The sequence below is a fragment of the Flavobacterium sp. TSSA_36 genome (assembly GCF_051547165.1).
Taxonomy (GTDB): Bacteria; Bacteroidota; Bacteroidia; order Flavobacteriales; family Flavobacteriaceae; genus Flavobacterium.
The window spans coordinates 1-57,671 of record NZ_JBPTTP010000005.1; the positions used below are offsets into that span (position 1 = coordinate 1).

At 33.9% G+C, this 57,671-nt stretch carries 46 protein-coding genes and 1 other RNA gene; 12 read left to right on the forward strand and 35 right to left on the reverse strand.

Translation table 11 applies throughout. From position 1 onward, the window contains the following. Positions 1 to 2,219, reverse strand: a 2,219-nt coding sequence (locus ACSVH7_RS10600; protein WP_438066668.1) for a VWA domain-containing protein, incomplete at its 3' end; no start/stop codon positions are given. A 44-nt stretch (positions 2,220 to 2,263) separates the two neighbouring features. After that, a complete protein-coding gene (locus ACSVH7_RS10605) occupies positions 2,264 to 2,806 on the reverse strand; it encodes a hypothetical protein (RefSeq protein WP_438066669.1) in 543 nt (180 codons plus the stop codon). Positions 2,807 to 3,216: 410 nt separating this feature from the next. Here ACSVH7_RS10605 and ACSVH7_RS10610 point away from each other — a divergent pair, with 410 nt between their 5' ends. Genes ACSVH7_RS10610 through ACSVH7_RS10620 form a run of 3 tightly spaced genes read left to right on the forward strand, consistent with a single transcriptional unit; the run spans position 3,217 to position 6,701 of the window. Beyond that, complete coding sequence (locus ACSVH7_RS10610; protein ID WP_438066670.1) at positions 3,217 to 3,702, forward strand: SixA phosphatase family protein; 486 nt, start codon at positions 3,217 to 3,219, stop codon at positions 3,700 to 3,702. Positions 3,703 to 3,708: 6 nt separating this feature from the next. Beyond that, positions 3,709 to 5,775, forward strand: coding sequence for a polyphosphate kinase 1 (gene ppk1 / locus ACSVH7_RS10615; protein ID WP_438066671.1), 2,067 nt, complete (start codon positions 3,709 to 3,711; stop codon positions 5,773 to 5,775). Positions 5,776 to 5,810: 35 nt separating this feature from the next. Continuing rightward, complete coding sequence (locus tag ACSVH7_RS10620; RefSeq protein ID WP_438066672.1) at positions 5,811 to 6,701, forward strand: Ppx/GppA phosphatase family protein; 891 nt, start codon at positions 5,811 to 5,813, stop codon at positions 6,699 to 6,701. Between the two features lie 63 nt (positions 6,702 to 6,764). Here ACSVH7_RS10620 and ACSVH7_RS10625 read toward each other — a convergent pair whose 3' ends face one another. The 21 genes from ACSVH7_RS10625 to dnaX form a co-directional block, all read right to left on the reverse strand. Continuing rightward, on the reverse strand, positions 6,765 to 7,229 hold the full coding sequence (locus ACSVH7_RS10625; RefSeq protein ID WP_438066673.1) for a hypothetical protein: 465 nt from the start codon (positions 7,227 to 7,229) through the stop codon (positions 6,765 to 6,767). 25 nt (positions 7,230 to 7,254) lie between these two features. After that, complete coding sequence (locus ACSVH7_RS10630; protein WP_438066674.1) at positions 7,255 to 7,440, reverse strand: CsbD family protein; 186 nt, start codon at positions 7,438 to 7,440, stop codon at positions 7,255 to 7,257. Between the two features lie 116 nt (positions 7,441 to 7,556). Continuing rightward, positions 7,557 to 8,045 carry a hypothetical protein gene (locus ACSVH7_RS10635; protein ID WP_438066675.1) on the reverse strand — a complete coding sequence of 163 codons (489 nt, stop codon included), beginning with the start codon at positions 8,043 to 8,045 and terminating at the stop codon, positions 7,557 to 7,559. A gap of 71 nt (positions 8,046 to 8,116) precedes the next feature. Next, complete coding sequence (locus ACSVH7_RS10640; RefSeq protein ID WP_438066676.1) at positions 8,117 to 8,539, reverse strand: low affinity iron permease family protein; 423 nt, start codon at positions 8,537 to 8,539, stop codon at positions 8,117 to 8,119. Between the two features lies 1 nt (position 8,540). Beyond that, positions 8,541 to 8,927, reverse strand: a complete 387-nt coding sequence (locus ACSVH7_RS10645; protein WP_438066677.1) for a hypothetical protein — start codon at positions 8,925 to 8,927, stop codon at positions 8,541 to 8,543. Between the two features lie 6 nt (positions 8,928 to 8,933). Beyond that, positions 8,934 to 9,158: a hypothetical protein gene (locus tag ACSVH7_RS10650; RefSeq protein WP_438066678.1), complete on the reverse strand. Its 225-nt coding sequence runs from the start codon at positions 9,156 to 9,158 to the stop codon at positions 8,934 to 8,936. A 75-nt stretch (positions 9,159 to 9,233) separates the two neighbouring features. Next, complete coding sequence (locus ACSVH7_RS10655) at positions 9,234 to 9,485, reverse strand: hypothetical protein (protein WP_438066679.1); 252 nt, start codon at positions 9,483 to 9,485, stop codon at positions 9,234 to 9,236. A gap of 118 nt (positions 9,486 to 9,603) precedes the next feature. Beyond that, on the reverse strand, positions 9,604 to 10,017 hold the full coding sequence (locus ACSVH7_RS10660; RefSeq protein WP_438066680.1) for a hypothetical protein: 414 nt from the start codon (positions 10,015 to 10,017) through the stop codon (positions 9,604 to 9,606). Positions 10,018 to 10,120: 103 nt separating this feature from the next. Then, a complete protein-coding gene (locus tag ACSVH7_RS10665) occupies positions 10,121 to 11,086 on the reverse strand; it encodes an MlaD family protein (protein WP_438066681.1) in 966 nt (321 codons plus the stop codon). An 80-nt stretch (positions 11,087 to 11,166) separates the two neighbouring features. Then, positions 11,167 to 11,901: an ABC transporter ATP-binding protein gene (locus tag ACSVH7_RS10670; RefSeq protein WP_438066682.1), complete on the reverse strand. Its 735-nt coding sequence runs from the start codon at positions 11,899 to 11,901 to the stop codon at positions 11,167 to 11,169. Positions 11,902 to 11,903: 2 nt separating this feature from the next. After that, the gene (locus tag ACSVH7_RS10675; protein ID WP_438066683.1) at positions 11,904 to 12,662 is read right to left on the reverse strand and encodes an MlaE family ABC transporter permease; all 759 of its coding nucleotides are present in this window, start codon (positions 12,660 to 12,662) and stop codon (positions 11,904 to 11,906) included. Between the two features lie 6 nt (positions 12,663 to 12,668). Beyond that, positions 12,669 to 15,023, reverse strand: a complete 2,355-nt coding sequence (locus ACSVH7_RS10680; RefSeq protein WP_438066684.1) for a glycosyltransferase — start codon at positions 15,021 to 15,023, stop codon at positions 12,669 to 12,671. Positions 15,024 to 15,030: 7 nt separating this feature from the next. Next, positions 15,031 to 16,062 carry a pesticidal protein Cry7Aa gene (locus ACSVH7_RS10685; protein WP_438066685.1) on the reverse strand — a complete coding sequence of 344 codons (1,032 nt, stop codon included), beginning with the start codon at positions 16,060 to 16,062 and terminating at the stop codon, positions 15,031 to 15,033. A 166-nt stretch (positions 16,063 to 16,228) separates the two neighbouring features. Continuing rightward, complete coding sequence (locus tag ACSVH7_RS10690) at positions 16,229 to 17,686, reverse strand: OmpA family protein (RefSeq protein ID WP_438066686.1); 1,458 nt, start codon at positions 17,684 to 17,686, stop codon at positions 16,229 to 16,231. A gap of 160 nt (positions 17,687 to 17,846) precedes the next feature. Further along, positions 17,847 to 18,260 carry a hypothetical protein gene (locus ACSVH7_RS10695; RefSeq protein ID WP_438066687.1) on the reverse strand — a complete coding sequence of 138 codons (414 nt, stop codon included), beginning with the start codon at positions 18,258 to 18,260 and terminating at the stop codon, positions 17,847 to 17,849. Positions 18,261 to 18,611: 351 nt separating this feature from the next. Beyond that, positions 18,612 to 19,049 (reverse strand): response regulator, encoded by a 438-nt coding sequence (locus ACSVH7_RS10700; RefSeq protein WP_438066688.1) that lies wholly within the window; start codon positions 19,047 to 19,049, stop codon positions 18,612 to 18,614. Beyond that, positions 19,033 to 21,033 (reverse strand): ATP-binding protein, encoded by a 2,001-nt coding sequence (locus tag ACSVH7_RS10705; protein WP_438066689.1) that lies wholly within the window; start codon positions 21,031 to 21,033, stop codon positions 19,033 to 19,035. Before ACSVH7_RS10705 ends, ACSVH7_RS10700 begins: the two co-directional genes overlap by 17 nt. A gap of 78 nt (positions 21,034 to 21,111) precedes the next feature. Then, entirely contained in the window at positions 21,112 to 21,651 is a 540-nt protein-coding gene (locus tag ACSVH7_RS10710; protein ID WP_438066690.1) for a helix-turn-helix domain-containing protein, read from the reverse strand. Between the two features lie 732 nt (positions 21,652 to 22,383). Then, the gene (locus tag ACSVH7_RS10715; RefSeq protein WP_438066691.1) at positions 22,384 to 22,941 is read right to left on the reverse strand and encodes an acetate uptake transporter; all 558 of its coding nucleotides are present in this window, start codon (positions 22,939 to 22,941) and stop codon (positions 22,384 to 22,386) included. 108 nt (positions 22,942 to 23,049) lie between these two features. Then, positions 23,050 to 23,337 carry a DNA polymerase III gene (locus tag ACSVH7_RS10720; protein WP_438066692.1) on the reverse strand — a complete coding sequence of 96 codons (288 nt, stop codon included), beginning with the start codon at positions 23,335 to 23,337 and terminating at the stop codon, positions 23,050 to 23,052. A 368-nt stretch (positions 23,338 to 23,705) separates the two neighbouring features. Beyond that, positions 23,706 to 24,791, reverse strand: a complete 1,086-nt coding sequence (gene dnaX / locus ACSVH7_RS10725; RefSeq protein WP_438066693.1) for a DNA polymerase III subunit gamma/tau — start codon at positions 24,789 to 24,791, stop codon at positions 23,706 to 23,708. Positions 24,792 to 25,283: 492 nt separating this feature from the next. Here dnaX and corA point away from each other — a divergent pair, with 492 nt between their 5' ends. From corA to rnpB, 5 genes are all read left to right on the forward strand, one after another. Next, positions 25,284 to 26,354 carry a magnesium/cobalt transporter CorA gene (gene corA, locus ACSVH7_RS10730; protein ID WP_438066694.1) on the forward strand — a complete coding sequence of 357 codons (1,071 nt, stop codon included), beginning with the start codon at positions 25,284 to 25,286 and terminating at the stop codon, positions 26,352 to 26,354. A gap of 48 nt (positions 26,355 to 26,402) precedes the next feature. After that, positions 26,403 to 28,496 (forward strand): phosphate acetyltransferase, encoded by a 2,094-nt coding sequence (gene pta / locus ACSVH7_RS10735; RefSeq protein WP_438066695.1) that lies wholly within the window; start codon positions 26,403 to 26,405, stop codon positions 28,494 to 28,496. A 53-nt stretch (positions 28,497 to 28,549) separates the two neighbouring features. Continuing rightward, positions 28,550 to 29,746 (forward strand): acetate/propionate family kinase, encoded by a 1,197-nt coding sequence (locus tag ACSVH7_RS10740; protein ID WP_438066696.1) that lies wholly within the window; start codon positions 28,550 to 28,552, stop codon positions 29,744 to 29,746. Positions 29,747 to 29,886: 140 nt separating this feature from the next. Next, positions 29,887 to 31,158, forward strand: coding sequence for a porin (locus tag ACSVH7_RS10745; RefSeq protein WP_438066697.1), 1,272 nt, complete (start codon positions 29,887 to 29,889; stop codon positions 31,156 to 31,158). 92 nt (positions 31,159 to 31,250) lie between these two features. Continuing rightward, positions 31,251 to 31,569: RNase P RNA component class A (gene rnpB, locus ACSVH7_RS10750), an RNA gene on the forward strand. Between the two features lie 43 nt (positions 31,570 to 31,612). Here the strand turns inward: rnpB and ACSVH7_RS10755 are convergent. The 8 genes from ACSVH7_RS10755 to ACSVH7_RS10790 form a co-directional block, all read right to left on the reverse strand. Continuing rightward, the gene (locus tag ACSVH7_RS10755) at positions 31,613 to 32,212 is read right to left on the reverse strand and encodes an RsmD family RNA methyltransferase (RefSeq protein WP_438066698.1); all 600 of its coding nucleotides are present in this window, start codon (positions 32,210 to 32,212) and stop codon (positions 31,613 to 31,615) included. After that, entirely contained in the window at positions 32,209 to 33,015 is an 807-nt protein-coding gene (locus ACSVH7_RS10760; RefSeq protein WP_438066699.1) for a DUF3822 family protein, read from the reverse strand. Before ACSVH7_RS10760 ends, ACSVH7_RS10755 begins: the two co-directional genes overlap by 4 nt. A gap of 185 nt (positions 33,016 to 33,200) precedes the next feature. Then, entirely contained in the window at positions 33,201 to 35,621 is a 2,421-nt protein-coding gene (gene pheT / locus ACSVH7_RS10765) for a phenylalanine--tRNA ligase subunit beta (protein WP_438066700.1), read from the reverse strand. Between the two features lie 464 nt (positions 35,622 to 36,085). Beyond that, positions 36,086 to 37,387 (reverse strand): TolC family protein, encoded by a 1,302-nt coding sequence (locus ACSVH7_RS10770; protein ID WP_438066701.1) that lies wholly within the window; start codon positions 37,385 to 37,387, stop codon positions 36,086 to 36,088. Between the two features lie 217 nt (positions 37,388 to 37,604). Beyond that, complete coding sequence (locus ACSVH7_RS10775) at positions 37,605 to 40,700, reverse strand: efflux RND transporter permease subunit (protein ID WP_438066702.1); 3,096 nt, start codon at positions 40,698 to 40,700, stop codon at positions 37,605 to 37,607. Between the two features lie 102 nt (positions 40,701 to 40,802). Continuing rightward, complete coding sequence (locus ACSVH7_RS10780; protein WP_438066703.1) at positions 40,803 to 41,861, reverse strand: efflux RND transporter periplasmic adaptor subunit; 1,059 nt, start codon at positions 41,859 to 41,861, stop codon at positions 40,803 to 40,805. A gap of 302 nt (positions 41,862 to 42,163) precedes the next feature. After that, on the reverse strand, positions 42,164 to 44,272 hold the full coding sequence (recG, locus tag ACSVH7_RS10785; protein ID WP_438066704.1) for an ATP-dependent DNA helicase RecG: 2,109 nt from the start codon (positions 44,270 to 44,272) through the stop codon (positions 42,164 to 42,166). Positions 44,273 to 44,457: 185 nt separating this feature from the next. Beyond that, positions 44,458 to 45,468 carry a virulence RhuM family protein gene (locus ACSVH7_RS10790; protein WP_438066705.1) on the reverse strand — a complete coding sequence of 337 codons (1,011 nt, stop codon included), beginning with the start codon at positions 45,466 to 45,468 and terminating at the stop codon, positions 44,458 to 44,460. A 337-nt stretch (positions 45,469 to 45,805) separates the two neighbouring features. Here ACSVH7_RS10790 and ACSVH7_RS10795 point away from each other — a divergent pair, with 337 nt between their 5' ends. From ACSVH7_RS10795 to ACSVH7_RS10805, 3 genes are all read left to right on the forward strand, one after another. Beyond that, a complete protein-coding gene (locus ACSVH7_RS10795) occupies positions 45,806 to 46,252 on the forward strand; it encodes a YhcH/YjgK/YiaL family protein (RefSeq protein WP_438066706.1) in 447 nt (148 codons plus the stop codon). Positions 46,253 to 46,263: 11 nt separating this feature from the next. Beyond that, positions 46,264 to 46,815: a DUF1697 domain-containing protein gene (locus ACSVH7_RS10800; RefSeq protein ID WP_438066707.1), complete on the forward strand. Its 552-nt coding sequence runs from the start codon at positions 46,264 to 46,266 to the stop codon at positions 46,813 to 46,815. 254 nt (positions 46,816 to 47,069) lie between these two features. Next, positions 47,070 to 49,142, forward strand: a complete 2,073-nt coding sequence (locus ACSVH7_RS10805; protein WP_438066708.1) for a hypothetical protein — start codon at positions 47,070 to 47,072, stop codon at positions 49,140 to 49,142. Positions 49,143 to 49,338: 196 nt separating this feature from the next. Here ACSVH7_RS10805 and ACSVH7_RS10810 read toward each other — a convergent pair whose 3' ends face one another. The 3 genes from ACSVH7_RS10810 to ACSVH7_RS10820 form a co-directional block, all read right to left on the reverse strand. Beyond that, a complete protein-coding gene (locus tag ACSVH7_RS10810) occupies positions 49,339 to 50,175 on the reverse strand; it encodes a thioredoxin family protein (RefSeq protein WP_438066709.1) in 837 nt (278 codons plus the stop codon). A gap of 172 nt (positions 50,176 to 50,347) precedes the next feature. Further along, positions 50,348 to 52,072, reverse strand: a complete 1,725-nt coding sequence (locus ACSVH7_RS10815) for a sodium:solute symporter (RefSeq protein WP_438066710.1) — start codon at positions 52,070 to 52,072, stop codon at positions 50,348 to 50,350. Between the two features lie 122 nt (positions 52,073 to 52,194). Beyond that, entirely contained in the window at positions 52,195 to 54,726 is a 2,532-nt protein-coding gene (locus ACSVH7_RS10820) for a PIG-L family deacetylase (protein ID WP_438066711.1), read from the reverse strand. Positions 54,727 to 54,859: 133 nt separating this feature from the next. Between ACSVH7_RS10820 and ACSVH7_RS10825 the strand changes: the two genes are divergently transcribed. Then, positions 54,860 to 55,831, forward strand: coding sequence for an alpha/beta hydrolase (locus ACSVH7_RS10825; RefSeq protein ID WP_438066712.1), 972 nt, complete (start codon positions 54,860 to 54,862; stop codon positions 55,829 to 55,831). A gap of 5 nt (positions 55,832 to 55,836) precedes the next feature. Here ACSVH7_RS10825 and ACSVH7_RS10830 read toward each other — a convergent pair whose 3' ends face one another. Next, positions 55,837 to 57,666: a hypothetical protein gene (locus tag ACSVH7_RS10830; protein ID WP_438066713.1), complete on the reverse strand. Its 1,830-nt coding sequence runs from the start codon at positions 57,664 to 57,666 to the stop codon at positions 55,837 to 55,839. Positions 57,667 to 57,671 lie beyond the last annotated feature (5 nt).

Below are 57,671 nucleotides of genomic sequence, written 5' to 3' on the forward strand. Positions count from 1 at the left end.
CCCCCTGTTACCACTCCAGCAGTTACCGAACCTGTACTAGCTCCAAAACAAGCCGCATCTGTTTTAGAAGAAACTGCCAAAGCCAAAGCTGCAGCAGGTTGTCCAATAGTTACGCTATTGGATAAAGTAGAACAGCTATCAGAAACTGTCACAGTATAAGTTCCCGCAGGTAATCCACTTACAGAAGCCGTAGTACCAACGACAGCATTAGAGGCATTTTTCCAAGAATAAGTTACTGTTCCTACAGCACCAGTTACCGTTCCTGCAGTTACAGTCCCGGTACTAGCTCCAAAACAAGCCGCATCTGTTTTAGAAGAAATTGCCAAAGCTAAAGCTGCAACAGGTTGTCCAATAGTTACGGAATTAGATTGAGAAGAACAAGTATCGCTAACAGTGACAGTATAAGTTCCCGCAGGTAATCCACTTACGGAAGCCGTAGTACCAACTACAGCATTAGACGCATTTTTCCAAGAATAAGATACTGTTCCTACAGCGCCTGTTACCACTCCAGCAGTTACCGAACCTGTACTAGCTCCAAAACAAGCCGCATCTGTTTTAGAAGAAACTGCCAAAGCCAAAGCTGCAGCAGGTTGTCCAATGGTTACAGAATTAGATTGAGAAGAACAAGAATCGCTAACAGTCACAGTATAAGTTCCGGCAGGTAATCCACTTACGGAAGCTGTAGTACCAACTACAGCATTAGACGCATTTTTCCAAGAATAAGTTATTGTTCCAACACCCCCTGTTACCACTCCAGCAGTTACCGAACCTGTACTAGCTCCAAAGCAAGCCGCATCTGTTTTAGAAGAAACTGCCAAAGCCAAAGCTGCAGCAGGTTGTGTAATAGTCACGTTTAAAGTAGCCGTTGCACAACCATTTTTATCTTTTGCAGTAACTGAATAAGTACCTGCAGGAAGTTCCGTTCTGTTTTTTGGATTATCAGTGCCGGTAACATCCGCCCAATCATATGTGTACGGAGCGGAACCTCCAGTAGCATCATTTAAATTTATAGAACCACTTGAAGAACCGAAACAAGTAACATTTACTTGAGAATTTAGTATTAATGTTGGACAAGAAATAAAAGCAGTAGGGGTGGTGATTGGCAATGTGGCTGAGTTACAAGTCGAATTTTTATAAGATAAGGTAGAGCTTCCTGCTACTTGATTTCCACAAATTGAACTAGCTGGAGTCAATTTATAATTTAATGTTATTGTCTCACTATTAAGAAAATCTATTGACCAATTAATTTGTTGTCCGCTTATTGCTGCTGTTCCTTTAGTAGTGTTTAATCCACTTATTGTATATCCTGAAGGAATGGTTTCTGTTTCAACTAAACTTTGGGCTACCCAAGTTATTTGTGTAGCAATGTTATTGTATATTGTTGTTAAATCAGATCCTGTATTGGTAATGGCAGCTGGACTTCCTTGAATGCCATCTAAAGTAAATTTTGCAACATAACGTTCACTGCCTACTGTGTTTATATTACCGGAGATTCCACCAAATAATCCAACAGAAAAAATCTGATTATTATAAGTAACACTTGATTTGATGGTTGTTCTAGCAGCATTAGCTGCAGTAATAGCTTCTGTTACGCATTGACTGGTTACAATTGCAGTGTTACAACTCACTAAGTTTGTAGAAGGACCCGTACGCGTTGCTACACCATCAGTTAATAAAATTATGCTTCTAGCTGTGGTACAATCAAATCGGCCATTTGTATTTAATTCTTTACTAGCTACAACGATTCCATCTTGGATGTTGGTAGAACTTGTTGCCGTAAGGTTATCAATTTTTGCTTTTAATGCGGTAATATTAGTGGCATTTAAACTCAAAAATCCACTTTCTAATTTGGCGTTTGTAGTGTAGGAAACTATTGCAATTCTGTTATTTGGATTGGATGATGCAGCATCAATGAAAGATTTGGCTGCATCTTTGGCGTATTGCATGGATTTTTTTGTGTCACCAGCAATTGTATTATTCATACTTCCAGAAACATCAATAACCAACACTACGTCAGCATCTCTTGTTGCAGGATTAGCGCCTGTAAATTTAAGTTGCACATCTAGGATTCCACAATTATTGGTGCTTGTTGTTACCGTTTTTACTGGAGTAATAGTTTGTCCAAAAACAACATTTGTTAACATAGTAAGTACCACTATCAAGAGATATGCGTTAGTACTTCTTATAAAATTTCTGGTGGAAAGTAATTTTTTTTTCATGATGAAATATTTTAAAAATGATAAAAGCACTTTTAAATAAATTGCTAATCGTTGTTTGGATTCAAAACGTATGTATGTAGAATAGAATTTACCTTGAAATAAGTACAGGTGGTTGAAGCAGCTATTATTTGGTTACATGACCATCTTTCAAGCATAGTTCCTAACGGAATTGTTAATTTCGCAGTAAAACTTATACTCTCACCAGCGGCAACGGTGATTTCTGTGATTTGATTTTGATTCGAATCTAGAAAAATGGTTGAGAGTAGCACGTTTTTGGCAATGCTACTATCATCAGGATTTTTGCAATTGGAATTTATATTTACAGAACTCAATATGTAGGAATCTGTTTCAAATCCATTATTGGTAAGAATCATTTTGTAGACAACTCCTTCTGCTGAGGCACTGTCAACATATCCATTATCTTGTACTATTAATGTTGCTTTGCATGAATTTTGTCCAAAGGCTGTATTCACAATTGATAACAATAAAAATAACAGTAGTAAAAAGCAGTTTTTCAAGTTAAAAATAATGTCATTTTTTGAGGAAGTAGGTACGGGCATTTTTTTTAAGGTAGTTGTGGCTTTCATTGTATTTTAGTTTTAGAAACAATTTATGTTTTGATTAACTGCTTCAAAATTAGATACAAAGAAAAACAAAGCCTTTTTTTCTCTATAAATTACCTAAATACTCGTTGAAAGGTGTTTTACTAATGTTATTTTAAAATTAATTTTAAAACTATTTGATTTTTTATGGGATGTATTCTTATAAAATAAAGAAATCGAATAATTAATGCGTTAAAAACTAATAATATAAGGCCTGTTTGTAAAGGATTTGTCTTTTGATTTATTTTTTTATCACAGTAAAAAGGCATAAACAATTGTTAATTAAGGAAGGCAATGTTTTACACTAAAAAAAATAATGTAATTTAAGTGTCCACAAATTATTTTGTCGATTCAAAAGAAGTGAAAGCATTTTGAAACCATTAATCAAATCGAGTATGAAACATTTAATCTTAGTTAGACATGCCAAATCAAGTTGGGAAACCCCATTAAAAGATAGAGACCGTCCATTATCGAAAAATGGTTTACAGACTGCGCATTTAGTATCTAGTGCTATTTCAAAATATTTACCAAAGACATACTTATTTTGGAGCAGTGTTGCCGAAAGAGCTTCTCAAACGGCTTTGATTTTCGCTCAAAATTTATCCTATCCGATAGAGAGTATCATTTTCAAAGAAGATTTATACACTTTTGATGAGCAGCAATTAACTCATGTTATTAAATCCTGTGATAATGATTTCGATAATGTAATTCTTTTTGGTCATAATGGGGCAATTACAAATTTTGTTAATAAATTTGGGGATGTTTTTATTGAAAATGTTCCTACATCAGGCTTTGTTTCGATGCAATTTGATGTAAAAGATTGGAGTTCAATTAAAAAAGGTAAAACAGTGAAAATTATTATCCCTAAACAATTAAAATAAAAAGTTTTGGTACATAAATATATAGACAGAGAAAAGAGTTGGCTAGCGTTTAATGCTCGAGTTTTACAAGAAGCAGCAGATGATTCGGTACCTTTGTTAGATAGGTTACGATTTTTAGGTATTTTTTCTAATAATTTGGATGAGTTTTTTAGAGTTCGATTTGCGGCCATCCGACGCTTAAGTTTATCTGGAATTTCTGGTGAAAAATATCTAGGAGGTGTCTCGGCTCAACAATTAGTGAAAGAAATTACCGAAATTGTCATAGAACACCAAGAGGAAAGTTTAAATATTCTAAAAAATATTGAACAACAATTACAGAAAGAAAATATTTATATTATCACTGAAAATGATCTAGATAAGGAGCAAGAAAATTACTTGAAAGATTTTTTTATTCAAAAAGTAAGTCCAGAATTAGTGACTATTATTTTGAATGATTTAGCCGAATTCCCACTTCTAAAAGACACTTTTGGCTATCTAGCTGTAAAATTGGTCATGAAAAAAGAGGATGAAGTGCGCTATGCTGTTGTCGAAATCCCGAAAACCATCAATCGTTTTGTAGTGCTACCTTCTAAGGATGACAAGCAGTATGTGATACTGCTAGATGATGTCATCCGTCAAAATTTGGGGAATATTTTTAATATTTTCGATTACAAACAAATATCCGCTCACATGATCAAAATCACTCGAGATGCTTCTTTAGATATTGATAGCGATTTGAGTAAAAGCATGATTGAAAAAATTGCTTTGAGTGTGAAAGACAGGCGAATAGGAGAACCTGTTCGCTTTATTTATGACCAAGAAATAGAAGAAGATACCCTGCGATTTTTTCTAGAAAAAATGCATATTGTTTCTACGGATAGTATTATTCCAGGTGGACGCTATCATAACCGACGTGATTACATGAGTTTTCCTAACCTTGGTAGGTATGATTTGTTGTATCAGTCTAATATTCCACTACCCATTCCCGGATTAAGTCTAGAGGGAAGCATGTTGGATAAAATCAGTGAAAAAGACTATTTGTTAAACGCACCCTACCAATCGTTTTCCTATCTCACAAAATTTTTAAGAGAAGCCGCCTTGGATCCTAAAGTTTTGTCTATTAAAATTACGTTGTATCGATTGGCCAAAAATTCCCAAGTCATTAGTTCATTAATTAATGCAGCCAAAAATGGAAAAAAAGTGACGGTACAAATTGAGTTACAAGCACGATTTGATGAAGCCTCTAATATTTCCTATGCTGAACAAATGAAGACTGAAGGAATTGAATTAATTTTTGGAATTAAAGGACTGAAAGTGCATAGTAAGATTTGTGTAATTGAGCGACAAGAAAACGATAAAATCAAGCGTTACGGATTTATATCGACGGGTAATTTTAATGAATCAACGGCCAAAGTGTATACCGATGTGACTCTTTTTACAAGTCATCAACAAATATTGAAAGATATCAATAGAATTTTTGATTTTTTTGATGTCAACTACAGAGTGCACCGATATAAGCATTTAATCGTGTCACCACACTATACCCGAGGTAAATTCATAAAACTTATTGATAGAGAAATTACCCATGCTTTAGCAGGCCGTAAAACGTATATTCGATTAAAAATGAATAGTCTATCAGATTTTGAAATGATAGACAAACTATATCAAGCCAGTAAAGCCGGAGTGAAAATTCAATTGCAGATTAGAGGAATTTGTTCCTTAATTCCAGGAATCAAAGGTTTGAGTGAAAACATAGAAGCCATTAGTATAGTAGATAATTACTTGGAACACTCTAGGGTATATATTTTTGGTAATGCAGGTATTCCGGATGTTTTCATTTCATCAGCTGATTTCATGACTCGAAATTTAGATGCTAGAGTAGAAGTAACCTGTCCTATTTATGATCAAGAGATCAAAGACGAATTAATGGATCATTTTGAATTAGGATGGAAAGGAAATGTAAAAGCACGTTACCATTCTGAAAAACACGACAACGAATACAAAAAATCAAAAGGACAGCCTCAATTTAGAGCTCAGGTAGAAACGTATAAATACTATCAAAATAAATTAGAGGTGGTTACCGAAGAAGTTTAAATGATATCACGAAACAAGAACAATCTTTTTATAATATGATTACTATTAAAAAATATGCTGCTATCGATATTGGCTCTAATGCCATGCGATTGTTGATAGCAAATATAGTGGAGGAAGAGGGTAAAGAAACACAGTTTAGTAAGAGTTCCTTAGTTCGCGTGCCTATTCGTTTAGGGCAAGATGCTTTTACTGTAGGCGAAATTTCTGAAGAAAATATCGAACGAATGTGTGATGCCATGAAAGCATTTTTTCTTTTGATGAAAGTTCACAAAATTGAAAGTTATAAGGCGTTTGCTACTTCTGCCATGCGTGAAGCTTACAATGCTAAAGAGGTAGTAGCACTGATTAAGAAGAAAGCCGATATTAAAATCGAAATTATTGATGGAAAAAAAGAAGCTGCGATTATTGCTTCTACTGATTTGCATCATTTGCTCAAAAATGATGAAACTTATTTGTTTGTAGATGTAGGAGGGGGAAGTACCGAATTTACACTGTTTTCTAACGGAAAAATGATTACTTCTCGCTCGTTTAAAGCTGGTACAGTACGATTATTGAATAATATGGTCCACGAGGTGGTATGGGATGAAATTGAAAAATGGATCAAAACCAATACCGCCGATTATGAGGAGGTTACCCTTATTGGATCTGGAGGGAACATTAATAAATTGTTTAAAATGTCTGGAAAACCTCAAGAAAAACCTTTGTCTTTTTTATATGTAAATACACAATACAATTACTTAAATTCTTTGACTTACGAACAGCGTATTTCTCAATTAGGATTGAATTCAGATCGCGCCGATGTAATTGTTCCTGCCACTCGGATATACTTGAATGCCATGAAATGGAGCCGAGCGAGACAAATATATGTACCAAAAATAGGGCTTTCGGATGGAATAGTGAAAGCGATGTATTATGGTAAAATTTAAACAAAAAAAGCAAAGAATTTTATCCTTTGCTTTTTTTTTGAAATAGACTATAATAAAAAAAAATTATTTTTTATTATTGACAGTCAGGTCTTTAAAGGATTTTCCTAACTCGGTCATATCAGAATCCACTTCTCGTTTAAAGGAATCCCAATCGGTTTTGTTATTCTCGTAATTTTTGATTTTCACCTTCAACGAAGCATTTCTATCTTCTAAAGATTGAATGTTTTTTGAATAATTACTATCAAAAGAATTGCCTGGTTTTTTTAAAGCGGCCTTCAATTCGGCAATACGAACTTCATTGGCGGCAATACTGGTATTTACCTCTTCTTTATAAGTTTGCCATTCCATATCATTGGCTTTTATTGCCTCGTCGTTAGTAATGTCTTCGTTCACTGAATCTAAGTTTTCATTGGCATCAATTACCTTTTCAGTTGCATCTGCTTCTTTTTCGGTATTCGATTTACATGCAGTAAAAACTATTCCTGACAGGCATAATGCTATTGCTAAAGTATAAATGGATTTTTTCATGTTTGTTTTTTTTGATATTATTAGATTAAAGCGATTCGATAATCTTTTTTAATTCAGCCTTGGTTTTGCCTAATTTTTTCTCAATTCTGCCCAACATTTCGTCTTTTTTTCCATCCAAGAATAATAAGTCGTTATCTGTTAGTTTGGCAAATTTTTGTTTGAGTTTCCCTTTTTGTACTTCCCAATCTCCTTTGATTTCTGTAGTATTCATGATGATAAAATTTAGATCAAGAATGTATTTTCCTGACTATACAAAGGTGCAAAAGCTCAAGAATTTTCAATTGTACTATTTTAAGTAAGAGTTGTAATATTCACACATTGTTTCTCTTAAAATCGATATCGGATTCCTAAAGCAATATCAGGTCCGAAGTTGTTATCACGATAATCATTAGAATTAAAATACAATTCGGGTCTAATATCAAGTGATACTTGAATTGGAACATCAAAATCGTATTCTATTCCTAAGTCGCCCGCTACAAAAGCAAAAACACCATTGTCATCATTGAAATTGTCATCATGATTCCAATAACCTAATCCACCGCCAACTCCTGCATACCAATTAAAACCTCCGTCAATGTTCCAAACCCATTGGTAAATTCCTGCCAATTTTAGTGCGTCAATATTGTTAGTACTACGCCATCCCAAATCCAGTTCTAATCGGTTGTTTGTAGCCAATTTTCTTTGATAGGAAAGTTCTCCTCCAAAACCATTGTTATCGCCTATTCTTAGTCCAAGTGCGTTTTTTGAAACAGTTTGTCCTTGTGAATACCAGCTTAAACCTATAAGCAGACTAGTCATTACTATTGTTTTTTTCATTTGATTGTTGTTTTATTGATGAATTAAAGGTGAAAGCATTAGTATTTTGAAATAGCTTGATTTGAAGAATCTCAAACTTGATTTTCTGTATTTACGTCATTCAAAGCATTATTAACTTCTTTTTCGAATGTAGCATCCGAGGCTATATATTCCTCAGAAAGTTCTCTTATTTCTTTTTCTGTTTTATTACCAGTATTCATCACAGTATTATTGGCCATTTCGTGTGAGGAAATAAGTTCATTGATTTTCAAGTGGATCAAAGCTGAATAGCGATTGAAGGATTTTTGGATAATAAATAAACTCAAAAAAGTAAAACCAAAAATGATATCACCGATATTTTGATGCCAATTATGAGAAGTGAATAAATTAGTACTCCACCAAAAAAGTACTAGTGTTAAGGCCAAGATAAAAGCAAAGTAACTCCCCAAGATTTTGGTTACTACTAACGTAAGTCTTTCGAACAGCACTTCAATATATAGTGATTGATTTTTCATTTTATAGAATTTTGAATGTGGCATTTATCAATTCAATTTTTTGATTTTCTGTCATTTTATCAATGTCCTTGCTGTAAATTTTTATTGTATTAAATTTGGGTTTATCTTGAATGATATTTATCAATTCGGTTTTTGCATTTGTAGGACCAAAGAAAAAGACTTCGTTACAAGGAGCAATCTCGGCCATTATTTTTTTATAAAAATCACGTTGTAAATCCTGTTCTTTGTTATGCCAATGGCTTTCTCCTTTTTGTAAAATTTCTTCTTTCACAAAAGGATTCATTTCAGAAGCTATTGTTTTTTCTAGTACTGCCGTTTGATTGATATAATCAAATACCATTGCTTTATAATGATCTAAATAGATAGCTTTTTTTGAGGTATTTTTCATGGTTTTTTAGATAGATTGAAATAAAACATTGTGGTATGGCGCATACTTCATCAGTAAATTTCTCAAGGAGTTATAATAATCATATAATGCTTTTTGATCTACTTCAGGCGAATGCAACATTGGTATTGTTAGGGTCATTTCGTTCAAAAAAGGCATCAATTCTGGAAACTCATTTTGAATCGTTTGAGTAATTCTGAAAATATTGTCATTGAGTTCAGTTACGGATTTCATAGCGATACAATTAGAAAAAAGCATCCAAGGATTAGGATGCTTTTATGGGTTTTAAATCAAATTCTAACCAAAGTCCTATGCAATCTGTGATTGTTTTTTTTTATTTTTTTTCTGAATTTTTTTAGCCAAATCAGATTCGTTTTTTGCTTTACAGTTACAGCCACAAGCCATAGTGCTGTTACCATCTTTTTGAAATTTTGCTGCTTCATGATGAAGTTTTGCCGCTTTCTCGTGATGTAATGCCGCTTTCTCGTGATTGTCAATTATTTTTTGACTTGTTGCTTTTGGATCTTTTTCTTTTTTTGGAGACTTAATTATGTTTGCCATGATAGGTTTTTTTTAAGCTAATGAAAATGGTTTCATTGCTAATCAAAGGTCTCTTTTATTGAAGATATATGTGTTACATAACTATTTGCAAAACTTATGATATTGCTAGGTTATCGAATTAATCTTTATGCTTTTTATTTCCTTTTTCGCTCTTTTTATTGGAGTTCGATGGCCGTCTATCGTTATTATAAGCACGATTATTATAACTTTTTTTGTGATTTGAATAATGTGAATACGGGCTTTTTCCTGCATAATAGGGCAAAAGTACTACGTTTTCTCTTTGCAAATTATAACTGCTATAGCGTGCTGGAAGACGCTTATTTCTTATCCAAATACCATTTGATAAATAAATGAATTGCGCACTTCTAATATCATAATAGGATTCGATATCAGGTAAATAATAATAATTTTCATTGGTTGTTGGAGGCCCCCAAGAAGGAACTCCAATGTTGACATCGACATGTATTTGTCCTCGAAGAGGTGGTATTACTAATAACATTACTAATAAACCTAAAACGATTATTTTTTTCATAATTACAAGAGTTAATTTTTCAAAGAGTTATTTGGTATGATTTTTATTTATGGTTGGTTGCTAGCACAAATTTGTTGAGAATATTGATCTTACTAGAACAGTGTTATTGTTTTTGAATCTCATTTTGTTGATTTGCTTTTGCTTTTTTTCTAAAAAAACCTCTAAGAAGAAAATTGTGTTTAGCTGCTTCTTCGATTTCTAGTAAATTTTTAGAACCTTTTTCAATATTGGTCAAAGAAGAATCGAGTGAGGTAGCTAGTCGTTCATCATCTACCAATTTGGATAAAATGCCACGACTGCTATTTAACTTTTTAGAAAAAACATCTATTTCATAAGTGCTTTTTTCTAAGTTGGTGACCGTTTTTTTTATCGAAGCCGCATATTCTGGATTGGTCATTAATTGTGATAAAGTTCCATTTTTGTCATTCATATTTTTGCTAAAAATGGTAAATTCATCTGAGCTTATTTTTAAATTCGTCATCGTTTGAGCAATTTGATTTGCAAATTCTTCATCGGTCAACACTTTATTTAAAGCGCCTTTTCCTTTATTAATTTTCAAACTAAATTCCGAAAGTTGAAGGGTAATTATTTGAGCGTTATCGACACTTTTTTGCAAACTTTTCATCAAATCTTCAAGTTCTATGGCTTTTACAGAAACGATGGTCGCGTTGTCTTTCACAATTTCATTTGATGAAGTTCCTGGTGAAATCGTAAGAACTTTGTCACCCATTAGGCCGTCTGTTCCAATACTAGCTTGCGCATCTTTTTTGATGTAGGGTTGAATTTCTTCTTTGATAATTAGTTCCACAATCACTGCCGAATCGGATACAAACTCGATATTTTTTACACTTCCGACATTAATTCCAGAAAAGCGAACATTATTGCCCACTTTGAGTCCACTAACATTTTTGAATTCTGACCGCAAGCGAAACGTACTCCCAAAAAGGTTTTTATTTTTTCCTATAAAATAGATTGTAATTACAAACAATGTTGCTCCCAAAAGAACAAATGCTCCTAATTTCCAAGTATAGTTTGTTGAATTTGCCATAGTATATGTTTTCTGTTGCATTTAATGGTTTTTTGAATCTTGACCATTTCCCAATACTGCCTAAAGGAGTACCATTTTAACATTGATTATTGTATTAATTCTTATATGAAAAAGGAGTGTACCCATTCGTCATTACTATTCTCTAACTCAGAATAAGTTCCTTCGGCATGAATTACGCCTTCATTTAAAATCATAATTCGGTCACTTGTAGCTTTTGCACAAGCCATATCATGCGTAATGATAATTGAAGTAGTGTGTTGTTTTTTTTGAATGGAAACAATCAATTCACTAATTTCCCTAGCCGTAATCGTATCGAGTCCCGAAGTAGGCTCGTCATACAAAATAATTTCGGGTTGAATGATTAATGTTCTTGCTAAACCAACCCGTTTTCGCATTCCTCCTGATAATTCCGAAGGCATTTTATCAATCGCTTCTGATAATCCCACAGCTTCAAGAGCTTCTATCGTTTTTTTCTCAATCTGGGATGCTTCTAAGTCTTTGGTATGGTGTTTTAAGGTAAAGGCTAAATTGTCCCTAACGGACATCGAGTCATACAAGGCACCATTTTGAAACATGAACCCAATTCGGATTCTGATTTTGTTTAGGGCTTCCGTTTTTAGTTTGGTTACATCGGACCCAAAAACGAGAATTTGTCCCTTATCGGCTTTAATCAAACCTACAATGCATTTGATACAAACGGATTTTCCTGAGCCAGACCGCCCTAAAATGACTAGACTTTCTCCTTTGTTTACTGATAAATTCAACCCTTTTAAAACTTTATTTTTTTTAAAAGATTTCCATACGTTTTCGATGCTTATGAGTGGTTCTTTCTCCATTATTAAAAAAATAGATCTGTTATTTGAACCGTTACCATATCGATAATAAAAATAGAAAGTGAAGCCAAAACGACTGCTTCATTGGCTGCAATCCCGACACTAGCTGTTCCGCTAGAGGCGTTGAAACCTTTATATGAACCAATCAATCCAATAAAAAAACCAAAGAAAAAAGTTTTGATCACTGCCGGCATTAAATCTAAAAACTCTAAGTGCTCAAATACATCCGAAAAATAGCGGTACAATCCCATAGTGCCTCTCACATTGTATCCAATATAGCCCCCATAAATCCCAACTAAGTCCGCATAAATAACTAAAAGTGGCACCATCAAAGTAGTAGCCAAAATGCGTGTTACCACCAAATAATTATATGGATTAATCGCCGATACTTCCATTGCATCAATTTGTTCCGTTACTTTCATCGCTCCCAATTCGGCACCAATTCCCGAAGCAATTTTCCCAGCACAAATGAGTGCTGTGATTACGGGAGCAATTTCTCTTATTAACGACAATGAAACCATACTAGGTAACCAACTTTCGGCTCCAAATTTTGTCATCGTGGGACGGGATTGAATCGTCAAGACCAATCCCATGATAAACCCAGTGATGGTCACTAATGGAAGTGACTTATATCCGATGGCATAACACTGCCGAATGAATTCATTGATTTGAAAAGGGGAGGTGCTGATTTCTTTAAAAAATCGACTTCCGAAAAGCGAAAACTCTCCAATTTCTTCAAGCATTTTATTTATAGCGGTTCCCATATACTTTTATTCTGCACTTATGATTGTGGTTTTGGGTAAGGTTCCATTTTTGGATGGAGAAGGAAGAGCATATTTTTTAGTTTTAGTTTTTTTCTTTGTTTTTATATATTTCTCAACAGTTAATCGTGACATCATATAACTTACGGTTGATTCGGCTCCTTGATTCAAATTGATGTAGGTTTCTTCTAAACCATCATAACATCCGCCTGTACAAGGGTTGTAAATAATTTGATGCAAATGATTTTTACCTAAAAACCATTCAAGAGCTACCTCCATTTTTTTCAAATACTTTTCTTCACCAAAATGGTCGTAAAATTTACTCAATGCCATTATTGTGTAGGCGACATCAATAGGTTGTTCGCCTCCATTTTTAGGGTCAGCAATTTGAACCTTGTTGTGCATCCATCCTTGATTAGAAATAACTTTAATAGTATCCTCATTGAATGTTTTTGAAAGTAAAAAATCAAATGATGTTTTGGCAATTGTTTGGTAAATAGGATTGTTTGTCACTAAATAGGCACATAGCAAAGCCTCGGGCAAAATACTGTTTCCGTAGGTTAAATAACTTTCGAACCATTCCCATTCTTCATCTGATTCATGTTTATACATTTGAACCAATCTATCGGCTAAGGTTTTTAGTAGTAAAGTGTTTCCAAAACTAAAATTGGCCGAATGACTATAATACAATCCCTTGATGATAAAAGCCATTGCACGTGTTGAATGAATTTCAACTACAGTAGACAAGGCCAATTGCATTGTTTTTCGGGATTCATTTACCAATGATAATGGAAGTAAATCACTAATAGCGATTAAATTACCAAGTGCCCAAATGGCTCTACCATTAGCATCTTCAAGGTTTTCTGAGTTTTGAAGTGTGAATTTTCGGTCTTTATCAACATAATTTAGAAAATGCCCATCAGGTTGTAAACAAAACTTGATGAAATTGAAATACAACTCAATTAGTACTAAATCACTAGTGTCTCTGGTAAGCTCATAATGGTGGCATACAGCAACCAATGCTCTAGCATTATCGTCTAAAGTATATCCAGTGCTCATATCGGGTTGATTGATTTTTGCAAATTGAATCATTCCAAAATCAGTAGTCATGTTTTTGATATGATTCCAATTGAGAGTTGGAATTTTATAACGCAATTGAATTTTTCTTCGGCTCACTTTTTGAAATAAAAGCGCATGAGCAATGGCCGAATTTTCCCAAGCGGTTGGTGCTAGTTTATGAATTCCATTTGAGGAAATGTCTTGTCGCAATTGTTCGTTATTCAATAAATGAATGACATTTTTGGCAAGTTGTTCAGAATTTTCAAAATCGATGATGATGCCCGTTCCGTTTTTTAAGACTTCAACTGCATGTGGAATAGGAGTGGAGATAATCGGGCAACCACAACTAATCGCATAGGAAAACGTACCTGATACTGCTTGATTTCTGTCTTTTGAAGTAAATAAATAAATATCGGTGAGTTGTAAATATTCTAACAACTCATTCAAAGGCAAGTATTTATTTATGAATTTCACATGGTTATTCAGCCCTAAATCATTGATTTTGGTTTCTAAACTCGTTCTATAGGCTTCACCTTCGTTTTTCACAACAGTAGGGTGTGTTTTGCCAATCACCAAAAAAAGTACTTCAGGGTGTTTTTTTATGATAGTTTTTAGCGCATTTATCGAAGTTTCGATGCATTTTCCAGAACTTAAGAGACCAAATGTGGAAATGATTTTTTTACCCGCAACTTGATATTTTTCTTTCAAAATGTTTTTATTGGTGTGTTCTACCAAATGCGTACCGTGTGGTATGACCATTATTTTATTGGGAGCAATTAGGTATTCTTCAGCAATTATTTTGGCTGAAGTTTGTGTCATTACGATAAAAGCTGTGGCATAGAGGTCTATTGCCAAAATCATTTTTTTTAATACTAAATCTGGTTGTGGCAAAACCGTATGAAAAGCGATTATTATGGGTTTGTTTAAGGCTTTTAGAAACAATAAAAAATCCCCTTCATTAGAGTGAAACAGTCCAAATTCATGCTGAACAACGACTAAGGAAAGATTGCAAATTTCGTTACAATTTTTAGCCAATTCTAGATACGATTTAGGTGAATCAGTTTCTAAAATAGCATCAATATCTTCTTGGTAGTAATAACTTTCATTTTGATTTTCTAAAGCTGCTATTTTGAGTTTAAAGGATTTTTTGAATTTATTATTCAAAGCAAAAATTAAATCCTGAGAATAGGTTGCGATTCCACACTCTCTAGGAGGATAAGAGGTAATGAAAAGAATTTCAGGCAAGACAGTTTTGTTTTTGATTCTTTTTAGCGGAAACAAATTGAGGTTTTTGTTTGATTTCATTTTCATGTTATTTTAGATTCAATAGCAGTTCGGTAAGTAAATCGGGCAGATGAAGAGAAACACAGGCAATTCTTTCATCGGCTGCGCCATAATAAATGTAAAGAGTGTCCTTGTCAACGATGGCGCCAGTTGGAAAACAAACATTATTTACTTCTCCTTTTAATTCCCATTTTGTTTCTGGTTTGAAAAGTGGGTAGGGCAGTCGTGCCAATTCTTTTTGAGGATTTTCTAAATCAAGCAAAGCAGCACATGCACAATACACATAGCCTTTTACGGTATCATGTACTCCGTGATAAATAAGTAGCCAGCCTTTTTCGGTTTCTATAGGAGGACATCCTCCACCGATGTAACTTATTTCGTGTTCATATCTTGGTGATAAAATGATAGTCTCTTTGAATTGAAGCAAATAATTTTGCCAAAAATCAGTTGTCAATTCCGTCAGGTCGTTTACAGAAACTAGCTGGATATCTGGTTTTATTCTATGCAGAAAAAGAAGCTTACCATTGACTCTTCTTGGAAAAAAGATTACATTCTTGTCCCAAACCCAAACTTTTTTTCCGTTTCGTTCCTTGATGCGATCGTGACTGTTGTAGCGCAAGTATTTTTCGTTGATTTTTCCTTTGGTTTCTGCCAATCTTTTGAACTCATCAAACATGATTTGAGGTACTATAATTCCTCTTTTTTCCCAATGCATTAAATCTTTTGAGGTAGCAAGTGCTCCCAGGGCATTTACGCCATCGTAAGCACAGTATGTCAAATAAAAAGTCTCATTAATTTTTACGATTCTTCCATCTTCGACGCCGTGTTCTTCATATTCAAATTGAGGAAAAATTAGAGGCATATCTTTGCGTTCTTCCACTTCTAAGGGTGATTTTAATTTTGCATAACCAATGCTGGAAAAGTTTCCTTTGCCTACCGCTCTGTAGAAAATATGAATGGCTCCTTCATGCATGATTACTGCTGGATTCAATACGCCATTTATTTCAAAACCTAAGAGTGTTTTTTCTAAAATGATGCCTTTTTTTTTTATTGCTAACATGATGATTTGTAGATTGATAGTGTTATCTTGATTTTGGTAAAGATCGATTAATATCAGAGGGATTTTGTTGTATAACTTTTGGTAAAACTTATAAGATTCTTAGGGTTCTAAAACGGAAAAGACGACCATTTAATGTCGTCTTTTTTCCTAAAAATGAAATATTGAATTAATAATTGGTTTTCAATTCTACTCTACGGTTTTTGGCTTTTCCTAAGGCTGATTTATTAGAAGCAATTGGTTTACTTTCTCCATAACCAACTGCAGTTAAACGACTTTCTATTATTCCCTTTTTTATCAAATAGACTTTGACTGAATTGGAACGTTTTTGCGAAAGCGTTTCGTTATAGGCTGCAGTTCCAACACTATCGGTATGACCTTCGATAGTTAAACTAGCCCCTTGATATTTTTCTAAGATTTTAGTCAGTTCGTCTAATTGTGACAATGAAGCAACTTTTAGTTTATCTGAATTATTTTCGAAGAAGATTTTGCTTCCAATGTAAGTTATTCTTACCACATCGGCTTTGGTAATTTCAGGACAGCCTTTGTTTTCAATAGTTCCCATTGCATTTGGACAACGGTCGTCTAAATCGGCAACTCCATCACCATCGGTATCAGGGCAACCTTTCAAACCAGCAATTCCAGCTACATTAGGGCATCGGTCTACGTCATCTGAAACACCATCGTTATCACTATCGATAGGACAACCTTTGCTGTCAACTTTAGTACCTGGTTTGGTATTAGCACATTGATCGTCTATATCGGCCACTCCATCTTTGTCGGCATCAGGACATCCATTCAAGGCTATTGTTCCGGCTTGATCAGGACAACGGTCTTTGGCATCTTCTACGCCATCATGGTCTTTGTCGGGGCATCCGTTTAAAGAAGAAGTTCCTGCTAGGTCTGGACAATTGTCAAGATAATCAGCTACACCATCAGCATCTCTATCCAATGGGCATCCCTTTTTATCCACCACAATGCCACTTGGGGTATCGGGACAATTGTCTTTTTTATCAGAAACTCCATCATTATCTGCATCTTTGGTATCGCCAAGGTTGAAAGTTAATCCCACCATATGCATAAGAAAATCATCTTTTTTACCTTGTACAGCGCCATCTCTGGTATCATTGTCGGTAAACATGAAAGTTTCTTGCAGGTTTAACGAAACAATTGGGGTCAATCGGAAGTTGATCCCTCCACCCGCTGTGGGCAAGGCATAGTCAATTCTTTCTTTATGAAAATTAAGTTGACTGTCAAATAAAAGTACGCCCACACCTCCAAAAACATAAGGTCTAATAGCATATTCTGGACTAACAAAATTGAATTTCAAGTTTAAAGCTACTGAAGAATAATCACTTCTAAAGCCTGCAGTAGTTCCATTATTGTAGCCTAATGTTCCTTTTGAAAGCAAGAGGTTGGCATCTAAATAGCGGTTCAAGTATCTTGAAACAGAAAGTCCTCCAAACCCATACATTGAGTTTTTGGTTTTGTAAAAGTCATGTCCTAAATCACCTTGATATTGAGTGACTCCGCCATGAAGCCCGAGATTCCATTTCTTATCTTCCGTTTGTGCGTTTGATGCAAATGTATACCCGATACATATACATAGAAAGAGTAATTTTTTCATAATGTTTGGTTGTTATGTTTTATGATACAAAGGTGAGGTAGTATGCAGCACTTAATGTTATACAACTTTGTTCTAAACTTGTGTTATTCACACTTTTATTGTCCTCAAGGTGTTTGGATTGATGCCAAAAAAACGAGCCTAAGCTCGTTTAAATTTTAATTTAATTGAATAAATCTTTGATATTATTACCTATTTCGTCCATATCGCGATTGAAATTTCCTTTGAAGGTTTCCCATTGTGTGGCGTTACCATCATACCCAATCAGTTTTTTTTCGAGGTCCATATTTTTGGCCTCTAATTTTTCTATTCGGTTTCTGTACATTCCGTCAAAAGTGTTACCTGGTTGATTCATCTTGTCTTTAAGCACCCCGATTTGCTTTTTGTTGTCGGCAATTTTGATTTGAGCAGAAGCTTTGTAACTTTTCCATTCAGCTGCATTGTTGGCTTTAGTATCGGCTAAATCTTGTTTGGCTTCTGCAATATTATTTTTTGCAGCATTCTCTTTTTGTTGTGCAGTTTTACACGAGGTAAAAATAGTGCCCATAAGTACTAGAATAAGAATTGATTTTTTCATCTTGTTATACATTTAAATGTTTAACAAAGATGCATGGTAAATCAAGCATAATCATTATAGAATTCTATACAAAAGTTATAAGATTCTTATTGAAAGTAGTAAAGTGTAATGCAATACTATGAAGTTGGGACGTAGGTTTTACATTGAAAATTAACAATTAACGATTTTAATATTGGTACCTAAAAATCATCTGTTTTTCAGCGGTATTCATTCAAAAAGATGTCATTTAAAATCAGCAATTAAATTGTTTTTTTTAAACCCAGGTGTTATTATGTCAATTCGAGTAGCTAAAAACGACTAGCTATAATTGATTTAAAATAGATTAGTAGTGCCTTAAGTGTCATTATTCTTTTACATTTTATCAATGTACCATTTTAGCTCTTTTTCCATTTTTTGGTATTTAAATAGGGTTTCTATAGTGTTTTTTATACGCAAAAATGCAGTTTCACTCTTTACAATGTAATCAAATGCTTTATGATGCATACAGCTTATAGCTACGTCTATTTTGTCTTGGCTAGAAAGCATAATTACAGGTATATTGGGATTAGCAATTTTGATACGATCAAGTGTTTCGAGTCCATTCATAGCTGATTTGGTTATTCCGTCTAAATAAAAATCAAGTATGATGATATCAGGAGTATTATTTAAATTCTCCAAACACAATTCACCTGTTTCAAAAGTTTCAATAGCAAAATCTCCATATTTTTGAAATTCGAATGTCAACATTTTTAAAAAAATCATGTCATCATCAACCAAAAATATTTTTTTTTTTTCATTTGTTTTCACCACTATATTTTTTTATTTTTTTTAATTCATGTTCAAGTTCTAGACATGCTTGCGAACAACTTTTTTCTAATTCTAAAACTAGTGCATTGATTTCTTCATTGATTTCAATGGTAAAAGCATATTCATAAATTTTTTTGGCCATAATTAATGCATCAGGATTAATGCCCATAATTGAGAAGGAGGGAATCATTTTGTGTATGGCCGCTTGCATGGTTTTCCAATCTTTATTTTCTAAACTATTTTTTATTGTCATTATTAGCGAAGGAGTTTGTTTTAAATAGGCTATAATGATTTCACTCATCAGATTTGGATCCGATTTTGTGAGTTTATTTAAATAACTCATGTCGATGTATTTGGAAGTCACTTTCTGTAATTTTTCTCCTTTGCTACTCTTGCCACTAAGAGTTGGTTTTTTAGAATATGCGATGAGTTTACTGTACAACAATCTTTCGTCTACAGGTTTTGCAACATAATCATTCATCCCTACGGCTCTACATTTCTCTACATCCACAGTTGTAACATCGGCAGTTAAAGCAATAATAGGAATTTCAAGCTTCATTACATTACGAATATAAATAGTAGCTTCGAAACCGTTCATCTCTGGCATTTGTAAATCCATCAAAATGATATCATATTTTTTGGTTTCTAATTTTTCAATTGCCAGTTTACCATTAGCGGTAATGTCGCACTCAAATCCAAAATCGTCAAGAATGGTTTTCATGAGTAATTGATTGAGCTCCATGTCTTCAACAACTAGAATTTTAGTGTTTTTGATGTCAGTATTCAATTCTATTATTTCAGGCTCTAATACTGCGTCAGCGTTAGTTTTTCCGAATTCTAGTGTAAAACTAAAAATGGATCCTTTTTTTAATTCACTTTTCACTTCGATTTGTCCATTTTGCGCTTCCACTAATTGTTTTGCTATAGCTAATCCAAGTCCTGTTCCACCGAATAATCTTGAAGTACTGCTTGTGGCTTGCCTGAAATTATCGAATATTTCGTTGATTTTTTTTTCTTTAATTCCAATTCCTGTATCTGAAATTGAAAATTTTAAAATGACTTTGTCTTGTGTCTGCTCAAGTAAAGTTACATTAACGGTAATGTTTCCCTTATTGGTAAATTTTACTGCATTACTGACTAAGTTTAGTATTATTTGATGCAATCGAATAGGATCACCAAGCAGGACATCTGGAATTCTTGAATCGTAATTAGTAATTAATTGAAGGTTTTTTTCTTGAATTTTGGTTTCAAAAAGATGTAACATGGCTTTAATTGATAGGTGGAGTTTGAAAGGTGTTTTTTCAAAAGTCATTTTCCCTGCATCCACTTTAGCTAAATCCAAAATATCATTAATCAAAACAATTAGTGCATCACCACTCATTTTGATAGCCATTAAGTATTCTTTTTGTTTGGCATTGAGTTCGGTTTTGAGTACAACCTTAGTAAAGCCAATTATGGCATTCATGGGAGTTCTAATTTCGTGACTCATATTTGAGAGAAACTGTTGTTTGGTTTTTACCGCTTCCTCAGCATTTTTAGTAGCTTTTTCAGCGATAATTTTGGCTTCGGTTAGTTCATTTTCAATTTTTTTTTGCTCAGTGATATCCCTTGCAATCATAACAGCTCCAATGGTTTTTCCATTTTCATCTTTGTAAATAGCACCATTGAATAAAACATCGGTTAATTTATGATCTTTAATGGTTAATGGAAAAGCGGTTACAAAACCCTCCGAGAAAACGAGATCATATGCTGTTTTTGCCTGTTTCGGATTGGTAAAATAAGTTACAAATGCAGAGCTAATTAGTTGTTGTTTTGAAACACCTGTAGCCAATACAGATGCTTCATTGACATCCATTATTTTGCCAGTAGTACCAATAGCAAATAGTGGATCCCGACTAGCTTCAATGAGACTCAATAAGTACTGAGAAGCACGCTCTAACGAATTGATATAATTCTCTAAATCTAGGTCTTTAATTACATTGCTCATTGCAGGTGCTTTTGAATGTTAGTAGATGTTTTTTTTATCAAAAGCAGCAGTTTTTCTGTCCCTTTCGGATAACTTGTTTTAAATATCCTCAATTGGACAACGCCTTTTATCCTTGAGTTGCTTGAAATGTGAAGGAGATAAGCCCGTAACTTTTTTAAACTGACTTGATAAATGGGCTACACTACTATAGCCCATTTTCCAGGCAATTTCAGTGATGTTGTATTCATCATAAATCATTAATTCTTTGATGCGTTCTATTTTGTGAGAAATGATAAATTGTTCTATCGTGGTACCTTGAACTTCTGAAAATAAATTTGCGAGATACGTATAATTGTGATCTAATTTTTCACTCAAATAATCAGAGAAATTTACTTTGATGATTTCGCTAGGATGATGTACCATTTGGATGATACTATTTTTAATTTTTTCAATCAAAATAGCCTTTTTATCGTCCATCAATTCTAATCCAGAGCTTGAAAGTCTTTTCTTAAGATTTTCTCGTTGCATTATGTTGAGCGTTTCCATAATTTCTACCTCACCCAAATCTACCATAATAAAATGCAATCCCATTTCTTTGAGTTGTACTTTTACGGCTAATTTGCAGCGATTACTGACCATATATTTAATGTAAAGTTTCAAATCAGATTGGGGAATTAGAAGAATTACAAAGTTCTTATAAAGTTTATTACATTTATTATACAACTATTTTAAAAAGTTGTATAATTCATAGATTTTGAATGATTTGCAAGTATAAAAATGAATGCAAAGCTCATATTTTCTTCTAAGTTACACATTAAATTTTGTGTATTGAATTATTCTTGAATCCCTCACCTTTCTGACACCTTTGTGGAAGGGATAGCGCAGTTTCGAAACATAGTGTAATCAATCAATCAATCAATCAATTGTGTTCACTTAAATGTCGGGTAGCTTTTTATATTTAATTTTAAGTAAGAAAAAGTGTGTGTATTTATAAAGCAATTTTCTGAAATAGTAGCATCAATAAAAGAAATAAGTGCAATTTTTTTTCTAACACAGAAACAGATATTTTGGATATTATACCACTAGCACAAAAAAAATCGGATTACTTTTCTAGAGTAATCCGATTTTTTTTTTAATCTAGAATCTGTATTAGACTTTGTAGCGAAACTAAATTATTCAATAAAAGCATGAGCTCACGAGCTATTTTTAATAAAGGAATACTTTTGTATTTTGAATTTAAAAATAGGAGTAAGTTCTTGGTTTTGAAGAAAAAATATATTCAGGTAACTCCACTAAAAAATAAAAAAAATGGTGAAGTAATTTTGCTGTAGTAGATTTCTAATGAGGAATCTGAGTTTAAGATACAAGAAGTTAAAAAGGCAACACTCTTTTGTTTTTTACTTCTTCTAATAATTCAGCAACGGCTAGATAGAAAGCGCTTCCACCACAAATAATACCAATGACGCCAGCAATCTCATTAATGAACTCGTTGTTTAAAAATTTAGAAAGTGCAAGAGTAAAGAATAAAATAGTCAACGATAAAAATACAAACTGTTGCACTTTGCTTCCGCCCCAAGTTCCCCACCACATAAAAGCGGTAAACAGCCCCCATAAAACTAAATAGCATCCAAAGAAAGAAGCCGTAGTGGATCCAGCCATCTCAAATGAGGTGTTAGGAAGCAACCAAATGGCAACTAACGAAAGCCAGAAAAAACCATAGGAAGTAAAAGCGGTACCTGCAAAAGTTTTTCCCTGTGTATAAGAGATAATTCCTGCTATAATTTGAGCGATTCCGCCGTAAAAAATACCCATTGAAATAATGACACTACTAACAGGAAAAAATCCCATGTTGTGAATGTTTAATAAAATTGTAGTCATACCAAATCCTAAAAGACCTAGAGGAGCTACATTTGCTTGTTTTTTTTCCATCTTTTTGTAAAACTTTTTTTAATGGTACAAAATTAAAGGATAAACGATCCAAAAAGAGGATGTGAATTGGCAAATAAATGTTAAAATAAAGTTGGTTTTAACAATATTTTATGCGTCAACGTGTAAACCAAAAGTGGCTCGAAGCAAATCAATGGCAGGATTAAGTTCTTTCAAACGGTTATAACGATCTTGGTCGTTTAAATTTCTTTTGATTTCAATTGTTTCGTTTACAATAACATCAATGGTAATTTCATGATTGTGAAGGTGTCCTTTCAAATGACCCAATAGTCCATGTTTTTCACTTTCGAAATCTAATTTAGAACCTTCATTTGGTAATTCGATGGTGATTTTAGTACCATCCAACTTGGGATCGTTGATTAGTAATAACGATTCCATTATTTTATAACCTTTATTTCCTAATTTTTGAGCATATTTTGTCCACTGCAATAACATTTGAGTTTCAGTAAAAGCTTCGGTGGGTGAATGTGCTACTTCTCTAACTATTGATTTACTACTTTCTTCTAATGCTTTTTTCGCACGAATACTTGATAATGAAAACGCAGAAACTTTGGTTTCATCTGGTTTATAGGCGAGCTCAGGTTTTACTACTTCAGTAATAGAGGGTGCTGTTTCTTGTTTTGAAACCGATGGAGTAGGTAAGGAAGTGTTCGTTTCTTCCTTAGAAATCGTGATTGGTTGATCAGAAACAGAGGGTTTTACTTCTGTGATAGCATAGTCATTGTTTCTGAAAAAGGTCGGAGGAATTATGTAAGACTCAGCTTTTTTTTTTCTCCATCAAAAGTGATAGAGGCCAATTGCATCAAGCAAAGTTCTACCAATAACCGTTGATTTTGGCTTACTTTGTACTTCAAATCGCAGTCATTTGCAATATCAATTCCCTTTAGTAAAAAATCTGGACTACATTTTTGAGCCTGTTCGCCATACAATTGCTGTGCTTGTTCTCCCATTTCTAACAATGTAAGCGTAGCAGGAGTTTTAGCAACTAATAAATCTCTAAAATGCGAGGCCAATCCAGAAACAAAATGATGTGCATCAAACCCTTTGGAAAGAATGTCATTGAAAGCCAGTAATACATCTGGAATTTTGTTCTCTAAAATAAGATTTGTGATATTGATATACGTCTCGTAATCCAAAACATTTAAGTTTTCAGTTACCGCTTGACGTGTCAAATTGGTGCCACAAAAAGAAACAACACGATCAAAGATAGAAAGCGCATCACGCATTGCTCCATCAGCTTTTTGAGCAATAATGTGTAACGCATCGTCTTCAAATAGAATACCTTGATTTTCGGCCACATCTGCTAAATGTTCTTTAGCATCTTTTACGGTTATTCTTTTAAAATCAAAAATCTGACATCGCGACAAAATCGTGGGTATGATTTTATGTTTTTCTGTCGTTGCCAAAATAAAAATGGCGTGTTTAGGTGGCTCTTCTAATGTTTTTAAAAAGGCATTAAAGGCCGCAGAGGATAACATATGTACCTCATCTATAATATAAACTTTGTATTGTCCGGTTTGGGGTGGAATTCGAACCTGATCAATCAAATTTCGAATATCATCTACTGAATTGTTTGAAGCAGCATCTAATTCAAAAACATTGAAGGCAAAATCTTCTTCAGGATCATCATAACCGGGTTGGTTGATTTTACGCGCTAAAATTCGAGCACATGTTGTTTTGCCAACGCCTCGAGGCCCCGTAAATAAAAGTGCCGAAGCCAAATGGTTGTTTTCGATAGCATTAAGCAATGTATTGGTAATCGCTTTTTGACCTACAACATCTTTGAAGGTTTGTGGACGATACTTTCTTGCTGATACTATAAATTGTTCCATTGTGTATTTGATTCAAAAGCAAATATAGCTTTTAAATTAAAAATATAAAAAGTTCCATGTTGAATTGTTATTTTTTTTTACTGACATAAAGCTAATGTGTTGACTGATTGTTGTTTTCTTTTAGTCTTGAAATAATTTAATTTTGAAAGAAGTTAATAGTAATGTGACGAGTAAAATTTGAAATCATTTGGATGAAAAATAGGAACTTTATTTATACATTGTTCACAGTGTTGTAATATGATTAATAGGTGGTTTTTACAGTGTTTTTTATCTGATTCAGGCTAGGATTTTAAGGTTGAATCAAATATACTTTGGAATCATAAAATAAACTTAAACCTGATTTTTCTCATAACGCGACTGTAGTTTTTTAATTATTTTTGTAGCTATAAAACTTTCATTTTCGATTAATGAACATGAAATTGTTCTCTAATTTTCTCTTAATCAATTTGTTATTTATTTGTTTTTTGTAATATTACTATATAATTTTATGGGATGAGAAAAATTAGATACCGAAAAGGACGAAAAATTCAGCCCAATAATTTGGAATATACAGGCATTCATAAAGATAAAGAATCTGAAATACAACTTTTCGTTTATGATTTAGTGGGATTCTATGAAGCTATTGATATTGAGTTAATTGACTTAAAGAAAAGGCTAGATTTCTCTAGAAACAATTGGTTGAATGTTCATGGTTTAAATAACATCAAATTAATAAAAGACATTGGGGATTTTTTTTCAATAGACACGTATGTGCTGTCGGATATTCTTAATACAACCAGAAGGTCTAAATTAGAAGAAACCCATGATCAATTGTTCTTTACCATCAAATCGATTTTACCAAGTGAGAATTCTGATAACATTTCTGTGGAGCAAATCAGTTTTGTTTTAAAAGATGGGGTTTTGATCTCTTTTCAAGAAAGGCGTTCGGACTTTTTTGCTCATATTAGAGAAAGGATAAGAAATAATGCGACCAATTTAAAAAGTAAAAAGACAGATTATCTTTTATATACCTTGCTAGATGCGGTTATGGAAAATTTTTACATCACAATTGAAAATGAAGAAGACAAATTAGAGGAAATTATTGCGCTTTCCAAGCATAGTTCAAATCCCATTATCTTGGAAAGAATTGAAAAACATCGTGATAATTTTAATTTTCTAAAACGATCAATAATACCGCTTCGAGATTCTTTATATGATATCAAAAGTATAAAAGACGATACTACATTTAATGTCATTCAGCCTAATAATTTTGTTTTTTTTGCCAGATTACATCAAAAAACCTTAGAACTTTTGGAACAAATTGATTCAGATATGGGATTGTTAGAGGGAGCCTCAAATTTCTTTTTTACCACTCAATCACATAAAATGAATGAAATAATGAAAACGTTAACTATTGTCTCGGCCATTTTTATACCGCTCACATTTATAGTAGGAGTCTACGGGATGAATTTTGATAACATGCCTGAGTTACGCTATCAAAATGGGTATTTTTATGTGTTGTTTTTAATGCTTTTAATTGGAATTGGAATGGTTTTCTATTTCAAAAAAAGAAAGTGGTTTTAGTTTTATAAAATAGATTTTTTTACAAAATATAGATAAATATAGAGAATTATGAACAAAGCAATTTATATAGCCACAAGCGAAAAAAACTGTGGAAAATCGATTATTAGTTTAGGTTTGATGCAAATTTTAATGGGTAAAACCGCTCGAGTAGGGTATTTTAGACCGATTATAGAAGATTTTGAAGAAGGCGAATTTGATAATCATATTGAAACGGTTATTTCTCATTTTGGCCTAGATATGAAGATAGAAGACGCTTATGCCTTCACTAAGAGCAAATTGATCAAAAAGAAAAACAAAGGGAAGATTGGCGAAGTTTTGGATGTCATCATCGAAAAGTTTAAAAAATTAGAGGAAAAATACGATTTTGTATTAGTAGAAGGTACTAGTTTTATTGGAGAGGGAACGGCTATAGAATTAGATACCAATGTGTTAATTGCTAAAAATTTAGGTATTCCAACGATAATCATAGGTTCAGGTGTGGGAAAAACTTTGGATGAGCTAGTAGATAGTTTGTATTTGGCCTATGATTCATTCAAAGTTAAAGATGTTGAAGTAATATCGGTTATTGCTAACAAGGTTCAATCGGAAAATGTTGAATTGGTTACTAATGCGTTAATAAAACAATTGCCTAGTACAGTACTGGTTAATGCCATTCCACTTATTTCTAGCTTAAATAATCCAACCGTTCAAGAGATTGTCAACGAGATTGGAGCCAAAGTTTTGTTTGGTCAGGATTATCTTAACAATCAAACTGGAAGTTATAGTATTGGCGCCATGCAATTGCCTAATTACCTTTTACACCTGAAGGATAATGCTTTGATTATTACTCCTGGCGACAGGGCAGATATTATTTTGGGTGCATTACAAGCTAACGAGTCGGCTAATTATCCATCAGTAGCTGGTATTGTGTTGACAGGAAATTTAATGCCTGAAGAAAGTATTTTGCAGCTAATAGAGGGGCTATCAACCGTAGTTCCTATACTGACGGTGCCAGGAGGTACCTATAATGTTTCGAATCAGATAGGAGCGATTAAGTCTAAGATTTATGCCAATAACATTCAAAAAATTGAAACTTCGATCGCTACTTTTGAAAAATACGTTGATGTTGACGCTTTGGCTGAAAAGTTTACCACTTTTGAGAACGGTGGAATTACGCCAAAAATGTTTCAGTATAATTTGGTAAAAAGAGCCAAAAAAGTTAGAAAACATATTGTTTTGCCAGAGGGGAATGATGATCGCATCCTAATAGCAGCCTCCCGTTTACAAGTAATGGACGTGGTGGATATGACGATCATTGGAAATAAAAAACAAATTGAAGCAAAAGTATTAGAATTAGGTTTAGATCTTGATTTTAGTAGAGTAGCAATTATTTCGCCTAGAGAGTCAGAACATTATGAAGATTATGTAAATACTTACTTTGAACTAAGAAAAGCGAAGAATATTTCAATCACAACAGCTAGAGATTTGATGGAAGATGTGTCTTATTTTGGGACAATGATGGTATACAAAGGTCATGCAGATGGAATGGTTTCGGGAGCGGCACATACCACACAACATACCATTTTACCAGCACTTCAATTTATTAAAACCAAACCCAATTCGTCGGTAGTTTCCTCAGTTTTCTTTATGTGTTTGGAAGATAGAGTTTCGGTTTTTGGGGATTGTGCTATTAATCCAAATCCTACAGCGGAACAATTGGCAGAAATTGCTATTTCCTCTGCAGATACCAGTAAAGCATTCGGAATTGAGCCTAAAGTTGCAATGCTTTCTTATTCTTCTGGGACTTCAGGAAAAGGGGACGAGGTAGAAAAGGTAAGAGCAGCAACAGAAATTGTAAAAATAAAAAGACCTGATATCAATATTGAAGGTCCTATTCAATATGATGCAGCAGTCGATATGAATGTTGGGAAAAGTAAAATGCCAGATTCAACAGTTGCAGGTCAAGCTAGTGTACTCATTTTTCCTGATTTGAATACCGGAAATAATACCTACAAAGCAGTGCAAAGAGAAACAGGCGCTTTGGCCATAGGTCCAATGTTACAAGGACTTAACAAGCCTGTTAACGATTTGAGTAGAGGTTGTACAGTAGATGATATCATTAATACAGTGGTGATTACAGCTATTCAAGCACAAGATTTGTAATCATTCAGGATTGTAGTAAAAGGTTTTAAATCAACAAATTAAATAGTAAATAAATGAAAGTAGTAATTATAAATTCAGGAAGTTCTTCAATAAAATACCAATTAATTGAAATGCCAGAGCAAAAAGTAATCTGTTCAGGTATGATTGATCGTATAGGATTAGATACTTCCAACTTGACTTACACCACAGATGCGCATAAAATAGTGGAATCATTGCCTATTGCAAATCATAAAATCGGGTTGCAAAAAATAGCGCAATTGTTGATGGATGGTAAAGTAGGAGTGATTCAATCTACTTCTGAAATTAAAGCGGTAGGCCATAGAGTAGTGCACGGTGGTAGTGCTTTTTCTAATACTGTTGAAATTACAGAAGAAGTGAAAGAACAAATTCGCCAATTAATTGAATTGGCTCCCTTGCATAATCCAGCTAATTTGGAAGGAATTTTGGTAGCAGAACAAATTTTTGATGCAGCAAAACAAGTAGCTGTTTTCGATACAGCTTTTCATCAAACCATGCCAGTAGAAGCATACAAATATGCTATTCCAAACTTTTTATTAACTGAAAATAAAATTCGGGCTTATGGTTTTCATGGTACAAGCCATAAATATGTTTCTGAAAAAGCGATAGAATATTTAACTCAAAAAGCCAATCATAAAGCAGATAAAATAATTACCATCCATTTAGGAAATGGCTGTAGTATGACGGCTATTAAAGATGGAAAAAGTATTGATCATACCCTTGGCTTTGGACCGATGAATGGGTTAGTGATGGGGACTCGAAGCGGTGATGTTGATGCTTCTGTAATCTTCTATTTGATTAAATCATTGGGTTATTCTGCAGACGAAGTAAATACTTTGTTACAAAAACAAAGTGGGATGTTAGGATTAACTGGTTATAGTGATTTACGAGATATTGAAAGTAATGCTGAGGCAGGAAATAAAGAATGTCAGTTAGCATTAGCTATGAATACTTATAGAATTAAAAAATTCATTGGAGCCTACACTGCAGTTTTAAACGGATTAGACGCTATTGTTTTTACGGCAGGAATTGGAGAAAATTCCGATGTAATTCGTCGATTAGTATGTGATGAAATGGATTATTTTGGCATTGAGTTAGATCACGAAAAAAACAATACGCGTTCTAAAGAAATTAGAGAAATCAATGCACTAAATGCTAAAACCAAAGTACTTGTAATTCCAACCAATGAAGAAGTTGAAATTGCAAATCAAGTGTACACTCTTTTGAATTAAACGGTATAATTGATGATTTTACGAGAGTTATCTTATTTGGCAGTACTTCATTAAAACACAAACCTAGATTTCTTACAAAGGAATCTAGGTTTTTATTTTTCTGCCATTTTGTTTTTGTATTTTTGAAAAAAAAAAGTGTTATGAGACTCCCAAAAAAAATAACCACACCTTTGTTTTGGAACCAACTTTTTAAGTATCCTTTTTTCTTACTGATACTACTGCTAAGTTTGGAATCATATGCTCAAGTATTTGAGAGAAAAAGTAAAGATAATAATGATTTGAAGTTATCTACGCTTCCCTATTACAGTTTTGGAAAGGGAATTGGGATTACTTCTCCTGATAGTTTGTATCAATTGAACATTCGATTTAGAATGCAAAGTCGGTTAAGCTATTTGGAAAATGAAGACGGAAGTTCAGGATATGATGCACAAATTAGAAGATTGCGATTGCGTTTTGATGGATATATTGGCTCACCCAAAATTTTGTATGCTATTCAATTGTCTTTTGCTCCAGGAGATGTGGGTGAAATTGTAGAGGGTGAAAATTTAAATATTATTCGGGATGCGGTTGTAATGTATCGACCCAATAAAAACTGGAATTTTAGCTTTGGTCAAACTAAATTACCGGGCAATCGACAACGGGTTAATTCTTCAGGTGCGTTGCAATTAACAGATCGAACCATTAATAATGCAAAATTTACTATAGATCGTGATTTTGGATTTCAAATTCACAATATTAATGAATATGAGGATCGTTTTTCTTATAATTTTAAAGGGGCAATTAGCACAGGTGAAGGGAGAAATGTCACTAATAAAGTAGATAAGGGAATAGCCTTGACAGGAAAAGTGGAACTATTCCCTTTTGGTTCATTTTCAAGAGATGGAACTACTTTTGAGGGCGATTTGATGCGAGAAAAAAAACCAAAATTATTACTTTCAGGTGCTTTTCAACAAAATAATAATGGGCAGCGGACACAAGGTCAGTTAGGAAGTGATTTATATGAAAAAAGAACCATGCAATCCGTTTTACTAGATATGATGTTTAAATACAACGGATGGGCAGCTATGTCAAGTTATATGTCTAGAACTAGCAGTAAAAACGCTATAACCATAAACCCTTTGGATGCAAGTCAAAAAAAATATGTTTTTGTTGGACATGGGTTTGATTACCAATTAAGTTATTGTTTTCCCAGTAATTATGAAGTAATAGGGAGGTATTCTACCCAAAATGTTGGGAAAGACATAACGTCATTAACCCCTAATACAAAAGAACTTAGTTTTGGAGTGACTAAATATTTTTGGCAACATACTTTTAAATTACAAAGTGAAATTAACTATGATACCCTAACTTTCTTTGATGGATCTACGAAAAATAATTGGTATTTGCGTTTTCAAGTAGAAATTGGAATTTAGAATAGTAGCTCTTTTACCTATAAAAATCTATTGTATTAGCTCATAATTCTAACTGTTTTAAAGGAAATATAGTTTTAAAAAGTTACTTTTGCACAGCAGACCGCCTTATCGTCGTTCCGTTATGGAAGGGAGGAAAGTCCGGACACCACAGAGAAGCATAGCGGGTAACTCCCGTCGGTTCCAATTCGTTGGGATTAGGACAAGTGCAACAGAAAGTATGTACAGGTAAGGCTGTAGTGAAACCAGGTAAACTCTATGCGGTGAAATATCAAGTATATCAGCATTTAAGGGCTTCTCGTTCGTTGCTGAAGGGTAGATAGCTTGAGCTTATGAGTAATTATAAGTCTAGATAAATGATAAGGGTTTCGAGCAATCGAAATACAGAATCCGGCTTATAGGTCTGCATTTTTTTAAAATTAATAGTTTCTCAGTCTCTTATAATTCTTTACTTTTTTTATTCTTCTGAATCGGTGACTTCAAAATCATCGTCGTTTAACTCTTCATCATCATCCGTGTTGTTGAATTCAAAGAAGCTAAAAAAAGAACCACCATAACTTTTTTGAAATGAAAAATTATCCAAATGATTCATTTTGGTGTATTTAGAATGTTCAATAATCATCATCCCATCTTCATTAAGCAAGTTTTTTTCGAAAATCAAAAGTACCACTTTTTCAAAAGTAGCTTGGTCCAATCCATAAGGCGGATCGGCAAAAATAATATCGTAGGTAGTTTTGCAGTTTTCCAAAAACTTAAAAACATCGCTTTTGGTAGCTGCAATTGTAAAATCATATTCAGCAGCGATTTGTTTGATGAATTTTATACAACCAAAATCACCGTCAACTGAAGTAATTGGATAGCTGCCCCTTGAGGCAAATTCGTAACTAATATTTCCAGTGCCAGAGAATAAGTCCAGTATTTTTAAACCTTCAAAATTGAAATGATTGTTCAATACATTAAACAAAGCTTCTTTGCTCATGTCGGTTGTAGGGCGCACCGGAAGGTTCTTGGGCGGTTGAATGCGTCTTCCTTTGTATTTTCCTGAAATGATTCTCATGAGTGGAATAGTATAAAATGTTGTCTGTTGTTGGCTTCTGAAAACGTGTTGCTTCTCTGTAAAGTGCTTACATCAAAAAGCGAAATGTTTCGGATGTATTGGTAGGCTAATTGGTAATAAGGACTTTCTTCGTTACAATTTCCTATAATTTCTAACGGAAAATTTTCGGGATTTAAACTCAATTGCTCGGCTGTAAAGAGCAGGTAATACAAGAAATCTTCGGGTGTGGCATATTCAAATGAATTGAAAAATAGCAGTTGTTGGTTTTGTACCACAATAATCTCAAAGTGAGCATTATTAAAATGAATGACCATCTTTTTGTCATCATTGTTTTTGGAAGCCTCAAGTATTTTTGTAATCAAAATACTATTCGCATGTCTATAATCAAACGAACCAAATTGATCTATAAAAAAATTGTTGATGTTCACATAAGGGATATAAACAGTATTCATATCATAATTGGCGATTGTGTCATAAGCGAAAAAATCGGTATCGAAAACTTTGGTGTTGTACTGTAAATAACTTCCTAAATAATTTTCGTCAAACAAAGCTTTGGGGACAAATGTAGATAAGGTATTATTGTGAATAACCACTACTTCATCATAGGTATCTTTGAGTTCTGGACAATCTTGAAAAGCATCTGCAAACAAATCCTCAATTTTTGTTGCTTTTTGAAAAGTGTCAAAATGGACTTCATTAAAGGATTTGATTTTGTGATTTAAAGTATCAAAACAACAAAATGACAAACCTGTTAAGGAAACTTGAATGGATAGTTTGTTGTATTTTTTCTCCGTAATGCTCATTTTAGTGCTTTTTAATAGTTAACAAACTTACAAATTTAAATAGCAATTTTCATTTTAAAAAAAGCTTTCCAAATTGAATTGGTGAAAAACTAATATTGAATTAACAATTCGTTAAAAAAAGGATCTCAAAACCATTTGATTTTGAGATCCTTACTGTTTTGTAATTGGTGATCAGTGCTTTTACATTATCGAATGGTAGCTCCTAATTCTGATTCAAAACTCTTTTGTAGTTTGTTCATGATTTTATCAATTTGCGAATCTTCAAGAGTCTTAGTTGTATCCTGAATAATGAAGCTTAACGCATAGGATTTTTTTCCTTCGGGTAAATTAGCGCCTTCATACACATCAAAAAGATTGATTTCCTTTACTAATGTTTTTTCGGTTTGGCGTGCAATTTTATACAAAGCGTCATAGGTGATCTGGGTATCTAATAGCAAAGCCAAGTCACGACGTACCTCTGGGTATTTAGGAATATCAGTGAATTTTATTTTGTTTGAAACCAATTTTAAAACCAAAGCCCAATTAAAATCGGCAAATAAGATCTCTTGCTTGATGCCAAAATGCTTGGCGATTGATTTTTTAACAACGCCAAATTCAACTAAGGTTTCTTGACCAATACCTAAAGCAATTCCTTCAGAAAAAACATCTGAAGTTACCGGAATACTGATAGATTTTTGAATACCTAATTTTTCTAAAATAGCCATTACATATCCTTTGAATAAAAAGAAATTTGAAGGTTGCAATGGATTGTTCCAATTTTCTCTTGAAGTATTTCCAGTTTGAAATAAAGTCAAATGTTTGATTTCTTCATAACCCGCCTCGAAATTGTGATATGTTTTTCCAAATTCGAATAATTTCAAATCTGAATTTTTTCTATTGATGTTGTAGGCTAAGGCTTCAAGTCCAGAAAACAAAAGAGATTGTCTCATAGTAGACAAATCACTGCTCAAAGGGTTTAGCATAGTGACATTATGTGTTTCCTTAAGTGTTTCAGAAAGCGATATATAGCTTGCGGTTGTCAAAGAATTAGCCATCATTTCATGAAAACCTTGAGCATTCAATTGAGAGGCAACGGTATTTTGCACTTTATAGTCTTCTGTTCTGGGTGAATTTGAAACTGAGGCATTTACTTTTTTTGAAATGCCAATATTGTTGTAGCCGTAAACACGCAAAATTTCTTCTATAACGTCTATCTCACGTTGTACATCCACACGGTAGCAAGGAATAATTAACCCTAAACCAGCATCAGTAACACTATTTACTTTTATTTCTAAAGAAGCTAGGATTTGTTTTATAGTATCTTTTGGAATTTCTTGACCTATGATTTTGGCTACTTTATTGAAATTTAAAAATACTGTAAAATCTTCTGCTTTTTTTGGATAAATATCAATAATATCAGAAGTAATCTCACCACCAGCAACTTCTTGAATTAATAAAGCGGCTCTTTTTAAGGCATATTCCGTTATAGTAGGGTCAATTCCTCTTTCAAAACGGAAAGAAGCATCCGTATTCAATTGGTGTCTTTTGGCTGTTTTTCTAATGCTTATCGGATTGAAATAAGCACTTTCTAGGAAAATAGACGTAGTGTTTTCAGAAACTCCTGATTTTTTACCACCAAATACACCTGCAATACACATTGGACCTTTATCGTCACAAATCATCAAATCCTCTTCATGTAATGTTCTTTCTATCTCATCTAAAGTGATGAATTTAGTGCCTGCTTCTAATGTTTGTACATGAATCTTACCATTAATTTTGCTGGCATCAAAAGCATGTAAGGGTTGACCTAAATCATGTAAAACATAATTCGTGACGTCTACGATATTGTTTTTTGGATTAATTCCAATAGCTTTTAATCGATTTTGCAACCATTCTGGAGAACTTTTTACAGTAATTCCAGAAATTGTTACCCCACAATATCTTGGGGCTAATTTATTGTTTTTAACATCAACATCAATTTTTAGAGTTCGTTTATCGACTCTAAAATTACTAACAGAAGGGGTAATTAATTCTACATTAACACCACTTTGTAGCATACCAGCTCTTAGATCACGCGCGGTCCCTAAATGGCTCATCGCATCGGCGCGATTTGGAGTAAGTCCAATCTCGAAAACCTCATCATTTTCGATATTAAAAACGGTGGACGCTTTGGTACCAGCTATTAATTTTTCGTCTAACACCATGATTCCATCGTGACTTTCACCTAGACCTAATTCGTCCTCGGCACAAATCATTCCATGACTTTCTTGTCCTCTGATTTTTCCTTTCTTAATGGTAAACGATTGTCCGTCTTTGTCATATAAAACAGTACCAATGGTGGCTACGGGAACTTTTTGACCAGCTGCAACATTGCTAGCGCCACATACTATTTGAACAGGAACACCATCTCCTAAGTCTACCGTTGTAACTTTTAATCGATCAGCATCGGGATGCGGTACACAAGTGAGTACGTGTCCTACTACAATGCCTTCTAAACCTCCTTTAATAGATTGGTACTTATCTACAGTTTCTACTTCAAGACCTAAATCAGTAAGTAAAGCTGCTGTTTCTTCAGAATTCCAATCGATTTTAATAAATTGTTTTAACCAATTATATGATACCTTCATTTGTCATTTTTAATAAGATTGCAAATATAAGGATTGCACCTTGGCGAGAGAAACATTTTGGTTATTTTTTAAACCCAGAATCTGCATTAGACTTCGTAGCAAAACTGAATTATTCAAGAAAAGCAAGAGCTCACGGACTATTTTGAAGAAGGAATACTTTTGTATTTTGAATTTAAAAATGGGAGTACCAAGCGTAACGTATCTTGAACTCCTCTAAAAAAATATAAACTCGTGAAAAAAGTTCTTGGTTTTGAAGGAGAAATTCATTCACTGAACTCTGCTAAAAAATATAAAAATAGTGAAGTAATTTAGTTGTAGTAGATTTCTAATGTGGAATCTGGGCTAAAAACACCTCTTGGGTAAACTATAATTTCAATCGGTGTTTGTGTTTTTTTGAATTTTAAGATCCTCAAATTATTGTGATGCTATCAAAACCCTTAGTGATTTTAGATTTATAAAAACTTTTAGTACGCAATAGTGCCCGCTAATTCTTTTAATGCAATTTCTGATAACTTGGCTTGATAGTGTGCATTACTATTTCTAACTCTTGCGTTTACATAATTGAGTTGAGCGGCTCTAAATTCGATAGTTGTTATCGTACCAATTTTAAGTTTATCAATTGTAATTGCGAGATTTTGTTTGGCAATCGCTTCGTTATTTTCTTCCAAAACAATGAGTTCTAAATTAGTTAAGTATGTTTGAAAAAATGTCGAAAGTTGCGATTCTAAAGCTTGTGTTTGTTGTTCAATAGCTAATTGGCTGTTCTCCATTTCTAATTTTGCAATTTTCTCATTTCTATTTTGAGTAAAACCGTCAAAAAGATTCAAAGTAGCGGTAAATCCATAATTGAAACCTCTAGCAGATGATTGTGTTGTAAATCCTAAACTCGATTCCGTATTTTGAAAATTATAACCCGTGTTCAAACTTACATTTGGATATCTAGCCGCTTTGACTTGTTTCAGCTGTAATTCTGAAACATTTTTAGCAATAATTTGCGATAGTAATTGCGGATTTTGTTTTTTGGCTAATTCCATCAATTGATATAAAAGTAATGAATTGTCCACCTTAACCTCGCTCAAAACTGAAAAATCAGTACTGACATCACGTGCTAGAATTTGATTCAATTTTATTTTGGTTGTAGCGTACAATTCTTTTTGTCGCAATAAGGTTACTTTGTCGGTATTTAAATCCACTTGAGCATTCAAAACCTCCAATTTTGATGCTTTCCCAATTTTAAATCGGTTTTCGGCCAATTGTAATCGTTGCGAAGAAATCACCAACGTGCTATCCATCGCAAACAATTGCTGTTGTTGTTGTACCAAATCAAAAAAAGTAGCGTTTACAGCTCCAATTTTGCTCAAAATTGTTTGTTTTAATTTGACTTCGCCTAATTTTTGCAATTCCTTCAATTGATCAAATCTCGCGAACATTCGTAAGCCATCAAAAACTGTCCAATCCAAACTCACACCATAATTCATGCTATTATTTTTAGCATCTTTCAATGAATTTACTTGTCCCGACTGCAATGTTTGAGAGGTGTTTTGCACCCTATTATTATCAATAAAAGATGCTGTTACAGAAGGAAGCATACCTGCATTTCCCTCAGAAACATTGACTTTGTCTATATTAAGATTATTGTTTGCAATTTTAATCTCAAAGTTGTTTTCCAAAGCTATCGACACCGCATCTTTTATAGTCAATACTTCTTGAGCGTTTCCTAAAACACTAGCAAGCAAAACCAAAAAAGCAATTATATTTTTTTTCATTTCTTATTTTCAACTACCAATTAAATTCTAATTTTCTAATTTGAGGAGCACCACATTTGTTTTCAAAACACGATTCCTCCCGCTATCCGCTATATCTTTTTTTTATTTTTTGAAAAGAAAAAATAAAAAAAAGGATGCCGCTGCACACGAGCGAAGCGAACTGGCGAAGCAATCGGGGCTAGACTACACGTTTCATTTTCATAAAACGTAGCCAAAATTATTTCGATTCGGCTTCGTATTCTGCAATATGGTCAAATTCAGGATAATGTTTTCTGGCTTTAGACCACATCAAATACAACGCTGGAATTACAAATAAAGTCAACACCAGCGAAAATATGGTACCTCCCACAATTACAACTCCCATACCAATTCTACTAGTTGAAGCGGCTCCAAGTGATAATGCAATTGGCAAAGCTCCTAACGAAATCGCCAAACTCGTCATCAAAATTGGACGCAAACGCGCTTCAGAAGCTTCCATAATCGCTTCAAATTTCGGTTTGCCTTGTTCACGTAATTGATTTGCAAATTCTACAATCAAAATACCGTTTTTGGTCACCAACCCAATCAACATTACGGTTCCAATCTGACTGAAAATGTTCCAAGTTTGATTGAACAACCACAACGAAAACAAAGCACCAGCAACCGCCATCGGAACAGTCAAAATGATAATAAACGGGTCAATAAAACTTTCAAATTGTGCTGCTAAAATCAAAAATATCAAGATTAAAGCCAATCCAAAAGCAAAAGAAGTATTCGAACTGCTTTCCACAAAATCTCGAGATTCACCACCTAAGTCAGTCGTAAACGTATCGTCCAAAACTTTGGCTTTGATTCTATTCATCGCTTCAATTCCTTCGCCCAAACTTTTGCCTGGCGCTAATCCCGCCGAAACAGTGGCCGACATATAACGGTTGTTGTGATACAATTGCGGTGGATTACTTTGTTCTTGAATGGTCACCACATTGTCCATCTGAATCAATTCTCCTTTGTTGTTTTTGACAAACATAGAAGCAATATCAAGTGGTTTTGTACGGTCTTCTTGGTTGAATTGTCCGATGACTTGGTATTGTTTTCCGTTTTGCATAAAATAACCAAAACGTTGTCCGCTCAACGAAAGTTGTAAGGTTTGTGCAATATCCAAAACCGAAATTCCTAAGCTTTCTGCTTTTTCTCTATCGATTGTAACGGTCACTTCAGGTTTGTTGAATTTTAGATTCACATCCGTAATCGCAAAAGTAGAATCTTTAGCAGCTTCTTCCATAAATAATGGAATTTTCTCTTCTAATTTTTTAAAGTTTGGCGCCTGAATAATGTATTGAATAGGCAATCCTCCACGTCGATTTACAGCGATTGTAGGTTGCTCAATTACCGCCGTTTTTGCTTCAGGAAACTGTTTGGTGATTTTGGTTAATTCTTCTGCAATTTCCTTTTGAGAACGCTTTCTTTCTTCTGGTGCTTTTAAGGCAATACGAACACGTCCGCTGTTTACCGTAGAAGCTCCAAAACCTGGTGATGTTATGATAAGCGAAACATTTTTCTCTGGAATGGAATCGTCTACAATTTTAGAGACTTCCTGCATAAAACGGTCCGTATATTCATAAGAAGCGCCCTCAGGGGTAGTCATAGTCATTACAATGGCACTTCTGTCATCATAAGGAGCTGTTTCTTTTTTCAAAAGCGAAAAGAAAAGGTAAATCAATCCAAAACAAACAATTAGAATAGGGAAACTCAACCATTTCTTTTTCATAAAACGGCCTAATGATTCCGCATAGTTGCTGTTTAATTTCTCAAAATAAGGTTCGGTCATCAAATAGAATTTTGATTTCTTTTGAACCCCACCTTTCATTAAATAGGCATTTAGCATTGGGGTCAAAGTCAAAGAAACAAAAGCTGAAATTAATACAGCTGCACCAATGACCACTCCAAACTCCCTAAACAATCGACCAACAAAACCTTCCAAAAATATAACAGGAAGAAATACTGCGGCCAGCGTAATCGAAATTGAAATTACCGCAAAAAAGATTTCATTCGACCCTTTTATTGCTGCTTCAATAGGCGACATTCCTTCTTCTACCTTTTTGAAAATATTTTCGGTTACTACAATTCCATCATCAACTACCAAACCTGTGGCTAAAACAATCGCCAACAACGTCAATACATTTATCGAAAATCCAAAAAGCCACATAATAAAGAATGTAGCAATCAAGGAAACAGGAATATCAATCAACGGACGGAAGGCAATGGCCCAATCTCTAAAGAACAAGTAAATAATTAAGATTACCAGAATGATTGAAATACCAAGGGTTTCAGCTACTTCAATCACCGATTTTTTTACGAAAATCGTACTGTCAATTGCAATGTTTAATTTGATGTCCTTTGGTAAATCTTTTTGCAAAGAATTGTAGACTTTATAAAACTCTTTTGAAATATCTAAATAATTAGCCCCAGGAAGCGGAACAATAGCCACACCCAATAACGGAAGCCCAGATTGACTCATTTTGGTCTCTAGATTTTCAGCACCAAGTTCAGCATTTCCAATATCACTAAAACGGACAATTCTATCGCCCTCACTACGAATGATGATGTTGTTGAATTCTTCGGGCTTGGTTAGATTTCCAACTGTTTTTACTGTTAAATCAGTGTTGTTACCCGTTAATTTTCCTGAAGGTAATTCTACATTTTGTTTATTTAATGCCGTACGAACTTCAGCTACAGTACAACCATAGGCTGCTAATTTTACTGGGTCAATCCACAAACGCATAGCGTATCTTTTTTGTCCCCAAATCTGTACACCACTTACACCAGGAATTGTTTCCAGACGTTGCGCAATTACATTTTCGGCAAAATCGCTTAATTCTAATGCGTCTCTGGTATCACTTTGTACCGTCATAGAAATAATGGATTCCCCATTGGCATCCGCTTTAGAAACTACAGGAGGAGCATCTATATCTTGTGGTAAACTACGAACGGCTTGTGATACTTTATCACGAACATCATTTGCAGCTTCCTCTAAATCTTTGTTCAAATCAAATTCAATAGTAATGTTACTACTTCCTTGAATACTCGAAGAAGTAACATTTCGAATCCCATCTATAGAGTTTATGGCTTTTTCTAAAGGTTCAGTAATTTGAGATTCGATAATATCTGAATTCGCTCCAGTATAATTCGTTCTCACAGAAACCTGAGCAGGGTCGATAGAAGGAAATTCTCGAACTCCCAAAAAACTGTAACCAATGGCTCCAAACAAAATGATAGTTAAATTCAAAACTATCGTTAAAACGGGTCTTTTTATGCTTATGGTGGATAAACTCATTTTTTTCTTTTTCTATTTAAGTCCTTAGTCTTTAGTTCTTGGTTTTAATCTTTAGTTGTTTATGACTAATCACTAATGACTAGCTAATAATTACTAAAAACACTACTTAATTTTAACTTTTACGGGTGTTTCATCTTTCAACGCCATTACGCCTGTGGTCAGTAAAGTATCTCCAGCTTTTAATCCTGAAAGAATCAAGATGGAAGCATCCGTTCTGGTAGAAGCTTCTACTTTTACTTCTTTTGCCATTCCTTTTTCGGAAATGAACACTTTTTTACCATTTTGAATCGGAACAATCGCTTCTGTAGGGATAACAATTGCATCATTAATGACATCTAATGGTAATTCGACATTAGCAAAAGTCCCTGGGAAAAGTTTTCCTTCTTTATTATCGGCTATGGCTCTAACTTGTAAAGTTCGGGTTGCAGTGTCCACTTCAGGTTCGATAGCATAAACAACGCCGTGGTATTTTTGAGTAGTACCAGAAACGGTAAATGAAATGTTGGTATTTAACTTGATTTGTGAAGCATATTTTTCTGGAACTGAAAAGGTAATTTTTAATTTCCCGATATTAACCAAATTCGCCACTAAAGTAGTAGGTGTAATGTAGGTTCCTGGAGAGATGGAACGCAATCCTATTTTTCCAGAAAAAGGAGCTCTTACGGATGTTTTTGCAATTTGAGCTCTAATTAATTGCACTTGTGCTTGCGTCGATTTGTGCTCGGCTCGGGCTACATCATATTCTTCTTGGCTGATGGCTTCTTTTTGTAAAAGCAATTTAGCTCTTCTAGCATTTTCTGCGGCTAGACCTTCTTTAGTTGTTGCTTGAATGAGTTGGGCTTTTAATTCTTGGTCGTTGACTTTGAATAAAACTTGACCTTTGTTTACAAAACTTCCTTCTTGAAACGAAATGGCTTCTACAATACCAGAAACTTCACTTCTAATTTCAACTTGTTCATTGGCTTCGATAGAACCTGAAAGCGATAAATTGTTTTTAAAAACTTGGGTTTTAATAACGATTCCACTTACGTTCATCGGTTGGTCTTTTCCTCCTTTGTCTTTTGAATCGCCTCCTTTTTTAGAATTCGAAACGACTCTGTAGGCTATAAAACCTCCAATGATAAGAACTAAAAGCGTGTAAACAAGGTTTTTTATTTTCATAAGCTTATTTGTTTTTTGGTAATTCTTTGGGTGTGGAAAGCAGTTTGTTTTTAACCTTCTAAAGTAAGATAAATTGAATTTTAAACTTGCTTTTTTATTAATTAATTAGATGAGACATCATAAATAATCAATGGTTTAATTGGTTTTTAAAAAAAGTTCAAAAACAAAAGTAAAGCATTTGTAAGAAAGCGATAATAAGAAAAAATAATTTAACATTTGTACATACAAATTAATAAAACAACTCGGAATCGTTTCGTTTTAAATCATAAATTCTTAAAAACAAAGAGAATTTAATAATAGATTTAACTAATATAGTTCCAAATATTTTTTTTCTTGGTAAGTTCCATAAAAACCATTCTAAGGATGTTATTTTCTAGTTTTTGCATAGAAGGGTCGTCATTCAATACTTTGAAAGCGTAATTTCTAGCCAAAAGCAATATGTCTTTGTCTTTGACTAAATCCGCAATTTGAAGGTTTAAAATTCCGCTTTGTTGCGTTCCCATTATATCTCCTGGTCCGCGTAATTTCAAGTCTACTTCGGCAATTTCAAATCCGTCGTTGCTATTGACCATAGTTTCCATTCTAATTTTACTATCGCTGGTCAGTTTGTGAGAAGTCATCAAGATGCAATAACTTTGTTCAGCACCACGACCCACGCGACCACGCAATTGGTGGAGTTGAGAGAGTCCAAAGCGTTCTGCACTTTCAATAATCATTACGCTGGCATTCGGCACATTTACACCTACCTCAATTACAGTAGTGGCTACCATAATATTTGTTTTTCCTTCGGCGAAGCGCTTCATTTCAGCATCTTTTTCTGCTGGTTTCATTTTTCCGTGCAAAATCGAAATCGAATAATCGGGTAGTGGGAAATCGCGTGAAATACTCTCGTAACCATCCATCAAATCTTTAAAATCCATTTTTTCGGATTCCTGAATTAATGGATACACAATATAAATTTGTCGTCCCAAAGCGATTTCATCACGTATAAATTTCCAAACTTTCAAACGGTTGGAGTCAAAACGATGCACGGTTTGAATGGGTTTTCGACCAGGAGGCAATTCATCAATAACCGAAACATCTAAATCGCCATACAAACTCATCGCCAAAGTTCTCGGAATAGGCGTAGCGGTCATAACCAAAACGTGAGGAGGAATGGCGTTTTTTTTCCATAACTTGGATCTTTGTTCTACTCCAAAACGATGTTGTTCATCAATTACGGCTAGGCCTAAATTTTGAAACTGCACTTTGTCTTCCAACAGCGCGTGAGTACCGATTAAGATTTGTAAACTTCCATTTTCGAGTTCTTCGTGAATGATTTTTCGTGCCGCAGTTTTGGTAGAACCTGTTAGGATTTTGATATTAATATTTAAGGTATTGGCAAATTCTGAAAGTCCGATAAAATGTTGATTGGCCAAAATCTCTGTGGGCGCCATCAAGCAAGCCTGAAAACCATTGTCTAGAGCCAAAAGCATACTCATAAAAGCCACAATCGTTTTGCCTGAGCCCACATCTCCTTGAAGAAGACGATTCATTTGGGCGTTGCTTCCCATATCGGTTCGGATTTCCTTGATTACTCTTTTTTGGGCATTCGTCAAATCAAAAGGCAAGTGATTTTGATAAAAATCGTTGAACAATTCGCCTACTTTTGAAAAGGGATGGCCTTTGATTTTGTGTTTGCGAATCAAATTTTTGGTAATCAATTGCAACTGAATGTAGAATAACTCTTCAAACTTCAGTCGGAATTGCGCTTTGGCTAGGGCTTCACTACTTTTTGGAAAGTGAATATTGAATAATGCAGCATTCTTTGGAATCAATTTTAACTCTTCAAGCAAATATTGGGGTAAAGTCTCGATAAACAAGGCTTGTGTTTCCAAAAACAATTGCTGCATCATTTTATTGATGACTCTGTTGCTAAACCCTCTGTTGGCCAAAGTTTCGGTAGATGGATACACGGGTTGCATAGCCGAACGCAAGCTTTGTTGGTGCTCAGCGAGTAACTCAATTTCAGGATGCGCTATACTGAATTGACTACCGTATTGTGAACATTTTCCGAAAACAACACACATTTCATTGAGTTTTAAACTCTCTTTAATCCATTTGTGTCCTTGGAACCAATTCAAATCCATTTGTCCCGTCTCGTCAATGAAAGTAGCTACTAAACGCTTTTGGTTTTTTCCAAACTCCACCGTTTTGATGTGGATGATTTTGCCAACAATTTGGACCTCGGCTGTGGTGCCTTGCAACTCATTGATTTTGTAATAACGGGTACGGTCAATATACCGATTGGGATAAAAATTGACCAAATCTCCATATTTATGAATCCCTAATTCATTGCGAAGCAATGTCCCGCGAGTGGGGCCAACGCCTTTTAAATATTCGATGGGAGTTTCTAGGAGGTTATTGGACATTTTTGAGTTGTTGTTTTTGATAAATTTTACGTTTGCTCAATTAGGATTTCGCGTATCCGTTATAGCTGTTTTTAAAAATATTTCTTAATTAGAATAGTACCATCATTCTTAAGGTTATACATTGTCGATTGTAAAATTTACTTCTTTAATTAAGTTACTAGAAAATTGAAATAGTAGGTTTGAATTTATTTTTCTCTTCTTTTTAATTTTTTTTCAAGTTCATTGAGTTCATTGAGCTCCATTTTATCATCTGCAATAGCTTCTTGTTTTTTTCTTCTATCTTCAAATAAATGATACATTTCACTCACTTTGTCTTCCATTTCTTTGTTTGATATACTTCCTTTAGATGCGAGTAGTGGTTTGTTATTAAATTCTAACAATCTATCCACATTTTTAGTCCAAAATTCCATCGAGATGTCTATGCGTTCTTTGATACGAAGTTCTGCCGTTTCCAAAAATATAACTACCAATCGGTTCAATGTATCTATTTCATCTTTGGTTAGATAATTCTTGGCAATATAAATATCTTGCTTTCTTACTTTTGTGCCTTTCCAGTTGGTTAATGCCATATTTGGACTATTGGAATCGGCTCTAGAAACAATAATTTCGGCAGCTGTTTTTTGAGTTACTGCATAAAGCAATTTATTTTGTGTTTCAGCAAAAAACATTTGAGTTGCTTTGTCCGTAGTGTCATAATCACTACTTAAAGCAAATAAGTCTCTTAATTTTTGATAAAATCGCTTTTCTGATGCTCGTATTTCTCGAATTCTTTCCAGAAATTCATCGAAATAATCCGGTCTTCCGTCTGGATTTTTTAGGCGTTCGTCATCCATTAGAAAACCTTTTACAAGATACTCCATTAAATGTTTGTTAGCCCAAATCCTGAATTGTGTACCTCGTTTACTTCGCACTCTGAAACCAATAGCCAAAATCATATCCAACGAATAAAAAGTAACTAAATACTCTTTGCCGTCTGTGGCAGTTGTCAAGTAATCCTTGACAACTGATTCTTTGGTTAACTCTCCTTCTTTCAGAATGTTAATAATGTGTAGGCTTATGTTTTGCTTTGTGGTGTCAAAAAGTGTTGCTAACTGACTTTGATTCATCCACGCACTGCCATCATTGGCATATAAGGAAACTTGGGCTTTCCCATCTGCGGTGTTGTAAATAATTATATTGGTTTGGTTGTTACCCATTGTCTCAACGATGATTTAATATGATTATTTTGATTAAACTTTGAATTGATATTTCTCTCGAACTCAAAACTTATTTTACAAAATTTGTAAATAATACAACTCTTAATTATGCCTACTTGTCTTTTCTTATAAAAATTGTTCTTTCTTGTTATCTAGAAAAACTTAGACCCTGAAAAATCATTTTAGTGGCTAATGCTATTTGGTAAATGACTTTTCAATAAAAAGGTCAAAGTATTTTCGCAAAGCGAAGATACTAGATTGTTTCTAGATTTGGAAATGGGTTTGTTTAGGAATTTCCTTCAATTCACAATATCTTTGGAAACTAAATACTAGAAATATGGTTATTGATAAAATAGAGAATTACAGACTATACAGCCAATTGACCAAACGTTTGGCCAAAGGTTTTGAGTTTATAACTATTACCGATTTAAAGGCTATTGCCTCAGGAAAGCACGAAATTGATTCGGATAAAATATTCGCGATTGTGCAAGAATATGATACGAAAGACGAATCTGAATGTGTGCTGGAAGGTCACCACAACTACATTGATATTCAATACGTCATCAGTGGAGTGGAGTTGATGGGTTTTGCGCCTTTGACCAACCAGAAAATGGTGGAAGAGGACTTAGAAAAGGATTATACCTTTTATGAAGGTGATACTTCTTTATTACGAGTAGAAGAAGGGATGTTTACCTTGTTTTTCCCCGAAGATTTACACCGTCCTTGTGTAAAAGCTGGTGTGGTTTCGAAAGTGAAAAAAGTAGTAGTGAAGGTTAAAATTTAATTCAAAAAAGAATGACAACACACTTAGCGCTCCTCCGTGGCATCAATGTGTCAGGGCATAATATGATTAAAATGGAGGTTTTGAAAACGACTCTTGAAACGATTGGTTTTAAGAACGTACAAACCTATATTCAGTCGGGGAATGTTTTTGTTGATAGCGAAGAGGAAAATCCTGCCAAGGTAGGTTTTATGATTAAGCAAGAACTATTTAAAACGCTGGGACTAGAAGTTCCTGTGGTGGTGATAGGAAAATCGGATTTGGAGGCTTGTTTTGCTAATAATTCTTTTTTGAAGGAAAAAGAAGTGGATTTGAAAAAATTGTATGTGGCTTTTGTTTCGATGGAATTGAAAAGTGACAGTATCAACGATTTAAAAATGAGTCAAGTGAAACCCGATGAAGCGCAGATTGATGCTAACAGAATTTACATTAAATATGCTGTTGGTGCTGGGAAAACAAGATTTGATCAAAAATATATTGAGAAAAAATTAAACCTTATTGCTACGATAAGAAACTGGAATACAGTGACACAATTATTAAAAATGGTTGAAGAGAGGGAATCGTAATTTTTTTTACAACATACTTTTTTGAAACATAAAAAGTATGTTTTCAAACGATGGATGTATCCCTAGCCCATAGTTTCCTTACCTTTGCTACTTATTTAACATTACTTTTTCAAAAAAAGTTCGGAATTTTGCAAAAAAAAATAGTTTTTGAAAGAGTAATGGCTTCTCAAAAGAGAAAATTTCTTTTCACTTTTTCATGACCAAAATGGCTATAATAAGGCTAGCCAATTGTACTAAAGTTTAATTAAATACTTATGACCAATAACATACTTATTGAAGATCAATATAATCGAACTCGTTTATTTGAAAAAGAAAACATTACTGATTTAGTTAGAGTTTTAAAACGATTTAATACAGTTCCTAAGATAAATGATATCAATATAATTACTTCAAAAACTGATCCTGAGGTATTTCAAATTATCCCTAATAAATCTATTATTATTGGAGCTTCATTTTTAGATCAGCCAGTGTTAGCTTTGACCTATTTGCGATTTGGAGTCGAATGGCAGCTTTGGTATAAGGCGCTAGGGAAGGACAAATCGAATTCTTTTCTCTGTGATGTGGCTGCGTTAAAAGTAACCCATATTTTTTATGAAATATTGCCAAAAGAAGATAAGGAAAAGTTAGCAACGAGTCACCATTTTTTAATTGATTTGATAAAAAACAAAACAGACTTAACTTGGGATGTTTTAGCTAATACTGTCGAATTGGAAACGATTCATGGTATAAAGAATGCTAAAAAATCACTGGAAAAATTATGGGAACCTATTTTGGAACATTTGGCAAAACCTACCGAATATCTGTTAATGTCTGGCGGTGATCTTCGATTGAATATAGACGAGATTGAGTTGTTAAACAAATATGGTTGTCGCCCCTTTCCTCGTCCTGATGCTTTTACTTTTGCTTCTTCAACTGCTACTAGTATTTCAAATTTTGCTTTTGATAAATCTGATAAAGTAAGACGCATTCTAATTCAAAAAAGTATTCAAAATGGTTTTCAAAAAACTACTTTAGAGTTTTCAGAATTACTTAAAAACAATTTGAGGAAAGCCCTAAAAATCAAAGACGAATGCCAAATAATCTTTTCGCCCTCAGGAACTGATTCGGCTTTGCAGATAGCGGCAATCACACAAATCGTTACTGATAAACCCATCACACATGTTTTGGTCGCTTCGGATGAAACGGGTAGTGGTGTCCCCGCGGCGTTACAAGGATGTCATTTTGAAAACACTACAGCATTAAATTTCCCCGTAAATAAAGGCGATACTATTGAAGGTTTTAGAGCCGTTGATTTGATTAAAGTCCCATTACGGGATCAGAATGGAGAGCTAAAATCAACACTACAATTGGATCAAGAAGTTTTAGAGGCAATTACCAAAACTAAAGCTTTGGGTAGACATGTGGTGTTGCACATCATGGATCAATCAAAACTGGGGTATCAATCACCAAGTGTAGCTTTGATTCAAAAATTAGAAACGCTAAAAGATTTATCCCTTCAATGTATAGTTGATGCTTCTCAACTTCGATTAGACCCTAAAGACTTGCATCATTATTTGAACAAAGGTTATATGATAACAATCACGGGCAGTAAATATTTCACAGGACCTCCTTACTGTGGGGCCTTAATTTTACCCAAAAAAGTAAGTAAGTTAGTTAATGCTACTAAAACTACCTTGCCTAAAGGATTGAACTCTTATTATAATCATTCTGATTGGCCTACATCATGGTACTGTTCTAAAGATTTATCAGAAGGGTGTAACTATGGGTCGAATATGCGTTGGAATGCAGCAATTGTTGAAATGGATCGTTATTACAAGACTCCTGTTCTATATAGAAACATGGGCATAGAAATGTTTTGCAATTTTGTAGAGGATTCAATCAAAGAAGCTGCTTTCTTGGAGCCCTTATTTATCGACAGATTTCAATCGAATCCCTATGATAGAAATGAATTCAGTTTACGAAATATTTGTACTATTTTTCCGTTTTTTATTTTAAAAGAGGGGAAAGCTTTGTCGGATGGTAAAGTAAAAAAACTATATACTTTATTAAACTCTGATATTTCTAATTCATTTGAGGATGCACCATTAGAAATTATTCGATTGGCGGCTCAAAAATGCCATATTGGTCAGCCCGTTAATGTGAAAAATGGAGTCGATTTTCAAAGTGCCGTTTTGCGAATCAGTCTTGGATCTAGAATTATTTCTGAAAGTTGGGTCAACCGTGATATTAGTTTGTTTTTTAGAAATATTGAAAATCAAATGAATCAAATTACCGTAATTTTGAAGAAAATAGAGTTAATTCTGGGTACTCCTAAATTATTAGAATAAAATTGAATTACAGTTATTTTATACAGGTAGTTGTCTAGAATCTATTTGTAAACTTAACCCCAAAAGAACCTTCACTTGACGGCTCTTTTGGGGTTTGTTTTAAAAGGAAACGGCTTCCTTTGCGGGTTTTCCGTTTTATATTTGAAGGATATCTTAAGTTTGAATCCGAATTTGGGACATAAATAAGTCTAATGTTTTAAGAATGGGAAGCCAAAACTCTATTTCCCTTTTCGATTACAAAAGAAGCGTCCGATTGTTGTAGCTTTTCTTCAAAAAGAGCTACTTCGCTATTATTATTTCCTTTCAATGCAATATATTTTAAGAAATAATAGGATATTTCATTTGCAAAAGCAATTTTTGTAGCATCATGGAATTTTTCTTCTAATTTCTCAGCTAATTTCTCATACTTTTTGAGGTAAGCCAATTCGTAAAGATTTAGAAGTTCTAGTTTTTGACTTAATTCTTGAAAGTTTTCAGCTTTTTTGTCTATTTTTTTCTTGGCATCATTAAGATATTCGCGGTTTAATCTAATGATTTTAGTATTAATTTCTTTGTCTACATATAGCGAATAATCATAATATTTTATAATCAAAGCAGCGAGGTTTCTGAAATCATTTTTTGTAAATACATTGATTAGTTCCTTGGATAAAAATTCAGTATTCAAAAGATAATTTTCAATTTCTTTCTTCAAATCATTGGGAGATCTATAACCTAAAAATGAAGTCAATTTTTTACCATTTCCATCTATGATAAACATATTCGGTATGCTACTTATTCCATATTGCATAGCTAATTCTCTATTGGAATCAATATCAATTTTTAATAAAACAAAATCCTGTGTTATTTCAATAATTTCCTCGTTACTCCAAGTATCCATATCCATTTTTTTACAAGGACCACACCAAGTTGCCCAAAAATCAATTAAAATGAAACGATTTGTAGCTAATGCTATTTTCTGAGCACTTTTGAAATCAGTTTGCCAATTGGTAGCATTCACAGAGTTTGACAAAAGGAAGGCTAAAAATAAAATCATTTTTTTCATCATAAAATAATTAAAAATTAATCATAAATGTAATGTATATTTTGTTAAAAAAAAATACTCTACCATTTAATCTTTAGTAATTTCTTATGATTTTTTGAAAATTCAGTTAAAAACATTTTTTTTGATTTGTCTCGATCTAGAGTTTAGGGGCATTTTTTATAAATTATTCGTAGCTATCTGGGGTTGTTTTGATAAACAACATTTGAATCAATAAGGATAAAATAATGGTTAGCAGCGCTCCAATAAAATTCAACCATAAGTAGCCCAATTTTTCTTCACCGCTCGGATAGATGAAAATCGCAAAATAATAGATGATGAAAATCGTAATTTGACTGATTACAGCACTGTAAAACACAGCCTGAGATTGTACCTTTTTGAGGTAAAATCCCACCAAGAAAATCCCTAATACGGTTCCATAAAAAATGGAGCCGATGATGTTTACCAACTGAATCAAATTTTCAAATAAGGTTCCGATACAAGCAAAAAGGATGGCAATAACTCCCCACATCAAAGTAAAAAATTTGGTAGCATTCAAATAATGTGTTTCTGATTTTTCGGTTTTTAAATTGCGTTTGTAGATGTCTATAGCGGTTGTTGAGGCTAATGCACTTAGTCCAGAAGCGGTAGAAGACATGGCTGCGGATAGAATTACAGCTAACAATAAACCAATCAATCCCTTGGGAAGATAGTGGAGTACAAAATGAAAAAAAACATAGTCTTTGTCATTCGTCTCACTATCGGGATCGGCTTTAGTGATGATTTCTTTGGCACGATCTCGCAAATCTTTTTCTTTATTTGACAAGGCTACTAATTCTTTGCGCAAAGCAGGGTTGTCATAATCTTGATTGAGTTGATCTATGTATAATAAATTAATGACTTTTTTGTCTTCTGATAAGGCATTGAGCTTTTTTTCTAAAGCATGGTATTCCTCTTTGAATTTGGAGTTTTCAATTACTATTTTATTATTGGGATTAAAATTAAGTGGTACAGGATTGAACTGAAAAAAGACAAAAACCATCACTCCAGTTAATAAAATAAAGAATTGCATAGGGACTTTGAGTAGTCCATTCATAATTAATCCCATCTGACTTTCTCGCACTGACCTTCCAGATAAATAGCGTCCTACTTGGGATTGATCGGTTCCAAAATACGCCAATGCCAAGAAGAAACCTCCTGTAATTCCACTCCAAAACGTATATTTTTGCTCAGGATCAAAAGAGAAATCTACGATATTCATTTTGTCATTGGCGCCTGCTATGTGCAAAGCACTAGAAAATGTCATGTCGTTAGGCAAATAATGTAAAATCAAGAAAAAGGTAGAAAACATTCCCAACATGATGACAAACATTTGCTGTTTTTGCGTGACGTTGACTGCCTTAGTACCACCAGAAAAAGTATAAATAATCACTGAAATTCCAATGAAAATATTCATATAAGTTAAGTTCCATCCTAATATGGCTGACAAAATAATGGCAGGCGCATAGATGGTTAATCCGGTACCTAATCCACGTTGTACTAAGAACAAAATGGCTGCCAATGAGCGTGTTTTTAAATCGAATCTTTTTTCGAGGTATTCATAAGCGGTATAGACTTTATATTTGTGGTATATAGGAATAAAGGTCGCGCAAATTAATACCATAGCGATAGGTAATCCAAAATAGAATTGCACGAATCCCATACCATCATGGTAGGCTTGACCGGGAGTAGATAGGAACGTAATGGCGCTGGCCTGAGTTGCCATCACCGAGAGTCCTACCACATGCCAAGGTGTTTCGTTGTTCCCTAAGATAAAATCTTCAACGTTTTTGCTCCCTTTGGTTTTCCAAACGCCATAAATAACAATGAATAAAAGGGTGGTCAATAAAATAATCCAATCAAATAATTGCATGGGTTAGGCGTATAAATTCATAATGAGACAAAAAATCAATATGTAAACAATATTCGCGATGAGTACATAAGTGTAATCTTTTTTCCAAATTTTTTCTTTTTTGGGTGGCATAATCGTTGGAATTAATGATTAATTTTTGGATCAGGAATTTTAGTTTCTGATTGTAATGAAATAGCATTGGATAACAATTTGAAAGCACCACTAACTCCCTCTGGTAATTCTCTAAAGAAACTTAAACCCGTATAAATATAGTTTCCTTTTCCGTAAGGAGCTACAAGCAGGGCTCCGTTTTTAGGCGTTTCTCCTTTGTCATTTGAGGATAAAATGGGGGTGAAGGCGGCATCAAAGGTGTTTGGGTAATACAATCCTTGTTCTTGTTTCCACCCTTTAAAATCAGCGGTTGTGATTTTATTTGGAAAATGTAAGATCGGGTGATTGGGTGCGAGAAAACGAACTTCTGCGTTTTCTTCCGTAACACGATCACGAGAAATTTTTAGTGGATAAGGTGCCATATTTTGAGTTACTAAATCATCCAATGTGTTGTATTGTACGATCATTGTCTTTCCTTCTTTTACAAAATCAAATAAAACACTTTGTTTGTTAGCTAATGCCTGCACCGTATTATAGGCACGAACACCAGTCATCACCACATCAAACGAAGCCATGCGCTCCGTAGTAATTTCTTCTGGCTTCAACAAGGTTACATGATACCCCATTTGTTCCAAACTTGCTGGGACTTCATCTCCAGCTCCCATGATATAGGCAATTTTTTCATTATTGATTTTTAAATCCATGCGTATAAACTTCGCTTCCGCATTTTTTAAAATTTGCTGCTTGGTTATGTGATCAAAGTCAATAATAATCTGGCTTTTAGTCAATCTTTTTTCTCCTATGACAATAGTACTTTTAGCCACAATTTCTTGGTAATTTTTGGGTGGAGTGACGGTAAAATAGACGGTTTTTTCACTTCCTTTTGTCTCCAAATTTACTTCAATAAATGCAGGATTTATTTTCCAATCTTTACCTAATTCTAATTGTACGATGCCTTTTACTGCATCTTTACCAGCTTTGACTTTCACGCCAACGTTTTTACTTTTTTCATTGGTAAATAACAACACTTTTTCTGTAAATGTGGAAGTGGCTTCGGGAACGATATCCAAGAAATTATACATTTCGCCTTTTACATCGTCATTGTATTTGTAAACTACAGTACGTTCAAAAGGAATTTCAACTCCTTCAATGCTCACAGTGAACACCACTTTTGCGTCTCTTTCTTTTTCAGGTAGTCCAATTTCAGTAGGATTGCTCACGGTGTACATTCCTACATTAGCTTCTTCAGCCAACCAATAGGGTTGCGTATAGGCTATGGTTTCTGGTAATTGAAAATCAAGGGTTAAAGTGTTAGATTGATTAGTATCTAATTTACTATTTTGAACCATTGTGTTTTGGTTAGGTAAAGTAGTTACACTTTTTAAAACCATTGGAATTGCAGAACGATTGATGGCTTCTATCTTTACTTTTAAATTACTCCCCGGAGTCGTTTGTTGTGTTGGAGCAACAGCTTCTAGGTATAAGCCAGCACAAGCAGCAATTATATTTTGGGTTGCTACTGCTTTTTGTTTTGACCAATGATTTTCATCTAATTGCAGCATCATTTGGTAAGCTTTAACTAGTTTTGGAATACTAGCCGAGGGATTATTATGATTAAATTCTTTGCTTATTATTTGCAGGATTTCGCCTATAGCTTTTCCACCTTTAACGCGATTCCAGCTCGTATCGATACCGTCGAAAAGCGAACCGTTTGTAGGGATTTTTTCTCCATTTAAAAATTCTAAATATTCTGTTTCTTCACCACGACTTCCTGTGCTTCCAAAACCTTGGGATTCATGGGAACTTCTGCTTAAAGCGGCAATTTCTTGGTTAGATTTTCCAATGTTGGGATAATATACTCCGGTTTGCATTGCCAATAAATTAGTTTTATCAGCGGCATTAAATTTTTCTTGCGAACCATAAAACCACCAAGAAGTATTAAAAAACTGGCGTTTGGCTTGCCAAGGTTGCACGTATTTAAGTTGGTCAGGATAAATAGCAGGATTGTTAGTTAAGTTAAAACTTTCTACACTCAACATAGCCGAAGCAGTGTGATGTCCGTGCGTTGTTCCTGGAGAGCGATGATCAAATCGGTTGATAATCACATCGGGTTGGAATTTACGAATCGCCCAAATTACATCGGCTAAGACTTTTTCTTTGTCCCAAATAGCCAAGGTTTCAGTTGGATTTTTTGAGAAACCAAAATCATTCGCTCTAGAAAAAAATTGCTCTCCACCATCAATTTTTCGTGCTTCAATGAGTTCTTGCGTGCGAATAACGCCCAATAGTTCTCTCAATTGAGCTCCAATAAGATTTTGTCCACCATCCCCTCGAGTTAACGACAAATAGGCGGTTCTGGCTTTGGTTTCATTAGCTAAATAAGAAATCAATCGGGTGTTTTCATCATCGGGATGTGCTGCAACATAAAGCACTGAGCCTAGAAAATTTAATTTTTGAATTTGATTATAAATCTCAACAGCACTGGGTTTTGTTGGTCTTTGAGCAAAAATAGTTGAGAAAGAAAAAATTAAAAGAAAGGTCGTTTTAATTATAGACTTAGACATAAAGGGTTTGATTATGGATAAGGTTCAAAAATAGTAATAACCATTTGGTATATTTTGTTAATTTATGTTAATGTTGTGCATTTGATTAAGAAGTAAGATTGTTTTTCAAAGCTATTTTTAAGTATCTTAGAGGATGGAATCGATACAAAACAATATAGTGTACACTGAAGATCATTTGGGACAAGGGTTTGAATCAGCAACTCTTGAGCAAGCAAACGACTATGAAGGGCGGGTTATCACGACTTTAATCCGAAAGCAATATGAAGGATTTACTGAGAAAGCGGTGTTGTATATTCATGGTTTTAACGATTATTTTTTTCAAACAGAAATGGGATTGAAATTCAATGAAAAAGGATTTCATTTTTACGCACTTGATTTACGAAAATACGGTCGTTCTTTTTTGCCTCATCAAAAAATGAATACCATGCGTAGCTTAACCGAATATTTTGCTGATCTGGATCTAGCCTTACAACGCATTAAAAACGAAGGAAACACTAAGGTTTTGTTATCTGGACATTCAACCGGTGGTTTGTTGGTTACTTTATATGCTGCTGCTAGAAAGGGTAGTGAAAAATTTGAAGCATTGTATTGTAATAGTCCTTTTTATGAGATGAATATGTCGCAGTTCCATAAGCGATTCTTAATCCCATGGGTAGCGCTTTTGGGTAGAAATTTTCCTGATATCAAAATTCCAGGAAAAATTTCACATTGGTATGGACATAGTCTGCATGTTGGACAAAAAGGAGAATGGAATTATAATTTGACTTGGAAGCCTCATTTGGCTCCTTCTGTTAACGCAGGATGGATTAATGCAATTCATCAAGGACATTTAAAAATTAAAAAGGGAGTGCAAGTGTCTCAACCTATATTGATAATGCATTCACACCAATCTATCTATAGTCATGATTGGAGTCCTTCTTTTTTCAAAGGAGATGCAATTTTGAATGTAAAAGATATTCAAGCAGGAGCGGAAAAAATCGAGGCGCCTCAACGCGTGATCCTAGAAATTACTAACGGAATGCATGATTTGATTTTGTCTCCAATGCCTGCCCGAGAAAGGGTTTATTCGGCTTTGTTTGAGTGGTTGGAGCAAATTATGAAGTGAATTTTTTATTTATATAAAACCGTCCGCGGTTTGTTTAATTCAAAATCAAGCAAACCGAAATCGCTAGTTTCAAAAGCATTGGTTCTAAGATTTTTATCATTTGGACCAAAAAGCGTAGGATAAAATGCAAAAGAGAGTTGGAATGAACTAAAAACCAAATAATCATTATTTATTATTACACCCAAACCAATACTAGAAAAGGCTTGACTTTTTATTTTGGTTTTCTTGTCATTGCCCAAAATACCTATTGTATAGTTTAAAAAAGGATTCAAACGAAATCCCCATAAATTCCATGGTGAATAACTTTGGGTTTGTGCACTAAAAACCATTTTTTTGGTTCCATACAAAGCACTATTAAAACCAGGAATGCCATAGTCTCCATTTAGAGTAATTTGATCACCAGTTGATGCCAGTCTATTGGTACCTAATACAACTCGTTGCTTTAAAAATTGTCTTACTTTCCAATCACCAATTTCATATAATTTAGTGAAATAATTGGCTTGAAATGAAAAAGCAGTTTGGGTTGTTTTTGAAGCATTGAAAAAAGTTCCCCATTCGGCATTCATGCTAAAAAATCCCCATCGATAGTAGTTGCCAAAGGAAGCCCTAGTCCCTAGATAGAGTTGCTCTTTGTTGTTTTTTCTTTGATAACCTGTGGTGATACTGTAAGCTTTTCCAATGGGGACATCTTCAATGATCCCGTTATTAAACAGAAAACGTTCTTGAATAAAGTTTCTAGCATTCAACCCAACACTCAAGAGCGTTAATTTTTCATTGGAATAAAAACGGATGGAGTCAAATTCAATAGATGGCGCTTCCTTAAAGTTTACGTTTACATATCTTGCTGCCAAAATCAAATTGGTGATTTTGTTTTTCTCACTAGGACTACTTTCAAGTGAGATGGCATGACCAAGCCAGTAATCATCAGTGTTGTATTTGAAATGTTGTTTGCTGTAATTGTTATTGTTATCAGCTAATGTATCTTGTTTATAATGCTGTTCATATGAAATACCGCCGGCCCATTTTGTTAATGGTGAAAAAAATTGTCTGGAAATTTCAAAATTTTTAAATGAATTTTCCTCAACGTCTTTTTGATTTGTTGCTTGAACTTTTATGAATGTTTTTCGAAAATTAGGAATGGTGTATTGTAGAAAATGACCGTTATCTCCTTCATTAAATCGATTTGTATATTCTCCTCTTATTTCATGACCTTGCCCCAAAAAATTTCGTTCCTTTAATTTTAAAGTGGTTTGGGTGGTACTGAAAGAGGCATTCGGAATTAAACTCCAAGAATCAAGTACTTGTAGCACCACGTTTACTGAGTTGTTGTTTTCTTTTGAGTCAACAATGATTAAATCTACACGGTTAATAAATCGTTGAGAGCGAATTAGACGAATACTTTCTTTAATTTTTAAGGAATCAAGAGGTTCTTTTTCTTTAAAAAGTAGCACTTTTCGAATAGTATAATCTTTAGATTTTAAATGTAAATCATTTCCCCATTTTTCTACTTTTTTTAATTTTTTAGGAGCTTCTAAAATTTGTTCACTTTGAATTTTATTACCGAAAGGATCAAATGTTAGTATGGTAATTGTATTTATAATTTTCCCTTGAAAAGGCTTGTAATCAAAAGAGGGACTTTTCTTTTGGGGTAATTTGGGTTGTATCGGGCGAAAAACCAAACGATGCAGGAAACTCGTTGTTTTTTTCTTTTGTGAAAATTGTTGAATGTTTTTATAGAATGAGGTGCTGTCCATTTTTGTTGCTTGTTGCGCAATCGCAAAAGGTTTCCAAAGAAACAGTAGGGCCAAACAGCAAAAGAATTTATAATTGAACATGGTGA

Bases quoted from the DNA above. Each gene is read 5' to 3' on its own strand.
- ACSVH7_RS10605 (WP_438066669.1), bottom strand. From the start codon at position 2,806: ATGAAAGCCACAACTACCTTAAAAAAAATGCCCGTACCTACTTCCTCA.
- ACSVH7_RS10610 (WP_438066670.1), top strand. From the start codon at position 3,217: ATGAAACATTTAATCTTAGTTAGACATGCCAAATCAAGTTGGGAAACC.
- ACSVH7_RS10620 (WP_438066672.1), top strand. From the start codon at position 5,811: ATGATTACTATTAAAAAATATGCTGCTATCGATATTGGCTCTAATGCC.
- ACSVH7_RS10625 (WP_438066673.1), bottom strand. From the start codon at position 7,229: ATGAAAAAATCCATTTATACTTTAGCAATAGCATTATGCCTGTCAGGA.
- ACSVH7_RS10630 (WP_438066674.1), bottom strand. From the start codon at position 7,440: ATGAATACTACAGAAATCAAAGGAGATTGGGAAGTACAAAAAGGGAAA.
- ACSVH7_RS10635 (WP_438066675.1), bottom strand. From the start codon at position 8,045: ATGAAAAAAACAATAGTAATGACTAGTCTGCTTATAGGTTTAAGCTGG.
- ACSVH7_RS10640 (WP_438066676.1), bottom strand. From the start codon at position 8,539: ATGAAAAATCAATCACTATATATTGAAGTGCTGTTCGAAAGACTTACG.
- ACSVH7_RS10645 (WP_438066677.1), bottom strand. From the start codon at position 8,927: ATGAAAAATACCTCAAAAAAAGCTATCTATTTAGATCATTATAAAGCA.
- ACSVH7_RS10650 (WP_438066678.1), bottom strand. From the start codon at position 9,158: ATGAAATCCGTAACTGAACTCAATGACAATATTTTCAGAATTACTCAA.
- ACSVH7_RS10655 (WP_438066679.1), bottom strand. From the start codon at position 9,485: ATGGCAAACATAATTAAGTCTCCAAAAAAAGAAAAAGATCCAAAAGCA.
- ACSVH7_RS10660 (WP_438066680.1), bottom strand. From the start codon at position 10,017: ATGAAAAAAATAATCGTTTTAGGTTTATTAGTAATGTTATTAGTAATA.
- ACSVH7_RS10665 (WP_438066681.1), bottom strand. From the start codon at position 11,086: ATGCAACAGAAAACATATACTATGGCAAATTCAACAAACTATACTTGG.
- ACSVH7_RS10670 (WP_438066682.1), bottom strand. From the start codon at position 11,901: ATGGAGAAAGAACCACTCATAAGCATCGAAAACGTATGGAAATCTTTT.
- ACSVH7_RS10675 (WP_438066683.1), bottom strand. From the start codon at position 12,662: ATGGGAACCGCTATAAATAAAATGCTTGAAGAAATTGGAGAGTTTTCG.
- ACSVH7_RS10680 (WP_438066684.1), bottom strand. From the start codon at position 15,023: ATGAAATCAAACAAAAACCTCAATTTGTTTCCGCTAAAAAGAATCAAA.
- ACSVH7_RS10685 (WP_438066685.1), bottom strand. From the start codon at position 16,062: ATGTTAGCAATAAAAAAAAAAGGCATCATTTTAGAAAAAACACTCTTA.
- ACSVH7_RS10690 (WP_438066686.1), bottom strand. From the start codon at position 17,686: ATGAAAAAATTACTCTTTCTATGTATATGTATCGGGTATACATTTGCA.
- ACSVH7_RS10695 (WP_438066687.1), bottom strand. From the start codon at position 18,260: ATGAAAAAATCAATTCTTATTCTAGTACTTATGGGCACTATTTTTACC.
- ACSVH7_RS10705 (WP_438066689.1), bottom strand. From the start codon at position 21,033: ATGAGCAATGTAATTAAAGACCTAGATTTAGAGAATTATATCAATTCG.
- ACSVH7_RS10710 (WP_438066690.1), bottom strand. From the start codon at position 21,651: ATGGTCAGTAATCGCTGCAAATTAGCCGTAAAAGTACAACTCAAAGAA.
- ACSVH7_RS10715 (WP_438066691.1), bottom strand. From the start codon at position 22,941: ATGGAAAAAAAACAAGCAAATGTAGCTCCTCTAGGTCTTTTAGGATTT.
- ACSVH7_RS10720 (WP_438066692.1), bottom strand. From the start codon at position 23,337: ATGGAATCGTTATTACTAATCAACGATCCCAAGTTGGATGGTACTAAA.
- dnaX (WP_438066693.1), bottom strand. From the start codon at position 24,791: ATGGAACAATTTATAGTATCAGCAAGAAAGTATCGTCCACAAACCTTC.
- corA (WP_438066694.1), top strand. From the start codon at position 25,284: ATGAGAAAAATTAGATACCGAAAAGGACGAAAAATTCAGCCCAATAAT.
- pta (WP_438066695.1), top strand. From the start codon at position 26,403: ATGAACAAAGCAATTTATATAGCCACAAGCGAAAAAAACTGTGGAAAA.
- ACSVH7_RS10740 (WP_438066696.1), top strand. From the start codon at position 28,550: ATGAAAGTAGTAATTATAAATTCAGGAAGTTCTTCAATAAAATACCAA.
- ACSVH7_RS10745 (WP_438066697.1), top strand. From the start codon at position 29,887: ATGAGACTCCCAAAAAAAATAACCACACCTTTGTTTTGGAACCAACTT.
- ACSVH7_RS10755 (WP_438066698.1), bottom strand. From the start codon at position 32,212: ATGAGAATCATTTCAGGAAAATACAAAGGAAGACGCATTCAACCGCCC.
- ACSVH7_RS10760 (WP_438066699.1), bottom strand. From the start codon at position 33,015: ATGAGCATTACGGAGAAAAAATACAACAAACTATCCATTCAAGTTTCC.
- pheT (WP_438066700.1), bottom strand. From the start codon at position 35,621: ATGAAGGTATCATATAATTGGTTAAAACAATTTATTAAAATCGATTGG.
- ACSVH7_RS10770 (WP_438066701.1), bottom strand. From the start codon at position 37,387: ATGAAAAAAAATATAATTGCTTTTTTGGTTTTGCTTGCTAGTGTTTTA.
- ACSVH7_RS10775 (WP_438066702.1), bottom strand. From the start codon at position 40,700: ATGAGTTTATCCACCATAAGCATAAAAAGACCCGTTTTAACGATAGTT.
- ACSVH7_RS10780 (WP_438066703.1), bottom strand. From the start codon at position 41,861: ATGAAAATAAAAAACCTTGTTTACACGCTTTTAGTTCTTATCATTGGA.
- recG (WP_438066704.1), bottom strand. From the start codon at position 44,272: ATGTCCAATAACCTCCTAGAAACTCCCATCGAATATTTAAAAGGCGTT.
- ACSVH7_RS10790 (WP_438066705.1), bottom strand. From the start codon at position 45,468: ATGGGTAACAACCAAACCAATATAATTATTTACAACACCGCAGATGGG.
- ACSVH7_RS10795 (WP_438066706.1), top strand. From the start codon at position 45,806: ATGGTTATTGATAAAATAGAGAATTACAGACTATACAGCCAATTGACC.
- ACSVH7_RS10800 (WP_438066707.1), top strand. From the start codon at position 46,264: ATGACAACACACTTAGCGCTCCTCCGTGGCATCAATGTGTCAGGGCAT.
- ACSVH7_RS10805 (WP_438066708.1), top strand. From the start codon at position 47,070: ATGACCAATAACATACTTATTGAAGATCAATATAATCGAACTCGTTTA.
- ACSVH7_RS10810 (WP_438066709.1), bottom strand. From the start codon at position 50,175: ATGATTTTATTTTTAGCCTTCCTTTTGTCAAACTCTGTGAATGCTACC.
- ACSVH7_RS10815 (WP_438066710.1), bottom strand. From the start codon at position 52,072: ATGCAATTATTTGATTGGATTATTTTATTGACCACCCTTTTATTCATT.
- ACSVH7_RS10820 (WP_438066711.1), bottom strand. From the start codon at position 54,726: ATGTCTAAGTCTATAATTAAAACGACCTTTCTTTTAATTTTTTCTTTC.
- ACSVH7_RS10825 (WP_438066712.1), top strand. From the start codon at position 54,860: ATGGAATCGATACAAAACAATATAGTGTACACTGAAGATCATTTGGGA.
- ACSVH7_RS10830 (WP_438066713.1), bottom strand. From the start codon at position 57,666: ATGTTCAATTATAAATTCTTTTGCTGTTTGGCCCTACTGTTTCTTTGG.